Below are 56,622 nucleotides of genomic sequence, written 5' to 3' on the forward strand. Positions count from 1 at the left end.
TCCGGGTGGGCTTGTCGGAGGGCTTTCTCCGCCACGAATTGCCGGTGCTTGGCCTCGCGATCGTCCTGCTTGTCGCTTATCAGTTCTTGGGCGCGGCACCGACCGGACTGGGGGCGTCGCTCCTGGTCGGCTGCTTGATCGCCGCCCGCATTGGCAATTCGTATCGAGCCGGATCCGGGGATGCGAGACCCTTCGAATCGTCCGGGGTTGCCCACGGCACTGGCGGTCCCGGCTGATTTCTTCGTGTACGACGCCCTTGGCGGCTTGACACGTCATGGCGGCTCACACCAAATGTAGGCGTTACGGTCCATCCTGTCGCAAGACTTGGTGGCTAAGAGGGAAGCTGGTGCGTTCCAATGGGAGCAAGGCCGGCGCTGCCCCCGCAACTGTAAGCAGAGAGTTTGTTTCGACCGCGTCACTGGGGCTTTTGCCCCGGGAAGACCGAAGCAAGCCGTGACCTGCGAGCCAGGAGACCTGCCGTGACACCAGAAACGTCCATGGGCGGGGTGTCCCAGCGGTCGCTTGCAGGCTTTGCCGCGCGTTCGCCTGGCATGATGCACGCACCATCGGCCCCAGCCCCCACAGCTACATGCATCTCACGGGGTCCTGCCGATGCCTTCCATGTCCCACGCTCTCTCCAACGGCCACGATCCGGTCGTGCTCGCTTCTTTGTCTGCCGAATCCAATATCGTCCCCGCGCGCGAGCCGGCGATGCAGATCATCCGCCGCAACGGCACTGTCTCGCCCTTCGATGCGGGCAAGATTTCGGTGGCGATGACCAAGGCTTTCCTCGCCGTCGAGGGCAACACGGCGGCGGCGTCGCGCCGTGTCCATGAAGCGGTGGAGCAACTCACCGGCGAAGTCGTGGCCGCGCTGACGCGCAGGATCGGTGAGGGCCGCACCTTCCATATCGAAGATGTGCAGGACCAGGTCGAACTCGCACTGATGCGGAGCGAGCATCACAAGGTCGCGCGTGCCTATGTGCTGTACCGCGAGGAGCGCGCCCGCCGCCGGGCGGAGGAGACAGCTGTGCAGTCCGTCCCGGTACCGAACATGCCTGCGCTTCACGTTACGCTCGCCGACGGCAGCCGCGTGCTGCTGGACGCGGCGCGTATTGCGCTGATCGTGAACGAAGCCTGTAGCGGCCTCGACGGTGTCGATCCGGCGCCGGTGCTCGAGGAAACCAAGCGCAATCTGTACGACGGCATCACGCTCGACGAGCTTGCGTTGGCCGGCATTATGGCTGCGCGCACTCTGGTTGAGCAGGAGCCGAACTACACCTATGTGAGCGCGCGTCTGCTGCTCGACAAGCTGCGCACCGAAGTGCTGTCTTATGTGCATGGCGTGCGGAGCTCGGCCTCGCAAGCCGATATGAGCACGCGTTATGCCGAATATTTCGGCGCCTATGTGAAGGTCGGCATCGAAGCCGAGCTGCTCGATCCTGAACTCGCGCGCTTCGATCTCAAGAAGATTGCCGCGGCGCTGAAGCCGGAGCGCGATCTTCAGTTCCAGTTTCTCGGGCTGCAAACGCTCTACGATCGCTATTTCCTGCATGTACAGGGCCATCGCATCGAACTGCCGCAGGCTTTCTTCATGCGTGTCGCCATGGGCCTTGCGCTGCGCGAGATCGACCGCGAAGCGCGCGCGATCGAGTTCTATAATCTGCTCTCATCCTTCGATTTCATGGCATCTACGCCGACGCTGTTCAATTCCGGCACGCTGCGCCCGCAGCTGTCGTCCTGCTTTCTCACCACTGTCGCCGACGATCTCGATGGCATCTTCAAGTCGGTGAAGGACAATGCGCTGCTGGCGAAATATTCCGGCGGCCTTGGCAACGACTGGACCCGCGTGCGCGGTCTCGGCGCGCACATCAAGGGCACCAATGGCGAAAGCCAGGGTGTGGTGCCCTTCCTGAAGGTCGCCAACGACACGGCTATCGCCGTCAATCAGGGCGGCAAGCGCAAGGGCGCAGTCTGCGCCTATCTCGAAACCTGGCACATCGACATCGAGGAGTTCCTCGATCTGCGCAAAAACACCGGCGACGATCGCCGCCGCACCCACGACATGAACACCGCCAACTGGGTGCCCGACCTGTTCATGCAGCGCGTCGAGCAGGATGGCGACTGGACACTGTTTTCGCCGGACGAAACGCCGGACCTGCACGATCTCTACGGCAAGCCGTTTGCCGAATGCTACGCAGCCTACGAAGCCAAGGCCGCGCGCGGCGAGATGCGCGTGTTCAAGACGGTGCGGGCCACCGATCTGTGGCGGCGCATGCTCACCATGCTTTTCGAGACCGGCCATCCCTGGATCACATTCAAGGATCCCTGCAACCTGCGTTCGCCGCAGCAGCATGCGGGTGTCATCCACTCGTCGAATCTCTGCACCGAGATCACGCTGAACACATCGGACGAGGAAGTTGCCGTCTGCAATCTCGGCTCTGTCAATCTGCTGCATCACGTCACTGCGGAAGGCATCGATCATGCGCGCCTGCAACGCACGGTGACGACGGCGATGCGCATGCTCGACAATGTCATCGACATCAATTTCTACACTATCCCGGAAGCGCGCCGCTCCAACCTCAAGCATCGCCCGGTCGGTCTCGGCTTGATGGGCCATCAGGACGCGCTGCATACGCTCGGCCTCGCAATGGCGTCCGATGCCGCGGTGCAGTTCGCCGATACCAGCATGGAGGCGATCGCCTATCATGCGATTTCGGCATCGGTGGATCTCGCTGCCGAGCGCGGTCGCTATCCATCCTTCGACGGCTCGCTGTGGAGTCGTGGCATTCTGCCGATCGACTCGATCGAGCTGGTGGCCGAAGCACGCGGTGGCCTCGATATGGATCGTTCATCCACGCTCGACTGGAGCAGCCTGCGCGAACGCGTGAAGGCGATCGGCATGCGCAATTCAAACGTGATGGCGATCGCGCCGACGGCGACGATCTCCAATATTTGCGGCGTCGCGCAGTCGATCGAGCCCGCCTATCAGAACCTCTATGTGAAATCGAACATGTCGGGCGACTTCACGGTGGTGAACGCGTTCCTGGTGCGCGATCTCAAGAAGCGCGGGCTGTGGGACGAGGTGATGGTCTCGGACCTGAAATATTTCGACGGCAGCGTCGGATCCATCGACCGGGTGCCGGGCGATCTCAAGGCGCTCTATGCGACCTCGTTCGAGATCGACAGTGCGTGGCTGATCGAGGCCGCGGCGCGTCGCCAGAAGTGGATCGATCAGGCGCAGTCGCTCAATCTCTACATCGCCAGTCCGTCGGGCAAGAAGCTGGATCAGCTCTATCGCATGGCTTGGATCAAGGGCCTGAAGACGACCTACTATCTGCGCTCGCGCAGCGCGACCCATGTGGAGAAGTCGACGCTCAAGGGCACCGACGGCAAGCTGAACGCTGTGTCCGCAACCTCCGCCAAGCCCGCAAGCGCACCGATCCTGGTGAAGTCGTCGGACGTCACTGCGCCGGATCTGTCGACCGTGATGGCCTGCTCGATCGACAATCCCGAATGCGAGGCGTGCCAGTAGGGCACGTCTCCACACACTCCTCCCTCATCCTGAGGAGCCGCGCAGCGGCGTCTCGAAGGATGCCCCACGCTCCATGGTTCGAGACGCCCGCCAAGCGGCGGGCTCCTCACCATGAGGGCTGAGATTGATATTGAGAAAGAACACCCCATGCTTGACTGGTCCGATACCACCGCCGCCGCCAAGACACTCGCATTCATCCCATTGCCGGAAGGTCCGATCGATCAGACCGGCCTCGGCGAAATCGACCGCTCCGGCGGCCGTGTCTCCGTCGACGAAAAGCGGATGATCAACTGCCGCGCAGACGTCAATCAGCTCCTGCCGCTCAAATACAAATGGGCGTGGGAGAAATATCTGGCCGGCTGCAACAATCACTGGATGCCTACGGAGGTCTCCATGCAGGCCGACATCGCCCTGTGGAAGTCGCGTGACGGCCTCACCGAGGACGAGCGCCGCGCCATCAAGCGCAATCTCGGCTTCTTCGCGGCGTCGGAATCGCTGGTCGCCAACAACATCGTGCTGGCGATCTATCGCCATCTCACCAATCCCGAATGCCGGCAGTATCTGCTGCGCCAGGCTTTTGAGGAGGCCGTACATACGCACACCTTCCAATACGTTGTCGAAAGCCTGGGCCTCGACGAAGGGGAGCTGTTCAACATGTATCGGGAAGTGCCGTCGATCACCGACAAGGCGGCCTGGGCGCTGAAGCACACACAGCATCTCGACGATCCCGATTTCAGGACCGGGACGCCGGCGAACGATCAGGCTTTCGTCCGCGATCTCGTCGCGTTCTACGTCATCTTCGAAGGCATGTGGTTTTATACCGGCTTCGCGCAGATCCTCTCGCTCGGCCGACGTAACAAGATGGTGGGGATCGCCGAACAGTATCAATACATCCTGCGGGATGAATCCATTCACCTGAATTTCGGTATCGACGTCATCAACCAGATCAAAATCGAGAACCCGCACCTCTGGACGAAGCAGTTCCAGGACGAGATCCGCACCATGATCCGCGAAGCCGCCGAGCTCGAAGCGGCCTACGGCCGGGACACCATGCCACGCGGCTTCCTTGGGCTGAATTCGACGCTGTGCGAGACCTATATGCACTTCATCGCCAATCGTCGCTGCGCGCAGCTCGGCCTCGGGCCGGTGTTTGCGGAAACGGACAATCCGTTCCCGTGGATGTCTGAGGCGATGGACCTGAAGAAGGAGAAGAACTTCTTCGAGACGCGCGTGATCGAATATCAGAACGGTGGCGCGCTGAGCTGGGAGTGAGATCGGCCTTTCGTCTCATATCCGCGTGCATGGCGCTCATGATGCAGCAGCGCTTGACCTGACCGCGTGATGCCAGCACCGATGTTGGCATCACGCGGATTGCGCCATGCACAGCACCCACATTCCGAAAGCTCCGGCCTATTGGTCGAAGGCCGCCATTGTGCCCGGCATCGTTGCTATCGGGCCGATGTTGCCCGGCACGCTCGCCTTCGGCATGGCATTCGGTGCGCTGTGCGCGCAGAAGAGCTTTTCGCTGGCCGAAGTCGTCGTGATGATGGGCACCGTCTATGGTGGCTTGTCGCAATTTGTTGCGGTGCAGTCGTGGCCAAGCGTGCTGACGCCGGCCACCATCGCCACTCTGGCGCTGCTGACGCTCACGGTGAATATCCGCTTCATGCTGATGAGCGCGACGCTGCGTCCGTGGTTCGGCACGCTGCCGCCCTGGCAGGCCTATCCCGCGATGCTGCTGGTCACCGATGGTGGCTGGCTCGCGGCGATGCGCTATCGCGATCACGGCGGCGCCGATGCCATGTTCTATGTCGGCGGCGGCATCGTGCTCTATCTCGTCTGGCTGGTCGCCGCGATCCCGGGCTTCCTGCTGGCCGAGCAACTGACCGATCCGAAGAAGTACGGAGTCGATCTGGTGATGCCGGCCTTCTATGCGGCGATGCTCGTGCCGGCCTGGAAGGGCCCCCGCCGCGCCATTCCATGGGTGGTCTCCGGGATCGTTGCACTTGTCGTTCATTGGCTGGTCGCCGGCTGGTGGTTCATTATCGCCGGCGCGCTGTCCGGGGCGATCAGTGCCGGTTTCCTGGATGAGCCGGAGCCATCGGGAGCCGCGGCGTGACTGACTTTTTGCGCAGCGATGTCATGCTTGCTTTCGCGGTCATGACGGCGGTCACCGTCGCGTCGCGGCTCGGCGGCTACTGGCTGATGGGCTACGTGAATGTCACGTCGCGCGTGCGCCGTATGCTCGATGCCCTGCCGGGCTCGATCATCGTCGCCGCCGCATTGCCGGTGGCGGTCAATGGCGGGCCCGTCGTCATTTTCGCCATTCTCTCCGCCATGGCGGTGACCGTCATCCGACGCAACGACTTCGTCGCTGTCATCGTTGGTATGGCGGTGGCCGCGGCGGCCCGCGCGATGGGTTTTGGCGGCTAGGGACCTGCCCGAAAAGTTGAATCCCGCTATGCGCAAAATGCCTTGTCAAAGAGTCTGAACTGGTGTTCATCTCTTCTCGCGGCCGACCAGTCGAATCCGCGCAAAACCTTGAACTCACGCATCTTCCTTGGCGCGGCTGTCAGGCGGGCAGGGAAGCAGGACGCGGGATAAACTCATGGTCTATCGACGTACCCAGCAGGTCGTGAAGCGGCTGGCGGCGCGGCGCAATGCCATTCTGGCCGCTGCGCGCGAAACCTGCGCTGAAGGCGGCATGGCGGCGGTGCAGATCGCCCCGGTGGCGGTCCGTGCCAATGTGGCTGCGGGAACGGTCTATCGTTATTTCCCCTCCAAGGCCGATCTGATCTCCGAACTGATCGCCGATGTGTCGCGCGACGAGCTGACGGCAATCCGCCGGGCCGCGGATGCCGCACCCGGCCCGTCTTCCGCTCTGGCAGCCGCCGTCACGACGGTGGCGGTCCACGTCGTATCCAACCGCAAGCTTGCCTGGGGCATTCTGGCCGAGCCTGTGGAGGTCGATGTGACGGAATCCCGTCTCACCAGCCGCCGCGAGATTGCCGGCGAGATCGAATTGCGCATCGATGCGGCGATCCGTGCCGGCCATCTGCCGGCGCAGGACACGGCATTGGCCGCCGCCGCCTTGCTCGGGGCGCTGCATGAAGCGCTGGTCGGACCGATGGCGCCGGACAGCTTTGACGATCTCATGAAATTGCGCGACGCCGTTCAGACGGTGACGTTGCTGGCCCTGCGCGCCGTGGGCGTCATGGATGCGCGCGCCCGCGGCCTCGTGGTGCAGGCGGTGCTGCCCACCAAGATGGCGGCGAGCGTTTAAGGAATTTCTTGTCCCGGCTCTGCGCGGCAGCGTTGCACGCTGCAGCGCGTCCGGGACACCGTGAGGCGCGTTTACTGCTTGATTTTGCCCTCGGCATCGAACTGGGCGAGGAACGCCCAAAGGTCGTTGATCTCGGTCTCCTTCTTGATGCCCGCAAAGGCCATCTTGGTGCCGGGGATCTTTGCCTTGGGATCCTTGATGTAATCCTTGAACGTCGCCTCGTCCCAGGTGAGGCCGGAATTCTTGTTGGCCTCCGAATAGGAATAGCCGGCCGCGCTGCCCGATTTGCGGCCGTTCAGCCCGTTCAGCTCGGGTCCGACCTTGTTCTTCGCGTTCTCGCCGACAGCATGACAGGCGATGCATTTGTTGAAGGAGGATTTGCCGGCCGCGACGTCCTGGGCGTAGGCAAGCGGCGATGCGGTCGCAGCCGCGATGAAAGCGAGCGCGGCGAAGTTCATTCTTTTCATGGATGGCTCATTTGTGGCTTTCCGTACCGAATTTTCGCACACGCATTGCAGGATGCACAAGTGCATACCCCTGTCCGCAGCTCATGCTTTCGTTATCTGTTCAAACCCGGACGGACGTGATTGATTCAGCAAAAGCAAGCCGCGGTGCGATATCGCGTCAACGAAACGGGACGAGCGCTCGATGACTATCATGATGCCGGCGAAAGACGAAGCCGTGCTCGCCAGACGCGATGCCATCATCGCGGCCCTGCGCAAGCTGGTGCCGGGTGAGGGCGTGATTTCCAGCGCGGCCGAAATGCTTCCCTACGAATCCGATGGCTTCACCGCCTATCGGCAGCCGCCGATGGTGGTGGTGTTGCCGGAGACGACCGCTCAGGTTTCGACAGTCCTGAAATACTGCCATGACAATGGCATCAAGGTGGTGCCGCGCGGCTCGGGCACCTCGCTGTCCGGCGGCGCCTTGCCGCTGGCGGATGCGGTGCTGCTCGGCATGGGCAAGTTCAAGCGCGTGCGCGAGATCGATTTCGACAACCGCGCCGTCGTCGTTGAGCCCGGCGTCACCAATCTCGCCATCAGCCAGGGCGTCGCGCATGCGGGCTTCTATTATGCGCCCGATCCGTCGTCTCAGATTGCCTGTTCCATCGGCGGCAATGTCGCGGAGAATTCCGGCGGCGTCCACAGCCTCAAATACGGTATGACCACCAACAATCTGCTCGGTTGCGAGATCGTGCTGATGAATGGCGAGATCATTCGGATCGGGGGCAAGAAGGCGGAGCCATCGGGCTACGATCTGCTCGGCATCATCACCGGCTCCGAAGGCTTGCTCGGCGTCGTCACCGAAGTCACCGTGCGCATCCTGCAGAAGCCGGAGACGGCGCGCGCCTTGATGATCGGTTTCGCCGAGGTCGAAGCGGCGGGCCAATGTGTCGCCGATGTGATTGGCGCCGGCATCATTCCCGGCGGCATGGAGATGATGGACCGGCCGGCGATTCACGCCGCCGAAGCCTTCGTCCATGCCGGCTATCCCCTCGATGTCGATGCGCTGCTGATCGTCGAACTCGATGGGCCCGCCGTCGAGGTGGACGAGCTCATCAAACGTGTCGAGGCCATCGCGCTGAAATGCGGTTCGACGACCTGTCAGATTTCGGAGTCCGAGCAGCAGCGCCTGCTGTTCTGGTCCGGCCGCAAGGCGGCTTTCCCCGCGGTGGGCCGTATCTCGCCGGACTATCTCTGCATGGACGGCACCATCCCGCGCGCCGCGCTGCCGCTGGTGTTGCGGCGGATGAAGGAGATGTCGGCCAAGTATGGTCTTGGCGTCGCCAATGTCTTCCATGCCGGCGACGGCAACCTGCATCCGCTCATCCTTTACGATGCGAACAAGGAGGACGAGATGGAGAAGGCCGAAGCGTTTGGCGCCGACATCCTGCGTCTGTGCGTCGAGGTGGGTGGCGTGCTCACCGGCGAACATGGCGTCGGCATCGAGAAGCGCGACCTGATGCCGGAGATGTTCAACGAGATCGATCTCAACCAGCAGCAGCGCATCAAATGCGCCTTCGATGCGCAGGGCCTGCTCAATCCCGGCAAGGTGTTCCCGACCCTGCATCGCTGCGCCGAACTCGGCCGCGTGCATGTGCATGGCGGCAAGCTGGCCTTTCCCGACTTGCCGCGGTTTTGATGATGGTGGTGCTGTCTCCGGAAAACATGTGGCGCGCTTTCCCTCCCACCGCGCATGGCGAAGCCATGCGCGGTGGGGAGGGTGGCCGGCCGATAGGCCGGACGGGTGGGGGGCGCCACATACGCCGACGTCACGTGGGGCACCCCCACCCCGGCCTTCGGCCGACCCTCCCCACAAGGGGGAGGGTTGTCACTGACGTCTCCTGTTCAATTAACAAAAACAAGTTTTCATCGTGGACACACTGAAAGTCAGAGACGCTCAGGACGTCGAGGCCGCCGTTCGCGCCGCCATCGCCAGTGAGCAGCCGTTGGAGATCCTCGGTCACGGCTCCAAGCGGAGCATCGGTCAGCCGGTCGCGACCAATGCAGTGCTGGATCTCTCCGCGCTCAATGCTGTCACCTCCTATGAGCCGAACGAGTTGATCCTCACTGTGCAGGCCGGCGCCCCGTTTGCCGATGTGCTGGCGCTGCTCGATACCAAGAACCAGCAATTCTCATTCGAACCGATGAACACCTCGCGCCTGCTCGGCACGCCCGATGTCGGCACCATCGGCGGCGCGATTTCCGCCGGTTTGGCTGGGCCGCGGCGCATCCAGGCGGGCGGCGCACGCGATCATCTGCTCGGTGTGCATGCGGTGTCGGGCTTTGGCGAAAGCTTCAAGGCGGGCGGTCGCGTGGTGAAGAATGTCACCGGCTACGATGTCTGCAAGCTGATCACCGGCGCCTGGGGCACGCTCGCCGTCATGACCGAAGTGACGCTGAAGGTGATGCCGCGCGCCGAGGCCGAGCGCACGCTGATCCTGCGTGGCCTCGATGACATCGCCGCCAACAGGGCGATGACCGCAGCGCTCGGCTCGCCCTATGACATTTCCGGCGCGGCGCATCTGCCGGGCTCGGCGCTGCGCACCGTGCAGGGGCCGCTCGGTGAGATCGCGGCAGCCGATCAGTCGGTCACCCTGATCCGTCTCGAAGGCATCACCGCATCGGCATCGAGCCGCGCCGCTTCGCTCAGCAAATTGCTGCAGTCCTACGGCGCGGCCGAGATCATCGAGGACAGCCAGTCTGCTGCGCTATGGGCCGATATCCGCGACGTCGTCCCGTTCGCCGCCAGCGGTCCCCGCGCCATGTGGCCGGTCTGGCGGATCGTCTGCCCGCCGGCATCGGGCGGCAAGCTCGGGCAGGAGATCGCCAGGCGGTCGCAAGGGGAGGTCGTCTATGACTGGGGCGGCGGTCTCATCTGGGCCGCACTGCCACCTTCCGCCGACGCGCAGGCGCCGCAGCTTCGCAAGCTGGTCGATGCCGCCGGCGGCCATGCCACGCTGATCCGCGCGCCGGACGATGTCCGCCGTGTCGTTGACGTGTTCCACCCGCAGGCCCCCGGCGTCGCGGCTTTGGGGGAGCGTGTGCGCAAGAGTTTCGATCCCAGGAACATTCTCAATCGCGGCCGGATGTCGCGGAGTCTCTCGGTATGAAAACTGAATTCTCGAAGGCCCAACTGGCGGATCCCGATATTGCGGAGGCCGACAAGATCCTGCGCAAATGCGTGCATTGCGGGTTCTGTACGGCCACCTGCCCGACCTATGTGCTGCTCGGCGACGAGCTCGATAGTCCGCGCGGCCGCATCTATCTGATCAAGGAGATGCTGGAGAAGGATCAGAAGCCGACGGAGGATGTGGTGAAACACATCGACCGCTGCCTGTCGTGCCTGTCCTGCATGACGACCTGTCCGTCAGGTGTGAACTACATGCATCTGGTCGATCAGGCGCGGGTTAAGATCGAGAAAGAGTATGTCCGGCCGCTGCCCGAGCGGCTGCTGCGCGACGTGCTGGCCTTCGTGTTGCCGCGCCCGGCGCTGTTTCGCGCCAGCATGACCATGGCGCGGTTCGCGCGCCCGCTTGCGGCCCTGCTGCCATCCACGCGCAAGCAGGCAAATCCGAACCTGCTCAGCCGCGTCAAGGCGATGCTGACCATGGCGCCGAAGCAGCTTCCGCCCGCCGGCCCTGCCGGCGGCACCGTGTTTCCCGCTGTCGGACCCCGGCGTGCCCGGGTGGCGCTGCTGCAGGGGTGCGCCCAGCAGGTGCTGGCGCCACGCATCAATGAGGCTGCGATCCGGCTTTTGACTCGTCATGGCGTCGAGGTCGTACTCGTTCGTGACGAGCAATGCTGTGGGGCTCTGACACATCATCTCGGCCGCGACGGCGATGCGCTCGCGCGGGCCAGGGCCAATATCAGCGTGTGGCTTGGGGAGGCCGATCGCGGTGGTCTCGATGCCATCCTGGTCACCGCATCGGGCTGCGGCACTGTCATAAAGGACTACGGCTACATGCTGCGTGAGGATGCGGAATTTGCTGCATCCGCAGCAAAAGTGTCATCGATGGCAAAGGATATCAGCGAGTATGTGAGCGCGCTGGAACTGCCGATACCTGATCAACGAAGCAATTTGGTTGTGGCCTATCACTCGGCCTGTTCGCTGCAGCATGGGCAGAAAATCACTCAGGCGCCCAAAGAATTGCTTTCCAAGAATGGATTCGTGGTGAAAGATATCCCGGAGAGCCATTTGTGTTGCGGTTCGGCGGGGACTTACAATCTGCTCCAGCCTGATATCGCGAGCCGTTTGCGCGACCGGAAGGTCGCCAACATCGCGAGCATCAAGCCGGATGTTATCGCTGCCGGCAACATCGGCTGCATGGTCCAGATCGCCGGCGGGACGGATCTCCCGGTCGTACATACGATTGAGCTTCTCGATTGGGCGACGGGCGGTCCCAGGCCAGGATTGAACTGATCGATCCAATCCGACGAGAAAGAGATGTTGCGCGCGCTATGCGCTCGCAGCCGCTTGCGTCGAAGTGAACCCGTCTATGGCCCCGCCTGGCGCGGAGATTTGAACGCCGTTCCCGGTCGGTCGGCGGCAACAGGAGCACCACGATGGCTAAAGACAAGAAATCGAAGAAGGACAAGAAAGACAAAAAGAAGCTGAAAAAGCTCAAGCAGGCGGAGACGGCTGCGAAGAAGGTAGCCAAGAAGTCGTCCAAGAAGGCTTCGAAGAAGACCGCCAAGAAAGCCGCGAAGAAAGCAGCGCCCAAGAAGGCCTCCTCTAAGAAAGCGGTGAAGAAGGCAGCTAAGAAAGCGCCGAAGAAAACCGTCAAGAAGGCCGCGAAAAAGGCAGCTAAGAAAGCCGTGAAGAAGGCGGCCAAGAAGGCTGCTGCGCCCAAAAAGTCTGTGAAGAAAGCGGCGCCGAAGAAGGCCGCCAAGGCGCCCGCGAAGAAAGCCGCAGCGAAGAAGGCCCCGAAGGCGAAGGTCACCGTCGCGAACGAATTGATGGCGAGCGCTGCGGCGGCACCTGCCGCGATGGAGGCTCCGGCTCCCGCGCCGTTGCCGCCGAAGCCGCCACGCAAGCCGCGTGTGCCGAAGCCGAAGGCCGTCGCCCCCCAACTGCCGCTGTCGGAAGACAGCAGCCCGAGCTGGACGTTGCCGAACCCGTCGCCGGACCCCGAACCGGAGCACGGCCCTGTCGAAGGGCATTCGAGCGGCGGGAGCGCCCCGGTCGAGTCGCCCGGTCAGGACGACTCGAAGTAACATCGGATCTCATGTTGTCGCGACGACGAAAGGCCGTAGCTTTGCTGCGGCCTTTTCTTTGGAGCGATTCGCGGGCGCTCCACGTCGATTCGGACATGTGTGGCTGGATGGTCAGATACCGCAGGCTGGACCTGGACCGGAACTGACTATCCCGGTGGCCCGGTATTCCACAGCGCGCCTCATCCAGGGCTAGAACCCCTCAAAAACCGTGCTGGTTTTGCAACACCTTCGCCGCAACCGCTCACGGAAACGTGCGTTCGCCCAAATAGGCGGCAATTGCCCGTTTTTTCTCCTTCACCGTGTACCTGTCACGCCCCAAAGTTGCGTCGGTCCAAAGATTTTCGCGGTCTCGCCGTCGTTTCGACACGAAGCTGCTTGGTTTCAAAAGTGATGGGGAATGTCATGAAGAAGTTAGTCGTTGCCGCTTCCGCGGTTCTGGCGATGGGGATGACCACGGCTTCGGCAGCTGATCTGGGCGCCAAGTTGTACAAGAAGGCGCCGCCGATCGTGGCTCCCTATGATCCGTGGGATGTCGCCTTCGGTGCGGCGATCACCAACAACTACGTCTTCCGCGGTATCTCGCAGTCGAACCGCAACGCCTCGGTCTCGGCCTATTTCGAGCCGCGCTACAACATCAACAAGGACCTGCAGCTCTATGTCGGCGTGGCCGGCAACAGCATCTCCTTCGCCAACCGCGCTGCCGCTGAAGTCGACGTCTATGCCGGTATCCGCCCGACCTTCGGCGCGGCTGCCTTCGACTTCGGTGTCTGGGGCTATCTGTATCCGGGTGGCCAGTGCATCGACTATCCGCCGGGCTCCGGCTTTGAGGGCGTCTGCCCCGCCGGCTCGAACTTCCTTGCCAACGGCAATGCCATGAAGAAGGACGTGTCCTACTATGAGGCCTACGGCAAGTTCACCTACACCTTCAACGACTACTTCGCCGCCGGCGCTTCGGCCTTCTATTCGCCGAACTTCCTGAACTTCGGCTTCGACTCCACCTATGCGGCGATCAACGCCAAGCTCACCGCTCCGACCGCCTGGTTCGGCAGCAGCGGCGTCGGCGCCTATATCTCGGGTGAATTCGGCCGCCAGTGGCTGGGCACCACCGATGCCTTCTATCTGACCACCCGTCTGCCCGACTACAACACCTGGAACGTCGGTGTCGGCTTCACCTACAAGGTCTTCACCCTCGACCTGCGTTACTCCGACTCCAACCTGTCGCAGGAAGGTTGCAACGCGATCACCAGCGACTTCGGCGCTTCGCTCAACACCAGCGGTGTCGGTGTCTCGAAGTGGTGCGGTGCCTCGTTCATCGCCAAGCTGTCGGCTGACCTGACGGCGGCGACGAACCTGAAGTAAAATTTTCCGACCTTCGGTTGGATACGAACGGGCAGCGAGCGATCGCTGCCCGTTTTGCTTTGCGCAGGTCTGCTCTCCCGGTGCCGGGATTGCTGCGCGGCATGAGACCTGCAACATCCCCGCTGCAATGAAGACCCGCCGCTATCTCTCTCATCTTGGCCTCCGCTCCCGTCTCGCACGCAAGCGCTGGACCCGGCACATGCTGTTTGTGGCCGGCGGGGTCTGTGTCGGTCTCGCTGCTATCGCCATGGCGTGGCTCGCGGATCAGGCGCAGCATCTGTTCGGTCTCATGCTCGGGCGTTCGCCCTATGCGGGCCTGCTGGTGACGCCGCTCGGTTTTGCGCTGTGCATGTGGCTGGCGGTCGCCGTCTTCCCCAACGCCCAGGGGTCCGGCATTCCACAGGTGATTGCGGCGCTGCAGCTGCCGCAGCAGCAGCGCGGTCCGCTGGTCTCCCTGCGCGTCGGTTTCGGCAAGGTCGTCGTGATGTCGCTCGGCCTTCTGTTCGGCGCCTCGACCGGCCGCGAGGGACCGACGGTGCAGGTCGGCGGCGCCGTCATGGCCGCGCTCGGCCGCTTCGCGCCCTATCGCCAGCCCGGCTTCCTGCTCGCGGGGGCGTCTGCCGGCGTCGCCGCCGCGTTCAACACGCCGCTCGCCGGCATCGTCTTTGCCATCGAAGAGCTGAGCCGCTCCTTCGAGATGCGTACCTCCGGCCTCGTCATCGGCGCCATCGTCGCCGCCGGCCTCACCTCGCTGGCGCTGCTGGGCGAATATCATTACTTCGGCACGCCGTCGGCCGTGCTGCCGCTGGGCGCCGCCTGGGTCGTGGTGCCGGTTTGCGCGATCCTGTGCGGCGTGCTCGGCGGCATCTTCAGCCGCATCCTGATCCGTTTTGCGCTCGGGCTGCCCGGCCGGATCGGCACGGCGATCAAGCGGCATCCGGTGGCGTTTGCAGGCGCGTGCGGGTTCGGCGTGGCGCTGTGCGGGCTTGCCAGCGGCATTCATGTCTACGGTACCGGCTATGAGCAGGCGCATGCGATCATTCACGACGGCCCCAATGCCGTCGCGCATGGTTTCGGTGTCTGGAAATATGCCTCCACGCTGCTGTCGGCGATCTCGGGCATTCCCGGTGGCATCTTCGCGCCGTCGCTGGCGATCGGCGCCGGCATCGCCGCGGATCTCGCGCCGCTATTGCCTCCGGTGCCGCTCGATGCGCTCGTGCTGATCGGTATGGTGTCCTATCTCACCGGCGTCGTGCGCGCGCCGATCACCGCCTTCGTCATCACTTCGGAAATGACCAACAATCACGCCATGGTCATTCCGCTGATGGCCGCTGCGCTGATCGCCAACGGCGCGTCGCGGCTGGTGCTGGACGAGGGCCTCTATCACGCCCTCGCCAAAATCACGCTGGCGCGCTTCGCCGCCGAACCGTCCGCGGAAACGACGAAGCCGGCCAGCTAACCAGCGGGCGCCGGTTGCGCTTCCGCCAGCTCGTATCGATCGCCGGATTTCCGCAGGGCCACATTGCGCCGGTGGAAGGCATGCAACGTGCCGCGGTGGCCGATCGACACCACGGTCGTGTCCGGCAGCCGCGTTTCGATCAGCCTGTAGAGCGCCGCTTCCGACGGCTCGTCGAGCGATGCGGTGGCCTCATCGAGGAACAGATAGCCCGGTCGGTGCAGGAGCGCACGGGCGACCCCGAGCCGTTGCTGCTCGCCGAGTGACAACATCCTGTTCCAGTGGGCGTCCTCGTCGAGCCGCTTGGCCAGCGCAGGCATGCCGACGGCGGAGATGGCATTGGCGATGGCTGCATCGTCGAACGTGTCGCTGGCGGCCGGATAGGCGATTGCCTCGCGCAATGTTCCGACCGGAAAATACGGACGCTGCGGCAGCATCATCATCGTCGCGTCCGTAGGAACAGCGATCCGCCCCCGGCCGAACGGCCAGATGCCGGCGATGGCGCGGAACAGCGTGGACTTGCCGGCTCCCGAGGGACCGGTGAGCAGCGTGCGCTCACCCTTCGGCAATTCAACATGCGTTGCCGCCACCAGTGGTCTGCCGCTCGGCAGATCGACCTCCAAATCGCTCAGATTGATCGCATCTGGCGCTCCGGCCGTGATGGCGATGGCGTCGCCCCGCATGGCTATCGCCTGCGCATTGGCGATCGCCCTCTCGAAACCGTCAAGACGTGCAACGCCAGACTGCCATTCTGCCAGCGTGCGATAGGCCGTTACGAAGAAAGACAGTGAGTCTTGCACGCTCTGAAACGCGGTTAATCCCTGCATGATGCCGCCGAGCTCCATCTTGCCGGCGAAGTAAGCTGGCGCGAGCAGGACGAAGGGATAGATCAATGAAATTTGCCCATAGCCATTGGTAAAGGCCGAGAGCTTCTTCGTGCGGCTCATGATGGCGAGCCAGTTCGCTACGACGTCGGAGAATCGTTCTTTCAGCCGTTGGCGTTCGGCCGGCTCGCCGCGCAACAGTGCGATCTGTTCGGAATTTTCGCGCACGCGGACGAGGTTGAAACGGAACGTCGCTTCATATTGCTGCTGCTGGAAGTTCAGCCCGATCAGTGGCTTTCCGATCAGGTGGGTGAGCGCCGTGCCGACGATGGCGTAGATAAGGGCGGCCCAGACCAGATAACCCGGAATCGGAATGTCGCGTCCGAACAGATGCAGCGGCGCGGTCTCCGACATCAGCCACAGCATGGTCGCGAATGAAGCGATGGTGACGATGGAAGACAGCACGCCAACACCGAGTACCAGCGTGCGATCGACGAACAGCTGGGTGTCCTCGGCGATACGCTGATCGGGATTATCAGCGGAATCGCCGAGCAGCTGCATTCGGTAGTGATTGGCCGACGTCAGCCAGTGGCCGAGATAGCGCTCGGTCATCCAGCGTCGCCAGCGGATCTGCAGCCATTGATTGAGATAAAGCTGATAGACTTTGAATGCGATGTTCAGCGTGGCCAATACGGCGAAATAGCCGAGCTGATAGATGAAGGCATCGAAATTGCGATCCTGCAGCGCGTTGTAGAACGTGTTGTTCCAGCGCGCGAAAAGGACATTGAGGCCGACCACCGCGAGTTCGATGGCGATCACCGCCGCGAGCAGTCCGCGCCCCGCCCATTTGTCCTCGGAATTGAAATAGGGGATCGCGATCCGCCGGACGGCCGCGAGGGTGGAGCGGATATTGTTCACAGCAGATCTCCGGGAGAACGGCATCAAGCCGTTGAAGACACGAGGGAAACCGATCTTTTAGACTAAAGTCGCTGACATGATGACGCGCGGCACCTTGTCGCGAAACTGTGATTGACCCTAGCATGCAGGGAAGGCGATGGCCGGCGCGTAGCCATGGGGGCTTCCAGTCAGTGATCATGGTTGGTGGATCGGCTTTGGCTGATCGCCGGCCCCCTCGCAAGTAAACAATCAGCAAGATGCCGCTTCCTGCCGGCGGCTGCATAACACGCTGCTCGTAAAAACACTGGGGGAACGGACCATGTGGAATCAGGTCTACAATCCATTCGACAATGCGACCCTCTCGACGCTGGTCGCCGCCATTCCGGTGGTGATTCTGCTGGTGCTGATCGCTACCAATAAAGTGAAGGCGCATATCGCCGCCGTCATCGCGCTGGTGCTCGCCAACCTCGTCGCGATCTATGCCTTCACCATGCCGGCCAATATGTCGATCCGCGCATCGGTGCTCGGCGTCGTCACCGGCTTCTTCCCGATCGGCTGGATCGTCCTCAACGTCATCTTCATGTATCGGCTCACGGTCGATAGCGGTCGCTTCGAGATTTTGCAGCGTGCCATCGGCGGCGTCACCAACGACCGCCGCCTGCAGATCCTGCTGATCGCCTTCTCCTTCGGCGCATTCTTCGAGGGCGCTTCCGGCTTCGGCACGCCGGTCGCCGTCACTGGCGCCGTGCTGATCGGCCTCGGCTTCTCGCCGCTCGCCGCCTCCGGCCTGTCGCTGATCGCCAATACCGCGCCGGTGGCTTACGGCGCGCTCGGCACGCCGATCCAGGGGCTCGCCACCGTCACCGGCTTCGATCCCTTCATCCTCGGCGCCATGGTCGGCCGTCAGTTGCCGGTGTTCTCACTGATCGTGCCGTTCTGGGTGGTGTGGGCCTTCGCCGGCTGGAAGGGTATGAAGGAAGTCTGGCCGGCAATCCTGATCACCGGTGTCTCCTTCGCGGTGCCGCAATTCGTGATCTCCAACTACATCAATCCATGGATCGTCGATATCGGCGCCTCGCTGATCTCCATGGGCGTGCTGATCCTGTTCCTCAAGGTCTGGCAGCCGAAGACGATCTGGACCTCCGCCAAGCTGCGCGTGCGCGACGACTCGGCCGCCACGGCGCCGCCTGCCAAACCGCTCGACACCACGTCGCTCACCTCGGCCCAGGTGTGGAGCGCGCTAACGCCGTGGATCATCCTCTGCATCATCCTGCTGATCTGGGGCACCAACTGGTTCAAGGGAATCGTCAATCCGATTTTCTCCTGGAACTATCCGGTGCCCGAGCTGCACAACATGATCAACAAGGTGCCGCCGGTGGCCGCGAAGCCGACCCCCGAAGGCGCGGTGTTCGCCTTCACCTATGTGTCCTATACCGGCACCGGCATGCTGCTGGCGGCGATCATTTCCGGCTTCATCATGGGCTTCTCGCCGCTGAAGATGATCGCGGAATATGGCCGCACCATCAGGATCTGCGCCTATTCGCTGATCACCATTTCGGCGATGCTCGCCATCGGCACGCTGACGCGCCTGTCCGGCGTTGACGCCACCCTCGGTCTCGCTTTCGCCGCCACGGGCGTGCTGTATCCGTTCTTCGGCACATTGCTCGGCTGGCTCGGTGTCGCGCTGACGGGATCGGATACGGCATCGAACGTGCTGTTCGGCAACCTGCAGAAGATCACCTCCGAACAGCTTGGTCTGTCGCCGATCCTGATGAGCGCAGCGAACTCATCCGGCGGCGTGATGGGCAAGATGATCGACGCGCAGTCCATCGTGGTGGCATCCACCGCCACCAATTGGTTCGGGCATGAGGGCTCGATCCTGCGCTTCGTGTTCTGGCACTCCATCGTGCTGGCCTGCATGGTCGGCGCCTTCGTGATGCTGCAGGCCTACGTCTATCCGTTCACGCTGATGGTGCTGAAGTAGGTTGTCGTCATTGCGAGGAGCGATAGCGACGAAGCTCCAGTCTTTCTTCACTTGGCTTCTGGATTGCTTCGCTGCGCTCGCAATGACGAATAAGGTCACACCCCGTCGTCGCAAGGCGACGGGGAATTTCTCCGCCCCGCCACATTGTGTCCCGACCTTTCTGGTCAAGTCCCTCCGCCGCGCGTAGAACCGCGCGAGCGCTGCCGACCCTTTCCACCACCGGGACATCAGATGATTTCCAATACGACACTGCTGCGCGCCGCTTTGGCCGCTGCCGCGCTCCTGTTCTCGCTGCCGGCGCAGGGCGCCGACGATTTTCCGTTCGGTCTCGAAATGACCCTCGACGCGCAGCGTATGCCGGGTTCGAAGCGCCTCCCCAATCTCGAGATCGGCGATGCCGGTGAGGCGATGGTGGAGCTGTGGTGCAAGGGCGGCAAGGGGCAGTTCTCGGTCGCTGGCAATACGGTGGTATTCGTGCCGGGCGCGATGGCGAACCGCAGTTGCAGCGAGGCGCAAGTGGTGCTGGACGATCAGCTGCTGGCGGATCTGGGCGCGGCCACCAACTGGCAGCGGCGCGGCGATGTGGTGACCTTCATCGGCCCGAAGACGCTGCGGTTTCGGTTGAATACGAATTAAGGTCCGCATGCCCTGTCATCGCCCGGCTCGACCGGGCGATCCAGTAGGCACTGTCAGTTGTGTTAGGTCAGATCGGTCGCCGTATACTGGATCACCCGCTCGAAGCGCGCAATTGCGCGCCAGGGGGGGTGATGACAGGCGAGAGTGAAATTCACTTCCACCCCGTCTTCTCCGTATCCCAGCGCTGCGCCTTGAATTCCGCAGCCACGGCCGCCACCGCGCCGTTATCGTCGCGCGGGTCGCTCTCCTCATCCGTGGCCGGCGCTTCCGCCAGCGCCAGCTTCGCGCCCGATGCCTCGTCCACCGTGGTTACCGATGGCGTCGAGATCCACAGGATCATCTTGTCGGTCGCGCCGGGTTTGTCCGGCGACGCCACGGCACTCACCTCGACATTCTCCGTCAGCTCGAGTGCCGGCATCACCTGGCTCGGTCGCCTGAAGCTCAGCTTCAGCTTGCCGGTTTCCTCGTCCCATGACGTTGCGGACGGCTTCGCGCCCATGGTCTTGGCGAGGACGGCAGAAAGGGTGCTCGCCAGCCTGTTGCGGTCGATCTTGTCGCCGCTCTTCCAGGGGGCTGCATCGAAGCGCACAGTGCGCTCCATGTCGATCGCTCCCGCCGTCCAGCCGGCATTGACGACACCGGGATAGGTCTTCGCCTTGGCGACGAACTCCGCGGCGCGTTCCGGATCGACCGAGAGATTGATCACCTGCTCGCCCGCGCGCAGCGCGTCGCAGCTCACCGAGAGGCTGGAGAGCGATACTTCCACGCTCTGACCACGCAGCGAGCGCACGAAGTCGAGCGCCGCCTCCAGCTTGATCTTCACCGCGACGGATTCCGGGGAGACTTCCGTAAAATCCTGCGGCGCAGATGCGATGCTCTCCTCGTTCGCCTGGTTTTCCTGAAACTCTTTCTCGCTCTGGTCGGCGTTGTCCGCTGATGTCAGGCTGGTGGTGGTCTGGCCGATGGTGACCTGTCCCTTGAACTCGAACGTGTCGCCGGTCGGCCGGCGGTTGATCTTCACCGTCACCGGCAATTTGTCGATCTGCGTCTGCGTCGCGCCCGACAGGGTCCCGCCGTTCACCGTGAGATTGGCGACGAAGCGGTCCTTGCGATCGGTGGCCTTGTCGGCGGGATAGCAGACGTCCAGCGTTGCCGCCGTCACGGTCTTGCCCTGCCGTGTCTCCTTCAGGATCACGTCGGCATTGCCATCCATCAATCCGTCGATGGAAGTGAAGTAGCGCACTTCGGAGCCAATCACCTGGTTCTTCGGTGCCGCCTTCATCTGTGCTGCAGCAAGGTTGATGGTTGCGAGGGATGCCGTTGCAGCGAGGCCGAGCAGGCCGAATTGAAGCGCGCGCATGGAAAAGCCTTTGGACGTGTCTGAAATATCGACGCGGGTGACGATTCTGGTCGCGTCAGATTATCCGCGGATTGAATCAGAACTATGCCGGGCGGGGAAGGCCTTGGGGTGAAGCTCTTCTTCACTCTCCTCTCCCCCACTCCACCGGGGAGAGGTGAAAAAGAAGGCCGCCCGGAGGCGGCCTTCGATGTCGTGAGTGATGGTGCGAAAGCGCCGGGCTTAGAAGCCCATGCCGCCCATACCGCCCATGCCACCCATTCCGCCGCCGCCCGGCATCGCCGGGGCGGCTTCCTTCGGCAGCTCGGCGACCATGGCTTCGGTGGTCACCAGCAGGCCGGCCACCGAGGCGGCATCCTGCAGTGCGGTGCGCACGACCTTGGCGGGGTCGATGATGCCCTTGGCGACGAGGTCGACATAGACTTCGTTCTGGGCGTCGAAGCCGAAGGTCTCCGACTTCTCGTCGAGGATCTTGCCGACGACGATCGAGCCTTCGACACCGGCGTTCTCGGCGATCTGGCGCAATGGTGCTTCCAGCGCCTTCAGCACGATGTTGATGCCGGCCTGCACATCCGCATTGGCGTTGGTGATCTTGCCAACGGCCTTCTTGGCGCGGAGCAGGGCGGTGCCGCCGCCGGGGACGATGCCTTCCTGAACTGCCGCACGGGTGGCGTTCAGCGCGTCATCCACGCGGTCCTTCTTTTCCTTCACCTCGACCTCGGTCGCGCCGCCGACCTTGATGACGGCCACGCCGCCGGCCAGCTTGGCCAGACGCTCCTGCAGCTTCTCGCGGTCGTAGTCCGAGGTGGTTTCCTCGATCTGCGCCTTGATCTGGCCGACGCGGGCCTCGATGGCCGGCTTCTTGCCAGCGCCGCCCACGACGGTGGTGTTTTCCTTGTCGATCACCACCTTCTTGGCGCGGCCGAGCATCGCCAGCGTGACGCTTTCCAGCTTCATGCCGAGATCTTCCGACACCAGCTGGCCGCCGGTCAGGATCGCGATGTCTTCCAGCATGGCCTTGCGGCGATCGCCGAAGCCCGGCGCCTTGACGGCCGCAACCTTGAGGCCGCCGCGCAGGCGGTTGACGACGAGGGTGGCGAGGGCTTCGCCTTCCACGTCTTCCGAGATGATCAGCAGCGGCTTGGTCGACTGCACCACGGCTTCCAGCACCGGGAGCATCGCCTGCAGGCTGGAGATCTTCTTCTCGACGAGCAGGATGTACGCGTCATCCAGCTCGGCGGTCATCTTCTCGGCATTGGTCACGAAGTAGGGCGACAGATAGCCGCGATCGAACTTCATGCCCTCGACGATGTCGACTTCGGTCTCGAGCGACTTGTTCTCTTCGACAGTGATGACGCCTTCATTGCCGACCTTCTGCATCGCCTGGGCGATCATCTTGCCGATGGCGGCATCGCCATTGGCCGAGATGGTGCCGACCTGGGCGACTTCGGCGGACGAGGCGACCGGCTTCGCGCGCTTCTCGATGTCCTTGATGACGGCGGCGACGGCGATGTCGATGCCACGCTTGAGGTCCATCGGGTTCATGCCGGCGGCAACCGACTTGGCGCCTTCACGGACGATCGCCTGGGCGAGCACGGTGGAGGTGGTGGTGCCGTCGCCGGCATTGTCGTTGGTCTTCGAGGCGACTTCGCGCAGCATCTGTGCGCCCATGTTCTCGAACTTGTCCTCGAGCTCGATCTCCTTGGCGACGGTGACGCCGTCCTTGGTGATGCGCGGGGCGCCGAACGATTTCTCGATCACGACGTTGCGGCCCTTCGGACCGAGCGTGACCTTGACGGCGTTGGCGAGGATGTCGACGCCGCGCAGCATGCGGTCGCGTGCGTCGCCGGCGAATTTAACGTCTTTGGCTGCCATGTGATGGTGCTCCTGGGTATGAACCCTCACCCTGAGGAGCGGGCACTTGCCCGCGTCTCGAAGGGTGAGCTGATGGGGAATTGTCTGTGGTCCATCCTTCGAGACGGCGGCTGTGCCGCCTCCTCAGGGTGAGGACCGAGTTTGGGGGGAGAGTATGTGGGTTAGCCCACCACGCCCATGATGTCCGACTCCTTCATGATGAGGAGTTCTTCGCCGTCGAGCTTGATCTCGGTGCCCGACCACTTGCCGAACAGCACCTTGTCGCCGACCTTGATGTCGATCGGGATCAGCTTGCCGGCTTCGTCGCGGCCGCCCGGTCCCACGGCAATCACTTCGCCCTCGGAGGGCTTTTCCTTGGCGCTGTCGGGGATGATGATGCCGCCCTTGGTCTTTTCGTCGGCGGTGATGCGCTTGACGACGATGCGGTCGTGCAGCGGACGGAACTTGGTCTTGGCCATAGGGAAATCCTCGGGTTGGTTGTAGAATGCACGGCCTCGGCGAGGGCGATGGCGCGTCCGGCACGGTGGGTGCCGGGCTTAGCAATCTCTCGCCGAGAGTGCTAATCGGGCGGCTCGGGGATATGGCCGAACGCCGGATGAGTCAAGCAAGGCCGCATTGGCGCCATGCCGTAACCCTCGGAGGCGATAAAGAGGGTTAAGGCCTTGGTGAGGCCAATATGGGATGGTCTGGAAACCATGTTGGCGTAACGCCATCATGACACCGGGGTCTCCGGGATCCTGCGGTCATGACAGGGGCCGTTGCTTCGACAGGTTTTTTACGCTTCGCTGCTTGGGACGGGCAGTCGGGGATGTTGCTCAGGGGATGATATGATCAAGTCACGCTACGCCCGCCCGGTCGCCAATCTGGCGATCGTCTCTGCCACGGCCTTGCTGCTCGGGGCGTGTTCGACGGGCGGTTTCAGCGGTTTCAGCTTCGGCAATTCCGAACCGCCGCCGCCGGCCGAACCGCCGCCGGCGCCAGAAATGCCGGCCTCCATCCGTTCGGAAGAGATCGTCGGCCGCTGGGGCCTCGCCTCCTACATGAATCCGGCCGACCGCGTCCGCACCGAGAATGCCGCCCGCGGCCAGTGCAAGAACCCTTACATCATCGGCGCCGGCCCGACCGGAGGCGTCATGATGCATCTCGCCGACGAGGCGACCCCGCAGGAGCTGCGCCTCAAGGGCTCGCCGAGCGGCAAGAATTATATCGGCCCGCCCGGCCCCGCCGGCAATCCGCAGGACCGCGAGATCGTCTCCTTCGATGGCCGGATTCTGGTGACCAAGTTCATCGACAAGGATGCCGCCGTTCGTTACGGTAACATGGTCTATGTCCGCTGCGCGCCAAGGGCGTAAGTTCTTCTGAAAGATCGGCGGCTTTCCCCTTCTCCCTCCCCCGCAAGAGCGGGAGAGGGAACACCGCTGGTGAAGCATGACCGCATGGCGCGACCTCGTTTTCGGACCGGGCCGCGCCGTTGTCGTTCTGGCGCTCACGCAGATCCTCACTTGGGGAATCCTGATCTACCCACCCGTACTGACTATGCCGCTTCTGACTGCGGCCCATGGCTGGTCGCTGGCGTTCGGTATGGCCGGCTTCACCCTTGGCCTCGTCACGTCGGGCCTGCTGTCGCCTTATGTGGGCGGCCTGATCGATCGTCACGGCGGCAATGTGGTGATGGCCTCCGGCGCGCTTGCCGGCGCGCTCGGCCTCGCCCTGATGCCCGTCGCCATGCATCCCGTCGCCTATTTCGCCTGCTGGCTGCTGCTCGGCACGGCGATGGCCACCAATCTCTATGACCCCGCCTTCGCCACGCTGACCCGTATCTTCGGCGCCAATGCGCGCCGGCAGATCACTTTCGTCACCTTTGCCGGCGGTTTTGCCTCCACCGTCGGCTGGCCGGCGACGCATCTGTTGCTCGCCAAACTCGGCTGGCAGGGGACGTATCTGACCTTCGCCGCGGTATTCGCCTTCGTCGTCGCCCCGCTGCACGCGTTCGCACTGCCGCGTCATGTTGCGGACATGCCGGTTTCGGTCCCGCAGACCGCCGCCGCGCCGGCGCAAGCCTTCCTGCCGCCGGCTGGAGCGGCATTCCTGCTGCTCGCCACCGCTTTCGCTCTCTACAGTTTCATTCTGTCCGGCGTCACCTCGAACCTGCTCGCGCTGCTCGATCGTGGTGGCCTTGGCGCCGCCGAGGCGGTGGCGGTCGGCGCCATGTTCGGCCCCGCCCAGGTCGCCTCGCGCCTTGCCGATTTTGTCCTGGCGAAGCGCACGCATCCGTTGTGGATCGCCCGCGGCGCCGTGGTGCTGGTAGCGTCGGCTTTCGCGCTGCTGGCGCTGCTCGGCGTGTCATTCCCGGTGGCGGCGCTGTTCGCCATCGGTTTCGGCGCCGCCAATGGCGTGATGACCATCGCCCGCGGCGCGCTGCCGCTGCTGATGTTCGGCCCCGTCGGCTATGGACGTGTCATCGGCCGCATCGCGCGTCCCGCGCAATTCGTGCAGGCCTTCGCGCCCTTCGTCGTCGCCTCGGCGGTGCAGACGCTGCCGGATCGCGGCGTGCTCGTTCTCGGCGCGGTAGCGGCGCTGGTCGTGCTCGGATGCTTCCTCGGAATCAAAACGCCGGGCGATGCCCGGCGTTGAACGTCGATTTCGATCGTAGGGCGGATGAGCGAAGCGTCATCCGTCCTGCGTCTGCGCTTCAGTTGAACAGCGCGTCGATATCGTCTTGCGAGGCGTGGCCGTCGTCGCCGTCGAGCTTCGGGCCGTTGAGCAGCTTCTCGTCATCGCTGCGATTGTCGATCTTGGCCGGCGCATGCGCCTTGATCTCGTCGACGCCGCCCCAGATGTCCATCATCGCGATGATGCGATTTTCGATGAACTTCATGGTGTTCATCACCTTGCTGATGCGCTGGCCGGTGAGGTCCTGGAAGTTGCAGGCCTCGAAGATCGAGACGACATTGTCGCTGATCTCTTCCAGCAATTGCCGCTGCTGTTCGGGAGAGCCGACCTTGCCGGCGGCAGCCGCCGCGTTGTCGATGGCTTCGGCCGCAGCGAGAATCTGCTGGGTGGCTTCCTCGGTGCCCCCGACGACCGCACCGAGTTCGCCATTGACCTTGGCCATCTCTTCGCCGTCGAAGCTCTTGCCGTGCAACACGGCGATTTCCTGCTTGGTGCGGGTGATGGCGTCGTGGATGAGGTCGAGTTCGATCTTCAGCTTTTCGCACTGCTCGATCTGCGCGCGATAGGTGGCGAGCAGGGCTTGTGCTTCCTCGATCTGCTTCTGCGCGGCAGCGCCGACTTCGTCCGTCACGGCATTGTATCCCGATGCGGGCGCCGCCATCTGTGCGCGGATGGCGCGCAGTTCGGCCATGATCTCGCGATGCATCGGCATCGACTCGCCACCATCGCTCTCGGTAGCGGAAGCAGGCGTGCCGAATACTTCTTCAATGCGAAATCGTTTGCGACGAACAGACATTGTGCCCCCCAACTCAACAAATATCCGGAGTGTCTTATACCAGCGAGTTTTAACGCGGGGTTCACGCGGAACATGTGCTTGTGTAGTTCGACGCATTTGACGCGAACAGGTGATTAACCATGGCTGTCCGGCGTTCATGCAAAAGTAACGCTAAGGATGAGAACCGCTGACATCGATGACGTGGTGAATCGAAACGGTGTTTTCGTTTACCAAAGCGAGGCGATTTTAACCTTAACTCGATGCCTGACAGCGCTCGCCTGAAGCGCGCGACGAAACAGTAAAGAGTACGTCGATGTTCAGAAAGCTCACCTGTGCGCTCCTTGCGAGTGCATCCTTTGTCGTTGTGAATGCAGTCCCTGCGGCGGCGATCGACGCCGTCACGCCTTACGCCCAGCCCGAAGTCATCTATGCCGCGCCGGTGCAGCGTCCGGCGCCGCAGCGCGTCGCCAGCCAGCGTGGCAATCTGGGCGGCGGCTTCATCGAGTTCCTGTTCAGCGACGGCGCCCATGGTTCGGACTATGGACCGAGCTATCGGAGCGCGCCGGATGCGCAGTATTCCTATGAGCCGCGCCGCCGCATGCTGCCGCCGATGGAGCCGGACCAGCGTGTGATGTATCAGCGCGAGGAGTCCATTGATCCGGCGCGTCCGGCGATGGACCCGAAATATCTGCCGCAGACCGTCGCCTATGACGGCAGGGAAGGCGCGGGCACCATCGTCGTCGACACGGCGAACAAGTTTCTCTATCTGGTGCAGGATGGCGGCAAGGCGATGCGTTACGGCATCGGCGTCGGCCGTCCCGGCTTCACCTGGCAGGGCGTGAAGACGATCACGGCGAAGAAGGAGTGGCCGTCGTGGACTCCGCCGAAGGAGATGCTGGCGCGGCGTCCCGATCTGCCGCGCTACATGGAAGGCGGTCCGGAAAATCCGCTCGGCGCGCGTGCCATGTATCTGGGCTCGTCGCTCTATCGCATTCACGGTTCGAACGAGCCCTGGACCATCGGTACGAATGTGTCGTCGGGCTGCTTCCGCATGCGCAATGAAGATGTGATCGATCTGTACGGCCGCGTGAATGTCGGCGCCAAGGTCGTGGTGATTTAAAGCGCCGTGCCATTCTTAACCTCTCCCCGTTCTTGACGGGGAGAGGTCGTCCGGCGTAGCGCAGCGAAGCCGGGCGGGTGAGGGGCATGGCACGCGTATGCAGCATACGCGCGCCATCGGATGGCTCCGATACGTTGCTCAATCCCTCAGAAGTTCTTCGATTCGATGGTTGTGAGTCCGGCGTTGGCCTTGTGCCATGCCCCTCACCCGATCTGGCTGCGCTTCGCTTCGCCAAATCGACCTCTCCCCGCGCAAGATGCGGGGAGAGGTTAAGGCAGCCGCCTTACGCGTAATCGCTGTCGTCCGAATCCATGTCCATGGCGTCGTAATCGCCATCGTCCTGATCCTGGTCCTGATCCTGGTCGTAATCGGCTTGGCGCTGGTCGCGGTCATATTGCGCCTGATCGAAATTGCCGGAGCCCTGCCGGTTCGATCCGATGTCGTTGACGCCTGCCTGATCCGCGAGGTTTCCGCCGGACGATCCGGAGTCGCTCCCCCACGGACTTCTGCCGCCGGCATTGGCGGCGTCGCTCAGGCCCTGTTGATGGCTGCCGCCCATCATGCCGCGGATGCTGTTGAGCAGCAGCGAGCCGCCGACCACGCCGGCCGCCGCCGCAGCAGCTGTGCCGAGGAACGAGCCGCCGCCACCGCCGGCCTGCGGCTGTGACTGTCCGAATGGCTGCTGGCCCATCGGCGGCTGGCCGTAGCCGCCTTGCTGGCCGTAACCGCCCTGACCATAGCCGCCCTGCGGCTGACCGCCGAGCACCTGACCGGTATTCCACGAGGGCCGGGCCGGCTCGGCCGGGCGCACGCTCGGCACGGAGCCGCGCGGGGCAGCGCCGCCTTGCGGCTGGCCGCCTCCGAACAGCGCATCGCGCATGGAATCGAGAAAACCGCCCTGCGGCGCCGGTTCCGGCGCGCCGCCGCGCTCCAGTTCCTGAATGCGGTCATGGGCGCGCTTCAACGCCTCGTCCTGCAGCAACACCGTCTGCACCAGTGCGTAGACGGCATTCGGCGCCTTGCGCTGGCCCTGCGCGATGGCGTCCAGCGCATCGGGGTCACGCGGCCCGCCTTCGACCTTGCTGAGCCGGTCAAAGAGATCGTCAACCAGTTGGCGTTCTTGCGGTGTCATGGCGTCCTCGTTGTCTTGGCGCACCCTTGGAGTGCACGCAGCATGTAATGACGCTTTGTGTCGGCAATAGTGCCCGGCGGATTAAATTTAGTTATGCGACCTTTCACCTCTCCCCGCTTGCGGGGAGAGGTCGCTGCTCACATGCGGAGCATGTGGGCGGCGGGTGAGGGGGGCCTCCACGCACGCCGCAGCGTGTGGAGAGCCCCCTCATCCGTCGTCGCGTTGCGACGCCACCTTCTCCCCGCAAGCGGGGAGAAGTCAAAAGAGCGTCACCTTCTTCTCGTCCAGCAACCGCACGAAATCATCGCTCGCCAGATACGCATATTCCCGCTCGCGCTGGTCGGTGAACGGGTCGAGATCGACCAGCACATCGTCCACATAACCGGGATGACACATCACGAGGCCGCCATCGGGCAGGCCGTCGAGAAACCGCGCCATCAGCGCACCGAAATCCGGGGCTTTCGCGAAATCATAGGCGCCGGCAAAGCCCGGATTGTACGCCACGCCGAGCCGTGCCGCCCGCTTGCGAAACGTCGCGCTCAGCGTATCCAGCAACAGCGCCTTCGGCGCATCAAGCCGCTGCGACAGCGGATGCACGCGCCCGGACTGGCGCACCCAGGCGCCGGGCGCTCCGGCTGTCACGGCGCGCAGGAATGGATCGCGCACCTGCGGAAAAGTCTGCACATGCTGATGGCCGTCCACATAAGCGGGTGGCGCTCCAAACAGCGTGACGAATTTGGCGATCTGCGCTGCGACTTCACCCTGGATCATTTCGGGATCGAGCCGGCGCAACGCGCCTGCCCGCAGCATCTTGCCCAGCGGCAGGAAGAGGCCGTCCAGCAGCGGACGATAATGCATGGTCAGCGGATGAAACGGCGACGTCAGCGTCACATGCAGGCCGATGGCGCAGTCGCGGTTCATGGCGACGACGCCCTGCAACGCACTCACGTCGTCGCGGCCGATGGCGGGGCCGACAACCATCACCGATGTCGCATTCAGCCGCTTGCGCGCGATCAGTTCGCGGATGCCGCGATTGACGCCAGGGCTCATGCCGTAGTCGTCGGCGCAGAGCGTGATTTTTCGCGGCATGCCGCCGCTCATTCCGCTGCAGTCCGACCAGGCGCGGCATTAGCCGCGCCGCCGGGTGCGAGCGTAGCCGCAGCTTCAGGCGCCGATGGCTTCACGCTGTGTTCGGCGATGAAATAGACCGGCCGCCCTTTCAGTTCGGACAGGATCTTGCCGATATACTCGCCGAGCACGCCGATCATGATCAGCTGCACGCCGCCGATGGTCATCACGCCGACGATGATCGAGGGATAGCCGGGCACGGATTTGCCGTCGACCATCGTCTCCCACAGGATCGAGATGCCGAACAGGAAGGCCGCGCCGGCAAACAGCACGCCGAACATGCTGGCGAGTCGCAGCGGCGCCACCGAGAACGAGGTGAGGCCTTCGATCGACAGGCCGATCAGTGCTTTCGGGTTGAACGACGACACGCCATGGGCGCGGGGCTGCGGCTCGTAATCGACGCGGAGCTGGCGGAAGCCGATCCAGGTGGCGAGGCCCTTGAAGAAGCGGTTGCGCTCGGGAAGCTGCCGGAGTGCTGCGGCGGCGCGCGGGGAGAGCAGGCGGAAGTCGCCGGCATCTTCCGGGATTTTCGTGCGCGCGCCCCAATTGATCAGCGCATAGAAACCGCGCACGGCCGTGCGGAGCAGGAAGCTTTCATTGTCGCGATGCGCCTTGGCCGTGAAAACCACGTCATAGCCATCGACGATCCAGTGATGCACCAGTTTCTCGACGAATGCCGGCGGGTGCTGGCCGTCGCCATCCATGAACAGCACGGCGCCTTTCTTGACGTGATCGAGACCGGCCATCAGCGCGGCTTCCTTGCCGAAATTGCGCGATAGCGAGATTACCTGCACGTCGATGTCGTCGGGCGGCAGCGTCTGTGCGATCTTCAGCGTGTCGTCGCGGCTGCCGTCATCGACATAGACGACCTCGCAGGCAAGGCCGTAGCGCGCCTTCAATGTGCGGGCGAGGCTGACGAGCTTGTCGTGCAGCGCGGCGAGGCCGGGCGCTTCATTGTAGCAGGGCACGACCAGCGAGAGGCCCTGCGCAGCCGCAGTGCGCGCGTCGGTGGTGAGGTCGGAAACGTCACTGCCCAGCATCATCGAGAAGGAATCCAATTAATCGAGTAGGCCGCTATTTGGTTCGCCGCCGTCAACTCCACCTGTCATCCCCGCGAAAGCGGGGATCCAGTAAACACTTACGGCAGTGATAAACCGCGTTTCCAGTGTTTACTGGATCGCCCGGTCAAGCCGGGCGATGACAATGGAATGTGTTGTTTCGCTTCACTCCACGCAATGACGAGCGGCTGTTTCGTTCTACCGCAAGAACGCCTCGAGCTTCGCAAACAGCGGGTTCTCGCGGTCGAGCACGTAATCCAGCGAGGCAACCGAGACGGTGTCCGCGCCGTGGTCGCGCAGAAAACTGCCCAGCGCGTAGATCTGCGCCGGAGGGCAGTGCAGCGTCACCATGCCGGACGAGGTCGGGCCGCCGAACGGCGACACCACGCCGAAGCGGTTGTGTGCCTCGTCGAGCAGCGCCCGGTTGCAGCCGGCGAAGCGCGTGCGCACTTCCTTGTACTTGCTGGCGCGGGCGCGGGCGGCGATGTGATCGAGGATCACGCGTGCGGTTTCGCGCGCGGCCGGCGACCAGTCGGCATCGCGCGAGGCGACGAGGTTGGCCTGGCTGCGCAGCATTACGCCGTTGTCGAGCACCTTGAGGCCGTTGGCAGCCAGCGTCGCACCGGTGGTGGTGATATCGACGATCAGCTCGGCGGTTCCGGTGGCCGGTGCGCCTTCGGTGGCGCCGGCGCTTTCGACGATGCGATAGTCCATCACGCCATGCGCGGCGAAATAGGCGCGCGTAAGGTTGATATATTTGGTCGCGACGCGCATGCGGCGATTGTGCTGGGCGCGAAACCCGGTGGCGACGTCGTCGAGATCGGCCATGGTGCGTACGTCGATCCACGCTTGCGGCACGGCAACGACTACATCGGCGCGGCCGAAACCGAGGCCTTCGATCAGCGCCACGCGCTTGTCGGCATCGACGATGTTCTCACGCAGCAGGTCTTCGCCGGTGATGCCGAGATGCACCGCGCCGCGTGCGAGGTTCGCTGCGATTTCGCTGGCGGAGAGATAGGCGATTTCGACATTGTCGAGGCCGGCGATGGTGCCGCGATAATCGCGCGCTCCGCCTGCTTTTGTCAGTGTCAGTCCGGCTCGGCTGAAGAAGGCTTCCGCATTTTCCTGCAGGCGTCCCTTGGACGGGACGGCGACGACGAAAGGTGATGTCATGACGCGTCTCCCGCGCGCGAGGAGAACGCGTCGATCCAGATCGAGAAGCCGACGGCAGGAATGGGATTTTGTGCGCCGAGTTGCGACAGCAGCTTGTCATAGCGACCGCCTGCGACCAGCGGCGGCTCGATGCCATTGCCGATGCCGTGCAGCTCGAATTCAAAGCCGGTGTAGTAGTCGAGCCCGCGGCCGAAGGCGGTGGCGAACTGGATCCGGCCGGTGTCGATGCCACCGGCAGCCATGAAGCCGATACGCTGTTCGAATTCGTCGATCGCCGCCGTGAGATCGAGCTTCGCGTCCGCCGCCAGCTTGCGCAGCTCGGCCACCGCATCGTCGGGCGTGCCCGCGATGGCGAGGAAGCGCTTGATGTGCCCCAGCGCATCCTTCGGCAGCGCGCCGCCCTTGAGCGTCGATTGTTCGAGAAAGCGGTCGGCGATTGCCGCGACCGAACGGCCGCCGAGATTGGTTGCTCCGGCAATCGACATGAGATCGGTGACCAGCGCCAGCGCCGCCTTGCGGTCGGAACCGGCGAGGGCGGCGAGAACGCCTTCGTACTCGTTCCGCACCGGCGACTCGGCCAGGGTCAACCGGTCGAGGTCTTGAGCAAGGTTCGCCTGGCGGTTGAAATCTTTCACCAGGCGGCGTTTCCAGACCGGATAGAGGTCCAGCGCTTCGATCAGGGCGGCGAACAGGGCGACGTCGCCCGTCTTGATTTCGACACTGGGTTGCCCCAGTGCGGCCGCAGCATTCAATGCCAGGACCAGCATTTCGGCGTCCGCAGCGGCGCGATCGGGACGGCCGAAGGACTCGATCCCGGCTTGCTGGAATTCGCTAGGTTTTCCATGGCGATAGCGGAAAACCGGGCCGAAATAACTGAACCCTGCCGGCTGCCCGGCCGCTGTCGAGGCGAGATAGTCCCGCGCCACCGGAATCGTCAGATCCGGCCGCAGGCACAGTTCTTCACCCGACAAATCCGTCGTCAGATACAGGCTTTTGCGGATATCCTCGCCGGAAAGGTCGAGAAACGGCTCCGCCGGCTGCAAAATCGCCGGCGACGCATGAACATAGCCCGCCTCGGCAAACGAGTGCAGCAGGGTGTCCGTCCAGGCGGGTTTGGTCATCTCGAAGTCCAGCGATTCCAATTGTGTAGCGTCTGGCGCAGCCCTTAGCACGCCGCTGGCGACGTTTCGACCATCTTTGGGAAAGTGGATTAATTGAAGTCCTACGGCTGGGTAGTCCAATCGCCCAGCACAGCCTGGGTCACCGCCAGTGCAGCCACCGCCGCGGTATCCGCCCGCATGATCCGTGGCCCCAGCGCCAGCCGCAGAATGTTTGGCTGCTTCAACAGAAGTGCCCGTTCTTCCTCGGCAAATCCGCCCTCGGGTCCGATCAGGATGTCGATTCCGCCAGCCGAAGCAGCGCGCGCGCCGGCCAGGGCGGCGATCGGATCGGCGACTTCTGCAGCTTCGTCGCAGAAAATCAGCAGCCGGTTGCTGTCGCGCTGATCCAGGAACTTGCCGAAATTCAAGGGTTCGGCGACCTCCGCGATGCTGAGAATGCCGCATTGTTCAGCGGCTTCCACCACATTCGCGCGCATGCGCTCGGTATTGACCCGGCTCGCCTGCGTATAGCGCGTGATCACCGGTTGCAGCTTAGCCGCGCCCATCTCGATGGCTTTCTGCACCATGTAGTCCAGGCGCGCATGTTTCAGCGGTGCGAAGGCGTAGGTAACGTCGCGCAGCCGGTCCTGCGCGCGCATCGGCTTGAGAACCAACAGCCTGTCGGCGCGTTTGCCAGCGGCGATGGCGGCCTGCCATTCGCCGTCGCGGCCGTTGAAGACCAGCACCGGATCGCCCGCATTCAGGCGCAGGACATTGCCGAGATAGTTGCTCTGGCTGCGGTCGAGGGCGATGGCCGCATCCGTCGCAAGGCTTGCGTCAACATAGAGGCGGGGGCTGCGGAAATCCGATTGCGGCATGGTTCATGTTCCATTCAAGGCCGATGCTTTACCGCAGTTGCGGCGAAATGCCATGCGCCGATCGCGGCACGGCGCCGCGCTGCTGCCCAAATCGGCCGTTTATTGGTGGGTTGTTAAGGCTTGGCAGGAATCGTAGAAGTGCCTGAATCAGGATGGCTTCTGCCCCGTTTTGGTGGGCGTGTGCTGCCGGAGGAAAATCTGTGATCATCCGCCGTTTCATTGCGCCACTCGCTGTGGCCGCGTTCGCGATGCATATCGCTGGTGCTTATGCGCAGGGCGCGTTCCCGGCGCCGCTGCCGGGCCAGAGCGCCGCGCCTGCGAACGCATCGCCGTTTCCGCCCGTGAACGGTGCGCCTGCGCCTGCGCCTGCGGCTGCATCTCCATTCCCGCCCGTCGGCGGCGCACCGGCCGCGGCAGCGCCGAGCGCATTTCCATCGGGCGGCGCCGCGCCGTTCGGTGGCGGCTTTGCGCCGCCGCCAGAGCAGCAGGCGGGTCCGCCCGGTGGTGACGATTGTATGAAGGGCTTCATGCCGCTTCGTCAGGAAGCCGAGAAGCGTGGTGCCGCAATCAAGGCTGCGAGCGAGCGCCGTGCGCCACCCGACGAAGCATGTAAGCTCATCTCTGCCTTCTCGCAGAGCGAGATCAAGATGATCAACTATATCAAGGCCAACAAGACGAAGTGCGGCATTCCCGACAATGTCGCCTCGCAGATGCAGGCTGGTCACAAGAACACCGAAGGCATGCGCCAGAAGGTCTGCGCCGTTGCACGTGGAGGCGGTGGCGGTGGTGGCGGCCCGGTCGCTGCGCCGCGTCTCAGCGATGTGCTTGGCTCGTCGGCCTCGCTGCCCGACGCATCCACCGCGCGCAAGAGCGGCGGCACCACCTTCGATACGCTGAACGGCAACGTTCTCACCCGATGAGCGACGCGGCTGCTCGCGTTGCCGATGCGACCGCCAACAATTGGGTCGATCGCGTAGCCCCTCTGTGGTCGCGCCCCTATCTGAGGCTGTCGCGGTTCGACCGCCCCATCGGCTCCTGGCTGCTGCTGATGCCATGCTGGTGGTCCGCGGCGCTCGCCTCCGGCGTTGCGGGGCGGCTCGATCAGCTGCTCCAGATGATCGTGCTGTTCTTCATCGGCGCTTTCGTCATGCGCGGCGCCGGCTGCACCTGGAACGACATCACCGATCGTGATCTCGATGCCAAGGTCGAGCGTACCCGCTCGCGGCCGATCCCGGCGGGGCAGGTGACGGCGAAGAAGGCATTCGCCTGGCTCGTTCTGCAGGCGCTGATCGGCCTCGTCGTACTGCTCCAGTTCAACAGTTTTGCGATTGCGACCGGCATCGCCTCGCTGGCGATCGTCGCAGCCTACCCCTTCATGAAGCGCATCACCTATTGGCCGCAGAGCGTGCTCGGCCTTGCGTTCTCATGGGGCGCGCTGATGGGCTTTGCCGTCGTCTTCGCCCGTATCGATGCGATGGCGCTGCTGCTCTATGCCGGCTCGATCTGCTGGGTGATCGCCTATGACACGATCTACGCGCATCAGGACACAGAAGACGATGCGCTGATCGGCATCAAGTCGACGGCGTTGCTGTTTGGTGCACGCACCCAATCGGCATTGATCGTTTTTTACGGTCTGGCTGTCGCATTGATCAGCGTTGCGCTGCGGCTCGGCGGCGCAGGCTGGCCGGCATGGATCGGTCTGATCGCTTTTGCTGCGCATCTCGCCTGGCAGATCACGCGCATCGACATCAAGGATTCCGCGCTGTGCCTGCGGCTGTTCAAGTCGAACAGGGATGCGGGACTGCTGTTGTTTGCGGGACTGCTGGTGGATGCGATGATGCGGGCTGCGTAGGGCGGATGAGCGAAGCGTAATCCGCCGACCGAGTGTGTAGGACAAAGAGCGGCGGATTACGGCTTCGCCTGATCCGCCCTACGATTCCTCAATTCCGCGCGATGATCTCGCGCTCGCCCTTGTAGCTGCCGGGCGCGTTGAGCAATGCGCCGACGCGGCGGCGCATCAGGAATTTCGGGCGACGTTCGCGAATAGCGTTACGACGACGGCGGCGCTGCGCCGGCTCGGCTGCTTTCTCTTCCGGCAATTGCGGAAGAGCGAAGATTTCGCTCCACATCGGCCAGGCCATCTCGATCTCCTCCATGTCCGAGCTCACGAGCAGCGGGATCGACAATGACGGGTCGCGATGCTTCAGCACGAGCATCTTGCCGTCGTCGAGACCGCGCAGCGCGACACCCATGAAATCGCTGACGCGCACATTGATTGCCATGCGCATGCCGCGGACGGCACGGTGCAGGACGACGCGCTCGCGATGCAGTTCGACACGCCGAATGCTGCCGTCGGCGCGGGTATCATGCGCTTCGAAACGAAGCGGTAGTGAGTGGGGATCGAGCCGCACGGTGCTGCTCGATCCCACGGTCGATGGTGAGGCCGAAGCCTCGGTTGCTGTTTGATGCCTCACGGCTTTTTATCTCCCCGCCGGAATTATGCTCCCGGTCGATGGGAGGAGCTTGCCAGAGGGCGCGCCGAATTAGCTTAAAAAGGCTGGTTAAGAGAATGCGACCTGGATCGCATGCTTGACGAATGCCAAACCGGAATGCTTGACGAGTTCTTGCCGCGGGTTTGAAAATTCGATTGAACCCGTGTGGCAAATGCTTGAAATCCCTGCAAAACAGGCACATCTGTAGAGCTTGGCCGCAGCCGCCCCGACGGGTTCAAATCCAGGGATATTGTTCGTGATCTCTTCACCAAACGCATCGTCCAGTCGATCCGACAATTCTGACCTGCTCGATCAATCCGCATTATCCAATCTGGCGCAACGCCTGGTCGAGGCAGCGAAGCGTGCAGGCGCCGATGCGGCCGATGCGGTCGCGGTGCGCGGTGTCTCGCATGGCGTCGAGGTGCGCGACGGCAAGGTCGAGGCTTCGGAGCGCTCCGAAGGCGACGACGTTGGGCTGCGCGTCTTTGTGGGGCAGCGTCAGGCCGTGATCTCCACCAATGACATGTCCGGCGATAATGCTGCGCAACTTGCGGAGCGCGCGGTGGCAATGGCGCGCGTCGCGCCCGACGATAAATATGTCGGCCTTGCCGATCCCGATCTGCTGGCGAAGACATTTCCCGATCTCGACGTGCTCGATCCCGTCGTGCCGTCGGTCGGCGAGCTCGAGCGTCGGGCCATCGAGGCGGAAGAAGCAGCGCTGGCAGTGAAGGGTGTCACCAAGTCCGGCGGCGCATCGGCCTCGACGGGTATCGGTGGCATGGTGCTGGTTACCTCGACCGGCTTCCATGGCTCCTATCTGCGTTCCAGCCATGGGGTGTCGATGACGGCGATCGTCGGCGACGGCACCAATATGGAACGTGACTACGATTTCTCCTCGGCACTGCATGCATCGGACCTCGCTTCGCCTGCCGCTGTCGGTAAGCTCGCGGGCGAGCGTACGGTTGCGCGTGCCAATCCGCGCAAGGTCGCGACTTGCAAGGTGCCGGTGGTCTATGATCCCCGCGTCTCGAATTCGCTGGTCGGTCATGTGATCGGTGCAGCGAATGGCGCGTCCGTGGCGCGCAAGACGACTTTCCTGAAGGACAGCCTCGGCCAGCAGTTATTCGGCAGCAAGATCCGCATCGTCGACGACCCGTTGCGCGTGCGCGGCCTGCGCTCGCAGAGTTTCGATGCCGAAGGTGTCGCCACAGTGAGGCGTGCGATCATTGACGAGGGTGTGCTGACCACATGGCTGCTCGATTGCGCCACAGCGCGCGAACTCGGACTACAGACGACGGGCCACGCCCATCGTGGCGTCTCGTCCTCGCCGTCGCCGGGGGCCTATAATCTGCATATGGAGGCCGGCGAGGTCTCGCCCGAAGATCTGATTGCCGACATCAAGGAAGGCTTTTACGTCACCGATCTCATCGGCTCCGGCGTCAATGGCGTCACCGGAGACTATAGCCGCGGTGCCGGCGGCTTCTGGATCGAGAATGGCAAGCTGACTTACGCGGTCAGCGAGATCACTATAGCCGGCCATCTGTTCGAGATGTTCAAGTCGTTGACCCCGGCCAATGACCTTACGTTCAAATACGGGGTCAACGCGCCAACCGTGCGCGTCGAGGGACTGACGATTGCCGGACGCTGATAAATCCGCACAATTGGCGCGCGATTTTGCGCTGATGGAGCAGACCGTTCGCGAGGCCGGCATGCTTGGTCTCACGATGTTCCGCACTGAATTGCGTAAATGGATCAAGGGCGAATCGTCGCCGGTCTCGGAAGCCGATATCGCGCTCAACGACCTGATCGAGAAGCGCCTGCGCGCCGCCACGCCGGATTATGGCTGGCTGTCGGAGGAAAGCGCCGATGACGACACCCGCCTCGACAAGCGGCTGACCTGGATCATCGATCCCATCGACGGCACCCGCAGCTATCTCGCCGGCCGTGAGGACTGGTGCGTTTGTGTCGCACTGGTCGAGCGTCATCGGCCCATCATGGCTGCGGTGTATGCACCGTCCACAGATGAATTTTTTCTGGCGGCGCGCGGGCAAGGCGCCACCTGTAATGGCCGGCCCGTCCAGGCCTCGTCGGGTGTCGCGCTCGATTTCTCCCGCGTCGCCGGCCCCAAGCCTCTGGTGGAGCGCTTGACCCACCCGCGCCAGGACCTGGCGTTGCATCCGCGGATCGGATCGCTGGCGTTGCGGCTGTGCTGGATTGCCAATGGGCGGCTGGATGCGGCCTTTGCCGGCGGGCAGAGCCGGGATTGGGATCTGGCGGCTGCGGATTTGATCGTGCATGAAGCGAATGGTAGAATGAGCGAGCTTTCGGGCGATCTCATCCAATACAATCGCCTGGACGTCACGCATGGGTTGCTGGTAGCAGCGGGGGCCGATCGTCATGCCCATATCGTTGAGCAGTTCCGGGCCAACCGGGCATAACCAGCCGCACCTCCTTTTTCTGCAAAACTGATCGCAGCCGGCCGCTGCAGGAAGAACCTATGTCCGACACACCACAGCAACTGCTTCATCTGGTCATCGGTGGCGAGCTCACGGATCTGAAGGGTATTACCTTCAAGGATCTCGACAAGGTCGATATCGTCGGCGTGTACCCCAACTACGCGTCGGCGCTGGTCGCCTGGAAAGCCAAGGCGCAGTCCACGGTCGACAACGCTCACATGCGCTACTTCATCGTCCATCTCCATCGGCTGCTCGATCCGGGCCAGGACGCAAAGCCCACCACTTGAAACGTCTGCTGCGAAACACGCTGCGCAGCAGCTGGGTACAACGCGCCGCGGGATTTCTCGCGGCCGAATTTTTGCGCCTTGTGTGGAAGACGAACAAGTTCACTTTCGACCCCGTCGACGTCTATGACATCGTCGAGCCGCAGATGCCGGTTATCCTGGCGTTCTGGCATGGTCAGCATCTGATGACGCCGTTCATCAAGCAGAAGGACTACCGCGGCGCGGTGCTGATCTCGAAGCATCGCGACGGCGAGTTCAATGCGTTGGCCGCAGAACGGCTCGGCATCGCCACCGTGCGCGGTTCGGGCGATCATGGCGGCGCATTTCATCGCAAGGGCGGTGTCGGCGCCTTTAAGGAAATGGTGCGGGTCCTGGAAAGCGGCGTCAACATGGCGCTCACCGCGGATGTACCGAAGCGCGCGCGTGTCGCCGGTCTCGGCATCATCATGCTGGCGCGCGAGAGCGGGCGGCCGATCATGCCCTTTGCGATGGCGACCAGCCGCTTCTATCAATTCAACAACTGGGATCGCACCACCATCAATCTGCCGTTCGGTCGCGGCGTTCTCGTCGGCGGAGAGCCGATCGAGGTGCCGCCGGATGCCGACGGCGCTGTCATGGAAGAGCTGCGTCGGCGGCTCGAAGCAACGCTGAACGACGCCACGCAGCGCGCCTATGAGGCTGTCGGTCGGCCCGATGGCAATCGCCATGGAACGCGCCATGGCTGACGCTCTGCCGATCACGCTGCGCGCCTATCGCAGCCTGTCGGCGTCGCTGACGCCGATGATGCCGCTGTTGATCAACCGACGCTTGCGAAATGGCAAGGAGGACCCCGAGCGGATCGACGAACGCCGCGGCATCTCAGCGATCGAACGGCCGTCCGGGCCCTTGGTCTGGGTGCACGGTGCGAGCGTCGGCGAAGTGCTGGCCGCTGCGGCATTGATCGAACGTCTGCGCGCCTCGAAGGTGCGCATCCTTCTTACATCGGGCACGGTGACATCGGCCGGTATCATCGCCAAGCGATTCCCGCCGGATATCATCCATCAATACATTCCCTACGACTCGCCCCGCTATGTCGCGCGTTTCCTCGATCACTGGCATCCGAGTCTGGCGTTGTTCATCGAGAGCGACCTCTGGCCGAACATGATCCTGTCCGCCGCGAAACGGCGGCTTCCCATGGCGCTGATCAACGCACGGATGTCACAGCGCTCGTTTCCGCGCTGGCAGCGGATGTCGAAGACCATCGCGGCCTTGCTCGGCCGTTTCGAGATGTGTCTCGCCCAATCCGATACCGACGCCGAACGCTTCGACGCCCTGGGGGCCCGCAGCGTGCTCGTGACCGGCAATCTGAAATTCGACGTTCAGGCGCCGCCCGGCGATGCCGCCAAACTCGATGCGTTGAAAGGGGCAACCCACGGGCGTCCGATCGTCGTCGCGTCATCCACGCATCCCGGCGAAGAGGAGATCATCCTCGAAACGCATAAGGCGCTGACGAATTTCTTTCCGTCATTGCTCACCGTGATCGTGCCGCGCCATGCCCACCGTGGCGGAGCCATTGCAGATATGGTCGTTGCGGCCGGCAGCCGTGTGGCGCTGCGGTCGCGTGCGGATCTGCCCGGCGCGGATACGGATATCTATGTCGCCGACACCATGGGCGAGCTCGGGGTGTTCTATCGCCTCACGCCGGTGGTCTTCATGGGCGGCTCGCTGGTGCCGCACGGTGGGCAGAATCCGATCGAGCCGGCCAAGCTTGGCGCGTCCATCGTTCACGGGCCGCATGTGTTCAACTTTACGGACGTCTATGATGCGCTCGATCGGGCCGGTGGCGCGCGGCAGGCGAATTCGTCCGAACAACTCGTCAAGCAGCTGGGCCAGATGCTCGGCGACGTCGCTGCGCGCGATGCGGCGATCGATGCCGCGAAGCAGGTCGTTGCGCGCCTTGGCGGCGCGCTGGACCGCACGCTCTATGCGCTGGAACCCTATCTGATGCAGCTTCGCTTCGAGATGTGGGGGCATCATGCGTGAACCGGCGTTCTGGCAGCAGCGGAACAGCTTGCTGTCGCGCCTGTTGATGCCGCTCGGTGCCGTCTATGGCGAGATCGCCGCCTCGCGCATGATGCAGCAGGGGACGGTGGCCGGCATCCCCGTGATTTGCGTCGGGAATTATCACACCGGAGGTGCAGGCAAGACGCCCACCTCATTGGCCTTGGTAAAATTGCTGCGCGAACTCGGCGAGACACCGGTGGTGCTCAGCCGCGGTCATGGTGGCAGACTGCGCGGGCCGGTGAAGGTTGAGCCGGGTCGTCACAGCGCTGCCGATATCGGCGATGAGCCTCTTATGATGGCCCGCGAGGTGACAGTGGTTGTCGCGCGGGATCGCGTGAATGGCGCAGCGCTGGCGCGCTCCACCGGCGCCAGCGTGATCGTGATGGACGATGGTTTTCAGAATCCGGCGCTGGCGAAGGATTTGTCGCTCATCGTGATCGACGGCAATCGCGGTCTCGGCAACGGTCGCATATTTCCCGCCGGTCCGCTGCGTGCGCCATTGGATCGTCAGCTCGCTCGCACGGACGGCCTTGTGGTGATCGGCGATGGCGTCGCTGCTGCCGGCGTTGCCGCGATGATCCATGGCCGTGGCGGCAAGGTGTTTACGGCCCGGCTGAAGCCGGCGGCTGTGTCGATGCAGGGGCTGCAGGGCAAGCGCGTGCTCGCTTTTGCGGGGATCGGTGATCCCGACCGCTTTTTTCGCACCCTGAAGAACGCCGGTGTCGATGTCGCAGTGAAAAAGGCGTTCGCCGATCACCATCCATATACGTCTGCCGAGATCGAGGCACTGGTCGTGCAGGCCCGCAGCGAAGGGCTGACGCTGGTGACGACGGAGAAGGATCTGGTGAAGCTGCGCGGCATCTCCGCGGCAGCGGAGATCGTCGGTTTTCCCGTTGTCCTCGATGTCGAGGACAAAGAGGGGCTACGCAATTTCGTTCGCGAAGGGCTCAATCGCGCACGAGCCGGGACGAGGCGATAAAGCGTAAGGCGGATAAGCGAAGCGTAATCCGCCTTGCGGACTACTTCACCTGCTCCGGATAATGTCGCTTCAGCACCGCCGTGTGCGTCGCATAGGCCTCCTGCCGGTCGACGCTCCAATATTTCAGTTCATCCAGCGGGATGCGTTCGCCCGAAACGGCGCAGGTCACATATGTGCCCGGTGCGACGACGCGAAAATCGCCGTCGAGATATTGCAGCTTGGCTTCGCCGTGGCCGGATGGCCCGAATTTGTTGAGCACGGCTGGTCTCCTGGAATGCTCTGCCCGGGTGCCCGCAGGCGGATCGATGGTTCTTCACCATAGATAGGGCTTTCGCGGCGCGAATGAAAGCGCCGGGGAAGCCGACCTTGTACCGCTGATCTGGTCGGCGGGCCAGCAGCCGCCGGCCGCAGATCATGCTTCAGCGGCTGATCCGCGCGTCCGCGACGGCTCGCTGGAACAGTGCGGTCATAGCCTCGGAAATACCTTGGGTCGGGCTGACCTCGAAATAGAAGCCCGGCGACGCACATGATTGCATATTGGTTGCGATTTCGCTGTTCGTGGACGGTCCGAAGGGACCTTTGTTGAACGGTGCGATCCACGTATTGTACCAGGCGTTGGTCGGTAGATCGAGATAGGTCGTGTAAAGGACCGCGATCTTGACGCCACGATTCTTGATCGCGGTGCAGAGCGATGGATCGAGCGGGGACTGGCACCGCCCGCCGGTGGTCTTCTTCAGGCATCCGGATGGATTGTACTCATCGGCCACGCCGTCCGAGACGAAGAAAAGATACTTGGCAGGCGCGTTCGCTGTTCCGTTTCCGGTATTTGCGATCGCCTTGTCGATCGCCGGAATGACGGACGAAAACTGCGTATCCTGATCGTTATTGTCGTTTTGGCCATTGACGGACATCAGATCGATCGCTCCTGCCGCAGTTTTCGCGCTCGACAGGCTCGAGGACAGGCTGAACAGCGGCCGAAGGCTTGCAGTCGCAGCGCTGCCGCCGAAATCGTAGATCGCGACCCTGAACTGGTTGGGATAGGTCTGGGTCGCAGCCGCGGTATCCATCAGGCTTTGAGTGGCAGACCGCAGCACATCGATACGCGTGGTGACGCCAAGCTTTTTGGCGAGCAGGTAATAGTTCGACTTGTTCGCGGTGTCATGGCAGGCAAATGCGCATTTGTCGGATGTGTTGTTGACCATCATCGCGACGTCCGCGGGCGTTGCTCCGACACCCATCGACGGCGAATTGTCGAGCAGAAGGTAGAAGTCGATGAATTGGGGCATCGTGGCCGTGGCGGTCGCGACGCCGGTGACGGTCAGTTTCGGAAAGCCGATGATGGAAGTGAACGTTGTCGGGACGTCAGCCGAAAACTGCATGCTGGACGTCACGATACCATTGGTTCTCGATACTTTGGCAGTTACGCTATTGATCGTGTAGCCGCTCATGCTCGCGGTATTGGCGTAGAAATAGTTGATCGCCGTGGTCGAGCCGCCGGGAACGTCGCCATCAGCGGACATCGAGCCGGCTGTGGCAAATGCTGTCGATTTCTGAACGATCGCACCGATGGCGGCAGAATCGAGCGCGCCCTGCAGCTTGGAGCGGATCATTGCAGCGCGACCGTGATCGATGGCCCCGCCCATGAACGATAGGAGCGGTACGGAGGCCAGCGCGAAGATAACAGCGACGTTCCCCTGGCGATCCCTGACGTAGGAATTAAAGTTAAATCGAAAATTCCTAAACATGAAAATGTGTGCTCGTTCTGAGTACGGACGGGCAGATGAGTACCTATGGAAAATCAACTAAAGGTTATGAAAGGCGATACGAATCGAAATAACGGTGCCAGCGGTATTTCGGTGGCGTCCGGTCAGATGAACGGTCGGCATCCTGGCGGATGCGCATGTTCAAGAGGCCAAAAGAAGCGCGTCCGGGACACGATGCCATCAAAGCAGAAGCTGCTCTAGAACAGATCGCCCTGGTCAATCTTGGCAGTGCGCTTCGATGTTTTAGGTTTCGGGGCAGCTGATCTCTCTGCGCGCGGCGATGCCGGCGCTGCACCGTCGGCCGTCACATCGATGCGGCCATCGGCAAATTCAATGTTCAATCGTGCGCCGGCATTGACACCCGCCATTTCGTGCACGGCGGTTCCGTTCTCGTCGCGCACCAGCGCGAAGCCGCGGGCGAGGACGCTGCGATAGGAGAGCGCAGCGAGCAGTTTGTTGGAGGCTTCGGCGCGCGCCGCGTGACGCTGCAGCAGCGTCGTCAGCGCGCGGCGGGCACGTTCGCTCAAGCGTAGGGCGCGTTCGCGATCTCTCGCGATCGCGTTGCGCTGAGCCTGCTCATTGGCGGATTTCGACGCTTTGAGGCGCAGTTCGAGATTAGCGAAACGGTCGCGGCGCTGGCGCAGCAATGCGCGAGCCGAGAGCTTCAGGCGCTCGCCGCACACCGCCTGCCGCTGCGTCGCATGGGCGATCTGCGCGCGCAACACGCGCAGCGTCAGGCCGGATGCCGCCTGCACGAAGCGGCGATGATGCGCATGGGTATTGGCTCTGAGCGCGCGCGGCAGCGAGGCGCCGGCGCTGTCGAGACGCTGGCGCGGGATCGCAAGCAGATCGGCGGCGTTGGGCAAGGCACGTGCGGCCGCACGCAGCTCGTTGCGGCGGGATTCCTGCGCACGCTGCCAGCACAGCATCATGCGGCGTTCGAAGGTGCCGATCTCCACCAGGAGCTCCGCCCGCACCGGCACGGCCATCTCAGCTGCAGCCGTCGGTGTCGGCGCGCGCCTGTCGGAGGCGAAATCGATCAACGTGATGTCGGTCTCGTGGCCGACGGCCGATATCAGCGGAATCATGCTCTCGGCCGCGGCGCGCACCACGACCTCTTCGTTGAACGACCACAGGTCTTCCAGCGAACCTCCGCCGCGGGCGACGATGAGGAGGTCGGGGCGCGGAATCTTGCCGCCAGCCTCCAGCTTGTTGAAGCCGTGGATCGCTGCCGCCACCTGTTCGGCCGAGCCCTCTCCCTGCACGCGCACCGGCCACACCAGCACATGGCGGGGGAAGCGATCGTTCAGCCGATGCAGGATATCGCGGATGACGGCCCCGGTCGGCGAGGTGACGACGCCGATCACTTCGGGCAGCCACGGCAAAAGCTGCTTGCGTGCTTCGTCGAACAGGCCCTCGGCGCCGAGCTTGCGCTTGCGCTCCTCCATCAGCGCCATCAGCGCGCCGACACCCGCGGGCTCCAGGGCCTCGATGACGATCTGGTATTTCGATGAGCCGGGATAAGTTGTCAGCTTGCCGGTGGCGATGACTTCGAGGCCTTCCTGCGGCCGAAACCGCATCCGGCCATGCACGCCCTTCCAGATCACAGCCTCGATCTTCGCGCTCTCGTCCTTGAGCGAGAAATAGCAGTGGCCGGAGGAATGAGGCCCGCGAAAACCGGTGATCTCGCCGCGGACACGCACGTTTCCGTAAGCGTCCTCCACCGTCCGCTTCAGCGCCTGGGAGAGCTCCGAGACGGTGAATTCGGCAGAATTGGTGAGCGGGGCGGCTGCGGCTTTGGGCATCGGGATCTCAAGCTGTTGCGGCAGCGGATTAGCATGCTAAACGCTGGCAAAACCATCTAAAACCCCAGCCAGGCAGTCTTCCCATGAACATTCTTCTCATCGGTTCCGGTGGTCGCGAGCACGCGCTGGCATGGAAACTGGCCGCATCGCCGCTGTTGACGAAGCTATGGTGCGCGCCGGGCAATGCCGGCATCGCGCGGGAAGCGGAGTGCGTCGCGCTGGATGTTGCGGATCATCCTGCCTTGATCAAATTCTGCCGCGACAACAAGGTCGATTTCGTCGTCGTCGGCCCGGAGGCACCGCTTGCGGCCGGCATCGTGGACGATCTCGCCGCGGCGGGCATCAAGGCGTTCGGGCCGAGCAAGGCCGCGGCTCGCCTGGAAGGCTCGAAGGGCTTTACCAAGGATATCTGCAAGGCCAACAATATCCCGACCGCCACCTATGAACGCTTCAGCGATGTGGACAAGGCCAAGGCCTATATCCGCGCCCGGGGCGCGCCGATCGTTATCAAGGCAGACGGGCTGGCCGCCGGCAAGGGCGTCGTCGTCGCGATGACGCTGCAGGAAGCCGAGAATGCCATCGACATGATGCTCGGCGGCGGTTTTGGCGCAGCCGGCGCCGAAGCCGTTGTGGAGGAATTCCTGGTCGGCGAGGAAGCCTCGTTCTTCGTGTTATGCGATGGCGAGAACGCATTGCCGCTGGTGGCGGCGCAGGATCACAAGCGTGCTTTCGACGGCGACAAGGGCCCGAATACGGGCGGCATGGGCGCCTATTCACCGGCGCCGGTTTTCACCGATGCTATCCAGAAGCAGACCATGGACGAGATCATCCTGCCGACGCTGAAGGCCATGAAGGACATGGGATGCCCCTACAAGGGCGTGTTGTTTGCAGGCCTGATGATCACCGAAGACGGCCCGAAGCTGATCGAATACAACGCCCGCTTCGGCGACCCCGAGACGCAGGTGCTGATGGTCCGCCTGATGTCGGACCTGCTGCCGGCGCTGATCGCGTCGGCCGACGGCCAGCTCAAGAATTTCGATCTGCGCTGGTTTCCGGACCCGGCGCTGACTGTCGTCATGGCCGCCAGGGGATATCCCGGCGACTATGACAAGGGCACCCGGATCGCGGGTATCGACCGCGCCGAACAGATCGAGGGTGTCGAGGTCTTCCACGCCGGAACCAAGGCTTCGGGCGACTGGATCCTGGCCAATGGTGGGCGCGTGCTCAACGTGACCGCTTCCGCCAAGACCGTCGGGGAGGCCCAGCGCCGTGCGTATGAAGCCATCGGCCTGATCAATTGGCCCGAAGGCTTTTGCCGCCGTGATATCGGCTGGCAGGCGGTCGCGCGCGAACGCCAGGGTAAGTGACGGTATTGGGAGACGCCCCTAGCGCCGCGCCTGAAAAAAGTCGCGGAGCAGCTTGGCGGCTTCCGTCTCACCCACTGCCGAATAGACCTCCGGCGCATGATGACAGGTCGGCGAGGCGAAAAACCTTACGCCGGACTCCACGCCCCCGCCCTTCGGATCGGCCGCTCCGTAATAGAGCCGGCGGATGCGGGCGAAGGAGATTGCCCCGGCGCACATGGTGCAGGGCTCCAGCGTGACATAGAGATCGCAATCCACGAGCCGTTCCGAACCGAGCCTTTCGGCGGCCTGACGGATTGCGAGTACTTCGGCATGGGCGGTGGGGTCGCGGTCGGTCAGGGTGCGGTTGCCGGCGGTGGCGATCACCTGGCCATCCCGCACGATCACGCAACCAATGGGGACTTCGCCGGCTTGTGCGGCGGTTTCAGCGGCCTGCAGGGCCAAATCCATGAAAGAAGGGGTGGTCAAAAGCTCGTTTCCTGCGCGAAACTCTGCTACGGAGTGGCCTTCAGCAAAGCGGATTCTGCTTCGTCCTGCGTCGCCGCGTGCGGCCCGCGAATGCCTCCGCGCTCAACCCAATTCAGCTTCCGCTGCAGCGAGACCCTTCATGCCCCGCGATAACGATAAAAACAACGGCCCCTCGCGCGGCCGGCCATCTGGTGGCAAAGGCCCGGGTAAGGGCGGCCGTTCGGGCGCCGCACGTGGGCCGGAGAAGAAGTTCGCCAAGCGCGACGGCAGTTATACACCGCGCTCGCAGGGTGGGGGTGGCGAAAAGCGGTCGTTTGGCAAGCGCGATGGCGATCACGCGCCGCGCCGTGATTATGGCGATGGGCCGCGTCCACGTTTCAATCGCGATGAGCGTCCCGCGCGCGGTGATGGCGATCGTCCGTCGCGTGGTCCGCGCAAGGAATTCGGTGACCGCCCGCCGCGCCGCGATCGCGACGATACACGTCCGGCCGGTCGGTTCTCAGAAAAGAAGTTTGGTGATCGCAAGCCGCGTGATGGTGATCGTCCTTTCAGCGCGCGCCCGTCGCGTGACAGTGATCGCCCGCGTGGTGACCGCTCGTTCGGCGATCGCAAGCAGCGCGAAGGTGCCGGCGAGAAGCGCGTCTATGCGCCGCGTGGCGATCGTCCACAGGGCGACCGGCCGTTTGGCGAGAAGAAATTTTCCCGCGGTAGGCCGGATCGTGGCGGTCCGCGCAAGAGTTCTGGCGGCCGTGGTGATCGCGATTTCGAACGCGGTCCTGACCGCAGCGACGAGAAGCCCTGGCAGAAGCGCGAGCGTAGCGATGATCGCGGTCCCCGCCCGGCGCGCGCGCCACGCGATGGCGATCGCAAATTCGATAAGCCGCGCTTTGAACGCTCGCGTGACGATCGGCCCGAGCGCGGAGATGGCGAGCGCCCGCGTTACGCGCGTTCCCGCGAGGATCGTCCGCAATTCGAGCGTACGCGCGAACCGCGCGGCCGCATGGACTGGCAGGAGCAGCCACGCCGTGGCCGCGACAGCGATCATGACGAGCGTCCGCGCCGCGACAACGAAGACGACAGCCAGATTTTCCGCAAGCGTCCCGCTTTCGGCGGTCGCGGCGAATATCGCCCGCGCGATTCCGATGCGAAAAAGGCGCCGCGCAAGCCCGCTGCGAAGAAGGCCGGCGAGCGTGTTGCGAAGGTCGTCGCCCGCGCCGGCCTGTGTTCACGCCGCGATGCCGAAGAATGGGTGACCCAGGGGCGCGTCTCGGTGAATGGCCGCGTGATCAATTCGCCGGCGCTCGATGTCAATGACAGCGACGTCATTACCGTGGACGGAAAGCCGTTGCCGGCCCGCGAGCGCACGCGGCTGTTCATGTATCACAAGCCCCGCGGCCTGATGACGACCCATGCCGATCCGGAAGGCCGGCCGACGGTGTTCGATCATCTGCCGGAGGATTTGCCGCGTCTGATTTCCATCGGTCGCCTCGACTTCAACACCGAAGGCTTGTTGTTGCTCACCAACGACGGCGGCCTTGCACGCACGCTCGAGTTGCCGGACACCGGCTGGCTGCGCCGCTACCGTGTCCGCGCCCATGGCAACGTCACTCAGGCGCAGCTCGATGAGCTCAAGAACGGCGTCGAGGTCGATGGCGTCAAATATGGCGCCATCGATGCCACCTTGGAGCGCGATCAGGGCGCCAATGTGTGGCTCGTCTTCGCCATCCGCGAAGGCAAGAATCGCGAAGTGCGTAACGTCTGCGCGCATCTCGGCCTCGAGGTGAACCGGCTGATCCGCATCTCCTACGGTCCGTTCCAGCTCGGCGAGCTGGCGGAAGGCGAGGTCGATGAGGTGAAGACCCGTGTGCTGCGCGAGCAGCTCGGCGAGAAGATCGCCGAAGCAGCCGGCGCCGATTTCGGTCGCCAGTTGCCGAGCAAGGGCGATGTTTCGCTCGATCCGGTCATCGTCAAGAAGCCGTTGATGAAGCGCTCCACGGTGGAGGACCGCAAGGGGCGCCGTGTCGTCGTGCAGCGCTCGGGTTCGGAAGGCTCGCGTGCGCGTAACGAGGCCGAAGCTCTGTTCGGCGGCCCGAAGAAACCGCCGAAGCGGGGCTACAAGGGCAAGCGCGATATCAAGCCGCGGGACGAGTGATTCATGCGTGTGATTGGTGGCCGGCTGAGGGGGCGCAATATCGCGGGTCCCTCGACGCAAACGATCCGTCCGACGCAGGATCGCCTGCGCGAGTCGCTGTTCAACATCCTGATGCATGCCTATGAGAACCCGATGCTGGATGCGAGGGTGCTCGATCTCTATGCCGGCACCGGTGCGCTCGGCATCGAAGCTGTGTCGCGTGGCGCCAAATTCACGCTGTTCGTCGATAATGGATCGGAAGCGCGTGCGCTGCTGCGTGACAATGTCGAAAGCCTCGGCCTCGGTGGCGTCACCAAGGTCTATCGCCGCGATGCCAGCGACCCGGGCCCGGCGCATCCTGTGGAGCCGTTCTCGCTGGTGTTCATCGATCCGCCCTATCGCATGAAGCTTGCCGAGAAGTCGCTGGCTGCCTTGCGCGATGGCGGCTGGCTGGTGTCGCAGGCCTTGCTGGTGGTGGAAGAAGCGAAGGATGCCGGCTTCGCCGCGCCCGAAGGCTATGAAGAACTCGAACGCCGCGCCTATGACGAGACCGAATTCACGTTTCTGAGATACACAAAATAAACGGGAGAAACCGATGACGCTTGCCTGCACCTGGGATCACGTCCACATCCGCACGCCGGATGTCGAGGCGACCGCACAGTGGTTTGCCGACAAGCTCGGCGCCGAGATCCTGCGCGCGCCCGGGCGTGTCGATATCAAGCTTGGCGGTGGCAAGATCTTTCTTGCTCCGGTTACGCCCGAGATGGGCGTCAATCCGCCGCCGGTGACGCCCTATCAGGGCCTCGATCACTTCGGTCTCGTGGTGAAGGACATTGATGCGGTGGCTGCGGACCTCAAGGCCAGGGGCGTCGAATTCACCAAGGAGCCACATACGCTCAAGCCCGGCCTGCGCATCTGCTTCATCCGCGCGCCGCAAGGCGTATCGATCGAACTGCTGGAGCGCGATCCGAAATATACGTGAGGTGTTTAACCCTCCCCATTCGCTTCGCTTTGGGGAGGGACAAGATCACCTTCGCCCGAACAGCTTCTCGATGTCGCTGAGCTTCAGCTCGACATAAGTCGGGCGGCCGTGATTGCACTGGCCGGAGTTCGGCGTCTCTTCCATCTCGCGCAGCAGCGCGTTCATCTCTTCCGGGCGCAGCCGGCGGCCGGAGCGGATCGAGCCGTGGCAGGCCATGGTCGCAGCCACATGCATCAGCCGTCGCTCCAGTGGCAGCGCTTCGTCCCATTCGGCCATGTGTTCGGCGAGATCGCGCAGCAGCGAGGCCGCATTGGTCTTGCCGAGCAGCGACGGCGTCTCACGCACTGCGATGGCGCCGGGTCCGAAACTGTCGATGGCGAGGCCGTAACTCGCCAGTTCCTCGGCGCGCTCGACCAGCTTCTCCACCGTCGCTTCATCCATCTCGACGATGTCGGGGATCAGCAGGATCTGCCGCTGCACGCCGTTCTTCGCCAGCGACGCCTTCAGCTTTTCATAGACGATGCGCTCATGGGCGGCATGTTGGTCGACCACGATCATGCCGTCACGCGTCTGTGCGATGATGTAGTTCTCGTGCACCTGTGCACGCGCCGCACCGAGCGGGCGGTCCATCAGATCGGTCGGCGCTTCTTCCATCCGCACATCGGCCGTGGGTGTGCCGACATCGAATGCGGCCTGAGGAGCCTCTGCGAAAGCCGTTGCGCTGCTGAAAGCCGGAGCAGGCGACACCGGATAGGATGGCGAACGCTGCCAGTCCCAATTCGCATTGCGCGATGTGAAGTTCGGCGCACTGTTCGGCCGGAACGAGGACAGCACCGCGCCGGCATCGTTGTTCGCCGCCGTACGTTTGCCCTCGCGCGCCAGGCCTTCCTTCAGGGCATGCACGATCAGCGCACGGACCAGGCCGGCGTTGCGGAAGCGCACCTCGGTCTTGGCGGGATGAACGTTGGCATCGACCTCCTGTGGGGCGAGCGTCACGAACAGTGCCAGCACCGGATGGCGATCGCGCGGCAGATAGTCGGAATAGGCCGCGCGCACGGCGCCGACGATCAGCTTGTCGCGCACCGGGCGGCCATTGACGAACAGGTACTGGCCGAGTGCATTGGCCTTGGTGAGGGATGGCGAGGCGGCGAAACCTTCGACCGCGACCCCTTCGCGCTCGCTGCGCACCGCAATGGCACTGGCACGGAAATCCGCACCGAGAATGTCGCCGAGCCGTGTGAGCTGGCCGGGGGCGCCGGGCAAGGCCGCAGCCCATGTGACTGGTGCGCGTTCCTCGCCGGACAGCGTGAAGGCGATATCCGGCCGCGCCATTGCGAGGCGGCGCACCACTTCGCGGATCGCCTCGGCCTCGGTGCGGTCCGTTTTGAGAAATTTCAGCCGCGCCGGCGTGGCATAGAAGAGATCGCTGACCTCGATGCGCGTGCCGTGACCGAGTGCGGCCGGCACGATCGACTCCTTCGAGCCGGCATCGACCGTGAGCGACCACGCATGCGGCTCGCTGGCATGGCGCGTGGTGATGCCGAGCCGTGCCACCGAGCCGATCGAGGGCAGGGCCTCGCCGCGAAAGCCGAGGGTGCGGATCTGCAGCAAATCCTCGTCGTCGAGCTTGGAGGTGGCGTGGCGCTCCACGGCGAGGCCGAGATCGGCATGGGTCATGCCGTGCCCGTCATCGGTGATGGCAATCTTTCGCCGGCCGCCGCCGTCGGTAAAGATCTCGATCCGGCTGGCACCGGCATCGATCGCGTTCTCGACCAGCTCCTTGACGACACTTGCCGGGCGCTCCACCACCTCGCCGGCGGCGATGCGGTTGACGATGGTTTCTGGCAACTGGCGAACGGGCATGGGTTTCCGCGCGTAGATGACGGGTCAGGGAGATGTAGGGAACTCAGGGCCTCATTCTAAGCCCCATGGGTCGCCCTGTCCCGTTTCGAACGGACCTGTCCCCGGCTTGATGCGCCGATTCGTAGGGCGGATGGGCCGAAGGCGTGATCCGCCGGCCGATTTCATGGCAGACTCCGCGACGGATGACGAAGCGCTCATCCGCCCTACAGTCTATGCGAATCGGCCGCCCTTCTGGATCACCTCGATCTTGTAGCCATCGGGATCGGTGGCGAAGAAGAAACGTGCCAACGGCTTGCCGCCGTGCTGCAACTCGCGCAGCGGGCCGGGCGTCAGCTTTTCCTGCTCGAAGCGCGCATGTTCCGCGGCGAGGTCGTCCACCATCACGGCAAGATGTCCATAGCCGTCGCCGAGTGCATAGGGCTCGGCGCGGCCTTTGTTGACCGTCAGTTCAAGCTCGAAGGGCGAGGAGGGGTGGCGCAAATAAACAAGCGTGAAATCGTCGAAAGCCAGCCGTTCGGCGATTTCCAGGCCGAAGGCGCGCTTGTAGAAATCGAGCGAGCGGGCTTCGTCAAGTACGCGGATCATGGAATGAACGGGCTTAGCCATGGGGTCCTTTCGAGGCGTTCTCTGCCGCCGTCATTGCGAGGATCAGTCGGTAAAGCGACCGCTGCGGCCGGCCTTGACGTCGCTGCGGCGCTTCTTGCTGTCGAGGCGGCGCTTCTTCGAGCCGAGCGTCGGCCTGGTCGGCCGCCGTGGTGGCTCGCGATAGGCGGCCTCCTTCAGCAGCTCCACCAGACGATCGATGCCGTCCTGCTTGTTGCGCTCCTGGGTGCGGAAACGTTGCGCGTGAATGACGATAACGCCATCCTTGGTCATGCGCTGTCCGGCCAGCGTCGTGAGGCGCAACACCATGTCCTCGGGCATCGCCAGCTTGCGAGTGTCGAAGCGCAGCTGCGCAGCGGTGGAGACCTTGTTGACATTCTGTCCGCCGGGGCCGGACGAGCGGACATAGACGACCTCGATATCGTCTTCGTCGATGGCGATTGAGCGGGTGACCCGGAGCATGATGTCTCCGTAGCACACCTTTGGGTGCAAAGGGCAGCTTCAGCGGCCCTGCCGCGATCCGGAACGTTCGACCAGCTTCACCATCACCTGCAAGGCATGATTGGTGGGCGTCGGGATCCGGTGTTCGATCCCCTTGCGAACGATGAAGCCGTTGAGGAAATCGATCTCGGACGGCTTGCCGCGGCCGAGGTCCTGCGATGTCGAGGACTGCTGATGCGGCATGGTGGCGGCGAGGCCGAGCGTCTTGTCGAGCAGATCGACGGGCAGCGTCACGCCGCAGGCGCGGGCCACCGCGAGGCACTCCTCGACGGCATTGGTGACGACAGCGGGGACGCCCTCGACCTTGAACATCTCGCCATAGGCAATGCCTGCGACCGCCGACAGCGCATTATAGGCGCAGTTGTTGATGAGCTTCGACCATTGTACGGCATCGATATCGTCGGCCATGGCGGTCGGCACGCCGGCATCGGACAGGAGTTTCGCCAGCGCCGCGCTTTGCCGCGCCATGCCGATAATGAGTTCGCCGCGGCCATTGTGTTTGACATGGCCGGGCCCCGGCATCTCGGTGGCCACATAGACGGCGGCAGCGATCACCGGCTGGCTGAGAATCTTGCGCAGCCGTTCGGGATTATCGACGCCATTCTGCAGGCTCAGCACGATCGTATCAGGCTTGAGCATCGGCTTGAGCGATCTCGCCGTGTCGTCCGTATCGCCCGACTTCACCGCAAACAGCACGAGATCAGGCGGCGTCAGTGCCGCGATCTCGGCCACGGCCTTCGCCGGAATGAATCCGGTGAAGGACGCGCTCTCGAAATGCAGCCCCCGCGCGTTGATGGCCTCCACGTGGGCCGGACGCCCCACCAGCGTGACGTCATGGCCGGCGCGCAGCAGCATCGCGCCGTAATAGCACCCGACCGCGCCCGCGCCGACGACGGCGATCCGCATCAGTTCGCCTTCGGCGCTGGTGCCACGGGCTGGGCCGCTGCCTGCGGCGCGCGGCCGACCACGACGCTCAAGAGACCGTCCGCCCAGAGCCGCCTGGCAGCCGCCTTGGCCTGGTCCAGCGTCACCGCGTCGATGATGGCGCTGCGCTTCTCGATGTAATCGATCGGCATCTTGTCGAGCTGGTACTGCAGCAGCGCGCCTGCCAGCTTCGACGAGGTGTCGAGCGCCAGCATCTGCGAGCCGTTGAGATAGGACTTGGCCTCGTCCAGTTCCTTCTGGGTCGGACCTTGCTCGGCCAGCCGCTTCACTTCGCTGGTCACGGTATCGGTTGTCTCGGTGGCGCGGTCGGCGCGGGTCGCAGTGCTGCCGATCCACAGGCCGGAGCGCTGCATCCAGATAAGCTGGCTCGATACGCCATAAGCGAGACCGCGTTTCTCACGGACTTCGTGATAGAGACGCGATGACAAGGTACCGCCACCAAGGATGTGGTTGACGATATAGGCGGCCATGAAGTTCGGATCGTCACGCTTGAGGCCGGGGGCGCCGAAAGTGATCACGGTCTGCGGCACGTCCAGCGTCACGAACTCTTTCTTCGGCGGCTTGGTGACGGCGATCTCCGGCACCGGCACGAGGTCAGCTTTGGCGGGCAGGGCACCGAAGGTCTTGTCCAGCAGTTGGGCGAGCGAGTCCGGATCGATGTCACCGACCACGGCGATCTTCAGCGTGTCCTTGGCGACGATGCGGTTCTTGTAAGCCTTGATGTCATCGACGGTGATCTTCGGCACATCGGTCAAGCTGCCATTGGAAGGCCTGCTGTAAGGATGATCGCCGAACGCCGCCTCGAGGAATTTGCGCGTTGCGAGCGAATTCGGATTGGTGCTCTCGCGGCGCAGGCCGGATAGGATCTGCGCGCGGATACGCTCGACATCCGGCGTGTCGAAACGCGGCGAAGTGACAGCAAGGCGGGCAAGGTCGAAGGCCTCATCACGATGATCCTTCAGCATACGGAGCGAGCCGCGCAGATAGTCGCGCTGGGCCGTGAAGCTGAGTTCGATGGCGCGGCGTTCCATCCGTTCGCGGAAAGCGGCGGAATCGAGATCGGCCGCGCCTTCATCCATCAGGCTGGCTACCATATTGGCGGTGCCGGATTTGTCCTTTGGGTCCTGTGCAGCGCCGCCGTTGAATGCGTATTCCATCGCGATCACGGGGACTGTGGCGTCCTGTACGAACCAGGCCTCGAGGCCGCCGGGTGTGACGAGGCGTTGTACCTTGGCGGCTGCGAAAGACGGCGTTGCCATCAGCGTCGCAAGCGAGACGGCCGTAGCGATGGCAACGCCGAGACGGCGCGGGTTGAAGATCATGCTCACGACCGCTTCTCCTCACGCTTTGCCGTGGTGTCCTTGATGAGATAACCGGTGACCGAGCGCTTCTTGTCGAGCCAGGTCTGTGCGGCGGCGCGAACCTGCTCGGCTGTCACGGCCTTGATGCGATCCGGCCAGCTGCGAATGTCTTCGACGCTGAGGCCGGTGGTGAGGGCGGCGCCGTACCAGCGCGCAAGCGATGCCTGATTGTCTTGCGCATAAACGGCTTCGGCGACGAGCTGCGTCTTCACGCGTTCGAGATCCGCAGCGGACACCGGATTGGCCGCGAGGTCGGCGATCACGGCATCGATGGTCTGTTCGACCTCGGCGAATGCCGTACCCGGTTTCGGCGAGGCCGAGATCATGAATTGGCTGCTGTCGAGCGCGGTGCCCTGATAGCTCGCGCCCGCATTGACCGCGAGTTGCTTGTCGATGACGAGGGCGCGGTAGAGATAGGAGTTGGGGCCGCCGCCGATCAGTTGCGCCAGCACGTCCAGCGCCGGGCTTTCGCCGGCCGCAGCCGTCGTGGCCGATGGCACCAGATAGTAGCGGCGCAGATTGCTCTGCTCGACGCGGGGATCCGCCAGCGTCACTGTGCGCGGTGCGGCCGGCGTCGGCTCCTGCGGGCGGATGCGATGCTCGGGGATCGCCGGTTGTGCCGG

General features: G+C 63.5%; 52 protein-coding genes and 1 riboswitch (2 of these 53 cut by a window edge). Of the genes, 29 read left to right on the plus strand and 23 right to left on the minus strand.

Going from position 1 to position 56,622, the window contains the following annotated elements:
• From E0H22_RS06395 to E0H22_RS06420, 6 genes are all read left to right on the plus strand, one after another.
• Positions 1–236 carry the end of a glycosyltransferase family 87 protein gene (locus E0H22_RS06395; protein ID WP_233024810.1) on the plus strand. 1,012 nt of this gene lie to the left of the window's left edge, so the window shows 236 of its 1,248 coding nt (coding positions 1,013–1,248); its start codon lies beyond the left edge, outside the window; it ends in the stop codon at positions 234–236.
• Positions 237–286: 50 nt separating this feature from the next.
• A riboswitch (cobalamin riboswitch) is annotated at positions 287–496 on the plus strand.
• A 125-nt stretch (positions 497–621) separates the two neighbouring features.
• Positions 622–3,534 (plus strand): ribonucleoside-diphosphate reductase subunit alpha, encoded by a 2,913-nt coding sequence (locus E0H22_RS06400; protein ID WP_233024811.1) that lies wholly within the window; start codon positions 622–624, stop codon positions 3,532–3,534.
• A 147-nt stretch (positions 3,535–3,681) separates the two neighbouring features.
• Positions 3,682–4,806, plus strand: a complete 1,125-nt coding sequence (locus E0H22_RS06405) for a ribonucleotide-diphosphate reductase subunit beta (protein WP_233024812.1) — start codon at positions 3,682–3,684, stop codon at positions 4,804–4,806.
• A gap of 106 nt (positions 4,807–4,912) precedes the next feature.
• Entirely contained in the window at positions 4,913–5,653 is a 741-nt protein-coding gene (locus tag E0H22_RS06410) for an AzlC family ABC transporter permease (RefSeq protein WP_233024813.1), read from the plus strand.
• Positions 5,650–5,967 carry an AzlD family protein gene (locus tag E0H22_RS06415; protein ID WP_233024814.1) on the plus strand — a complete coding sequence of 106 codons (318 nt, stop codon included), beginning with the start codon at positions 5,650–5,652 and terminating at the stop codon, positions 5,965–5,967. The genes E0H22_RS06410 and E0H22_RS06415 overlap by 4 nt, the downstream gene beginning before the upstream one ends.
• 175 nt (positions 5,968–6,142) lie before the next feature.
• Positions 6,143–6,817: a TetR/AcrR family transcriptional regulator gene (locus tag E0H22_RS06420; RefSeq protein ID WP_233024815.1), complete on the plus strand. Its 675-nt coding sequence runs from the start codon at positions 6,143–6,145 to the stop codon at positions 6,815–6,817.
• Between the two features lie 71 nt (positions 6,818–6,888).
• On the opposite strand, the gene E0H22_RS06425 is transcribed toward E0H22_RS06420, so the two are convergent.
• Complete coding sequence (locus tag E0H22_RS06425; RefSeq protein ID WP_233024816.1) at positions 6,889–7,284, minus strand: c-type cytochrome; 396 nt, start codon at positions 7,282–7,284, stop codon at positions 6,889–6,891.
• A 181-nt stretch (positions 7,285–7,465) separates the two neighbouring features.
• On the opposite strand from E0H22_RS06425, the gene E0H22_RS06430 reads away from it, so the two are divergent.
• The 6 genes from E0H22_RS06430 (at position 7,466) to E0H22_RS06455 (ending at position 15,352) form a co-directional block, all read left to right on the plus strand.
• Positions 7,466–8,959, plus strand: coding sequence for an FAD-linked oxidase C-terminal domain-containing protein (locus E0H22_RS06430; RefSeq protein ID WP_233024817.1), 1,494 nt, complete (start codon positions 7,466–7,468; stop codon positions 8,957–8,959).
• 232 nt (positions 8,960–9,191) lie between these two features.
• A complete protein-coding gene (locus tag E0H22_RS06435) occupies positions 9,192–10,430 on the plus strand; it encodes an FAD-binding protein (RefSeq protein WP_233024818.1) in 1,239 nt (412 codons plus the stop codon).
• Positions 10,427–11,740: a glycolate oxidase subunit GlcF gene (gene glcF, locus E0H22_RS06440; protein ID WP_233024819.1), complete on the plus strand. Its 1,314-nt coding sequence runs from the start codon at positions 10,427–10,429 to the stop codon at positions 11,738–11,740. Before E0H22_RS06435 ends, glcF begins: the two co-directional genes overlap by 4 nt.
• 143 nt (positions 11,741–11,883) lie before the next feature.
• Positions 11,884–12,534, plus strand: coding sequence for a hypothetical protein (locus E0H22_RS06445; RefSeq protein WP_233024820.1), 651 nt, complete (start codon positions 11,884–11,886; stop codon positions 12,532–12,534).
• Between the two features lie 402 nt (positions 12,535–12,936).
• On the plus strand, positions 12,937–13,893 hold the full coding sequence (locus tag E0H22_RS06450) for a TorF family putative porin (protein ID WP_233024821.1): 957 nt from the start codon (positions 12,937–12,939) through the stop codon (positions 13,891–13,893).
• Between the two features lie 127 nt (positions 13,894–14,020).
• Positions 14,021–15,352, plus strand: coding sequence for a chloride channel protein (locus tag E0H22_RS06455; protein ID WP_430715221.1), 1,332 nt, complete (start codon positions 14,021–14,023; stop codon positions 15,350–15,352).
• On the opposite strand, the gene E0H22_RS06460 is transcribed toward E0H22_RS06455, so the two are convergent.
• Positions 15,349–17,091: an ABC transporter ATP-binding protein/permease gene (locus E0H22_RS06460; RefSeq protein WP_233024823.1), complete on the minus strand. Its 1,743-nt coding sequence runs from the start codon at positions 17,089–17,091 to the stop codon at positions 15,349–15,351. The two genes, E0H22_RS06455 and E0H22_RS06460, sit on opposite strands and share 4 nt — an antisense overlap.
• A 298-nt stretch (positions 17,092–17,389) precedes the next feature.
• On the opposite strand from E0H22_RS06460, the gene E0H22_RS06465 reads away from it, so the two are divergent.
• On the plus strand, positions 17,390–19,054 hold the full coding sequence (locus tag E0H22_RS06465; protein ID WP_233024824.1) for an L-lactate permease: 1,665 nt from the start codon (positions 17,390–17,392) through the stop codon (positions 19,052–19,054).
• Positions 19,055–19,285: 231 nt separating this feature from the next.
• Positions 19,286–19,690 (plus strand): META domain-containing protein, encoded by a 405-nt coding sequence (locus tag E0H22_RS06470; RefSeq protein WP_233024825.1) that lies wholly within the window; start codon positions 19,286–19,288, stop codon positions 19,688–19,690.
• 151 nt (positions 19,691–19,841) lie between these two features.
• Here the strand turns inward: E0H22_RS06470 and E0H22_RS06475 are convergent, their stop codons facing one another.
• From E0H22_RS06475 to E0H22_RS06485, 3 genes are all read right to left on the minus strand, one after another.
• On the minus strand, positions 19,842–21,050 hold the full coding sequence (locus E0H22_RS06475) for a hypothetical protein (RefSeq protein WP_233024826.1): 1,209 nt from the start codon (positions 21,048–21,050) through the stop codon (positions 19,842–19,844).
• Between the two features lie 219 nt (positions 21,051–21,269).
• Entirely contained in the window at positions 21,270–22,922 is a 1,653-nt protein-coding gene (gene groL / locus E0H22_RS06480) for a chaperonin GroEL (protein WP_233024827.1), read from the minus strand.
• 161 nt (positions 22,923–23,083) lie between these two features.
• Positions 23,084–23,380, minus strand: coding sequence for a co-chaperone GroES (locus tag E0H22_RS06485; RefSeq protein ID WP_233024828.1), 297 nt, complete (start codon positions 23,378–23,380; stop codon positions 23,084–23,086).
• A 369-nt stretch (positions 23,381–23,749) separates the two neighbouring features.
• On the opposite strand from E0H22_RS06485, the gene E0H22_RS06490 reads away from it, so the two are divergent.
• Entirely contained in the window at positions 23,750–24,274 is a 525-nt protein-coding gene (locus E0H22_RS06490) for a hypothetical protein (protein ID WP_233024829.1), read from the plus strand.
• Between the two features lie 76 nt (positions 24,275–24,350).
• Positions 24,351–25,556, plus strand: coding sequence for an MFS transporter (locus tag E0H22_RS06495; protein WP_233024830.1), 1,206 nt, complete (start codon positions 24,351–24,353; stop codon positions 25,554–25,556).
• Between the two features lie 58 nt (positions 25,557–25,614).
• Here the strand turns inward: E0H22_RS06495 and E0H22_RS06500 are convergent, their stop codons facing one another.
• Positions 25,615–26,391 (minus strand): protein phosphatase CheZ, encoded by a 777-nt coding sequence (locus E0H22_RS06500; protein ID WP_233024831.1) that lies wholly within the window; start codon positions 26,389–26,391, stop codon positions 25,615–25,617.
• Between the two features lie 292 nt (positions 26,392–26,683).
• Here E0H22_RS06500 and E0H22_RS06505 point away from each other — a divergent pair, with 292 nt between their 5' ends.
• Entirely contained in the window at positions 26,684–27,490 is an 807-nt protein-coding gene (locus E0H22_RS06505; protein ID WP_233024832.1) for a L,D-transpeptidase, read from the plus strand.
• A gap of 283 nt (positions 27,491–27,773) precedes the next feature.
• Here the strand turns inward: E0H22_RS06505 and E0H22_RS06510 are convergent, their stop codons facing one another.
• The 6 genes from E0H22_RS06510 to E0H22_RS06535 all read right to left on the minus strand — a co-directional run bounded on the left by E0H22_RS06510 (position 27,774) and on the right by E0H22_RS06535 (position 33,959).
• Positions 27,774–28,622: a DUF2076 domain-containing protein gene (locus E0H22_RS06510; RefSeq protein WP_233024833.1), complete on the minus strand. Its 849-nt coding sequence runs from the start codon at positions 28,620–28,622 to the stop codon at positions 27,774–27,776.
• 258 nt (positions 28,623–28,880) lie between these two features.
• Positions 28,881–29,723, minus strand: coding sequence for a ChbG/HpnK family deacetylase (locus E0H22_RS06515; RefSeq protein WP_233024834.1), 843 nt, complete (start codon positions 29,721–29,723; stop codon positions 28,881–28,883).
• On the minus strand, positions 29,720–30,793 hold the full coding sequence (locus E0H22_RS06520) for a glycosyltransferase family 2 protein (RefSeq protein WP_430715222.1): 1,074 nt from the start codon (positions 30,791–30,793) through the stop codon (positions 29,720–29,722). The genes E0H22_RS06515 and E0H22_RS06520 overlap by 4 nt, the downstream gene beginning before the upstream one ends.
• A 213-nt stretch (positions 30,794–31,006) precedes the next feature.
• Positions 31,007–31,981 carry an ATP phosphoribosyltransferase gene (gene hisG / locus E0H22_RS06525; RefSeq protein ID WP_233024835.1) on the minus strand — a complete coding sequence of 325 codons (975 nt, stop codon included), beginning with the start codon at positions 31,979–31,981 and terminating at the stop codon, positions 31,007–31,009.
• Positions 31,978–33,102: an ATP phosphoribosyltransferase regulatory subunit gene (locus E0H22_RS06530; protein WP_233024836.1), complete on the minus strand. Its 1,125-nt coding sequence runs from the start codon at positions 33,100–33,102 to the stop codon at positions 31,978–31,980. The genes hisG and E0H22_RS06530 overlap by 4 nt, the downstream gene beginning before the upstream one ends.
• A 101-nt stretch (positions 33,103–33,203) precedes the next feature.
• Positions 33,204–33,959 (minus strand): 16S rRNA (uracil(1498)-N(3))-methyltransferase, encoded by a 756-nt coding sequence (locus E0H22_RS06535; protein WP_233024837.1) that lies wholly within the window; start codon positions 33,957–33,959, stop codon positions 33,204–33,206.
• A gap of 200 nt (positions 33,960–34,159) precedes the next feature.
• Here E0H22_RS06535 and E0H22_RS06540 point away from each other — a divergent pair, with 200 nt between their 5' ends.
• On the plus strand, positions 34,160–34,879 hold the full coding sequence (locus tag E0H22_RS06540; protein ID WP_233024838.1) for a hypothetical protein: 720 nt from the start codon (positions 34,160–34,162) through the stop codon (positions 34,877–34,879).
• Complete coding sequence (ubiA, locus tag E0H22_RS06545) at positions 34,876–35,811, plus strand: 4-hydroxybenzoate octaprenyltransferase (protein ID WP_233024839.1); 936 nt, start codon at positions 34,876–34,878, stop codon at positions 35,809–35,811. Before E0H22_RS06540 ends, ubiA begins: the two co-directional genes overlap by 4 nt.
• A gap of 88 nt (positions 35,812–35,899) precedes the next feature.
• On the opposite strand, the gene E0H22_RS06550 is transcribed toward ubiA, so the two are convergent.
• Positions 35,900–36,433, minus strand: a complete 534-nt coding sequence (locus E0H22_RS06550) for a DUF6101 family protein (protein WP_233024840.1) — start codon at positions 36,431–36,433, stop codon at positions 35,900–35,902.
• 274 nt (positions 36,434–36,707) lie between these two features.
• Between E0H22_RS06550 and E0H22_RS06555 the strand changes: the two genes are divergently transcribed.
• The 6 genes from E0H22_RS06555 to lpxK are packed head-to-tail and all read left to right on the plus strand — an operon-like array spanning position 36,708 to position 42,213.
• Entirely contained in the window at positions 36,708–38,099 is a 1,392-nt protein-coding gene (locus tag E0H22_RS06555) for a TldD/PmbA family protein (RefSeq protein WP_233024841.1), read from the plus strand.
• A complete protein-coding gene (locus E0H22_RS06560) occupies positions 38,086–38,889 on the plus strand; it encodes an inositol monophosphatase family protein (protein WP_430715223.1) in 804 nt (267 codons plus the stop codon). Before E0H22_RS06555 ends, E0H22_RS06560 begins: the two co-directional genes overlap by 14 nt.
• Before the next feature lie 59 nt (positions 38,890–38,948).
• A complete protein-coding gene (locus tag E0H22_RS06565) occupies positions 38,949–39,194 on the plus strand; it encodes a DUF4170 domain-containing protein (protein WP_233024842.1) in 246 nt (81 codons plus the stop codon).
• The gene (locus tag E0H22_RS06570) at positions 39,191–39,916 is read left to right on the plus strand and encodes a lysophospholipid acyltransferase family protein (protein WP_233024843.1); all 726 of its coding nucleotides are present in this window, start codon (positions 39,191–39,193) and stop codon (positions 39,914–39,916) included. The genes E0H22_RS06565 and E0H22_RS06570 overlap by 4 nt, the downstream gene beginning before the upstream one ends.
• Positions 39,909–41,213, plus strand: a complete 1,305-nt coding sequence (locus E0H22_RS06575) for a 3-deoxy-D-manno-octulosonic acid transferase (protein ID WP_233024844.1) — start codon at positions 39,909–39,911, stop codon at positions 41,211–41,213. Before E0H22_RS06570 ends, E0H22_RS06575 begins: the two co-directional genes overlap by 8 nt.
• Positions 41,206–42,213 carry a tetraacyldisaccharide 4'-kinase gene (gene lpxK, locus E0H22_RS06580; protein WP_233024845.1) on the plus strand — a complete coding sequence of 336 codons (1,008 nt, stop codon included), beginning with the start codon at positions 41,206–41,208 and terminating at the stop codon, positions 42,211–42,213. The genes E0H22_RS06575 and lpxK overlap by 8 nt, the downstream gene beginning before the upstream one ends.
• A 40-nt stretch (positions 42,214–42,253) precedes the next feature.
• Here lpxK and E0H22_RS06585 read toward each other — a convergent pair whose 3' ends face one another.
• The 3 genes from E0H22_RS06585 to xseA form a co-directional block, all read right to left on the minus strand.
• Complete coding sequence (locus E0H22_RS06585) at positions 42,254–42,472, minus strand: DUF2093 domain-containing protein (protein ID WP_233024846.1); 219 nt, start codon at positions 42,470–42,472, stop codon at positions 42,254–42,256.
• 160 nt (positions 42,473–42,632) lie between these two features.
• The gene (locus E0H22_RS06590; protein ID WP_233024847.1) at positions 42,633–43,958 is read right to left on the minus strand and encodes a TadE/TadG family type IV pilus assembly protein; all 1,326 of its coding nucleotides are present in this window, start codon (positions 43,956–43,958) and stop codon (positions 42,633–42,635) included.
• Positions 43,959–44,173: 215 nt separating this feature from the next.
• On the minus strand, positions 44,174–45,781 hold the full coding sequence (gene xseA, locus E0H22_RS06595) for an exodeoxyribonuclease VII large subunit (protein ID WP_233024848.1): 1,608 nt from the start codon (positions 45,779–45,781) through the stop codon (positions 44,174–44,176).
• A gap of 83 nt (positions 45,782–45,864) precedes the next feature.
• Between xseA and purD the strand changes: the two genes are divergently transcribed.
• Positions 45,865–47,148 carry a phosphoribosylamine--glycine ligase gene (gene purD / locus E0H22_RS06600; protein WP_233024849.1) on the plus strand — a complete coding sequence of 428 codons (1,284 nt, stop codon included), beginning with the start codon at positions 45,865–45,867 and terminating at the stop codon, positions 47,146–47,148.
• An 18-nt stretch (positions 47,149–47,166) separates the two neighbouring features.
• Here purD and E0H22_RS06605 read toward each other — a convergent pair whose 3' ends face one another.
• On the minus strand, positions 47,167–47,613 hold the full coding sequence (locus E0H22_RS06605) for a nucleoside deaminase (protein WP_233024850.1): 447 nt from the start codon (positions 47,611–47,613) through the stop codon (positions 47,167–47,169).
• A 139-nt stretch (positions 47,614–47,752) separates the two neighbouring features.
• Here E0H22_RS06605 and E0H22_RS06610 point away from each other — a divergent pair, with 139 nt between their 5' ends.
• Genes E0H22_RS06610 through E0H22_RS06620 form a run of 3 tightly spaced genes read left to right on the plus strand, consistent with a single transcriptional unit; the run spans position 47,753 to position 50,726 of the window.
• Positions 47,753–49,765, plus strand: coding sequence for a pseudouridine synthase (locus E0H22_RS06610; RefSeq protein ID WP_233024851.1), 2,013 nt, complete (start codon positions 47,753–47,755; stop codon positions 49,763–49,765).
• A 3-nt stretch (positions 49,766–49,768) separates the two neighbouring features.
• Positions 49,769–50,326 carry a 16S rRNA (guanine(966)-N(2))-methyltransferase RsmD gene (gene rsmD, locus E0H22_RS06615; RefSeq protein WP_233024852.1) on the plus strand — a complete coding sequence of 186 codons (558 nt, stop codon included), beginning with the start codon at positions 49,769–49,771 and terminating at the stop codon, positions 50,324–50,326.
• 13 nt (positions 50,327–50,339) lie between these two features.
• Positions 50,340–50,726, plus strand: coding sequence for a VOC family protein (locus E0H22_RS06620; protein WP_233024853.1), 387 nt, complete (start codon positions 50,340–50,342; stop codon positions 50,724–50,726).
• 45 nt (positions 50,727–50,771) lie between these two features.
• On the opposite strand, the gene mutL is transcribed toward E0H22_RS06620, so the two are convergent.
• The 6 genes from mutL to E0H22_RS06650 all read right to left on the minus strand — a co-directional run.
• Entirely contained in the window at positions 50,772–52,589 is a 1,818-nt protein-coding gene (gene mutL, locus E0H22_RS06625; protein ID WP_233024854.1) for a DNA mismatch repair endonuclease MutL, read from the minus strand.
• A gap of 210 nt (positions 52,590–52,799) precedes the next feature.
• Positions 52,800–53,195 carry a VOC family protein gene (locus tag E0H22_RS06630; protein WP_233024855.1) on the minus strand — a complete coding sequence of 132 codons (396 nt, stop codon included), beginning with the start codon at positions 53,193–53,195 and terminating at the stop codon, positions 52,800–52,802.
• A 42-nt stretch (positions 53,196–53,237) separates the two neighbouring features.
• Positions 53,238–53,654 (minus strand): alternative ribosome rescue aminoacyl-tRNA hydrolase ArfB, encoded by a 417-nt coding sequence (gene arfB / locus E0H22_RS06635; protein ID WP_233024856.1) that lies wholly within the window; start codon positions 53,652–53,654, stop codon positions 53,238–53,240.
• A gap of 39 nt (positions 53,655–53,693) precedes the next feature.
• A complete protein-coding gene (locus E0H22_RS06640; protein ID WP_233024857.1) occupies positions 53,694–54,599 on the minus strand; it encodes a ketopantoate reductase family protein in 906 nt (301 codons plus the stop codon).
• Positions 54,599–55,960 carry a M16 family metallopeptidase gene (locus E0H22_RS06645; RefSeq protein WP_430715264.1) on the minus strand — a complete coding sequence of 454 codons (1,362 nt, stop codon included), beginning with the start codon at positions 55,958–55,960 and terminating at the stop codon, positions 54,599–54,601. The genes E0H22_RS06640 and E0H22_RS06645 overlap by 1 nt, the downstream gene beginning before the upstream one ends.
• A 2-nt stretch (positions 55,961–55,962) precedes the next feature.
• A protein-coding gene (locus E0H22_RS06650) for a M16 family metallopeptidase (RefSeq protein WP_233024858.1) crosses the window boundary here: on the minus strand, positions 55,963–56,622 show its final stretch. Its footprint extends 729 nt past the window's final position; the window shows 660 of its 1,389 coding nt (coding positions 730–1,389); its start codon lies beyond the right edge, outside the window; it ends in the stop codon at positions 55,963–55,965.

It is taken from the genome of Rhodopseudomonas boonkerdii (assembly GCF_021184025.1).
Classification (GTDB): domain Bacteria; phylum Pseudomonadota; class Alphaproteobacteria; order Rhizobiales; family Xanthobacteraceae; genus Tardiphaga; species Tardiphaga boonkerdii.

What these genes read in the sequence shown, in the direction of transcription:
- E0H22_RS06400 (WP_233024811.1), top strand. Translation starts at nt 622, where the DNA reads ATGTCCCACGCTCTCTCCAACGGCCACGATCCGGTCGTGCTCGCTTCT.
- E0H22_RS06405 (WP_233024812.1), top strand. Translation starts at nt 3,682, where the DNA reads ATGCTTGACTGGTCCGATACCACCGCCGCCGCCAAGACACTCGCATTC.
- E0H22_RS06410 (WP_233024813.1), top strand. Translation starts at nt 4,913, where the DNA reads ATGCACAGCACCCACATTCCGAAAGCTCCGGCCTATTGGTCGAAGGCC.
- E0H22_RS06420 (WP_233024815.1), top strand. Translation starts at nt 6,143, where the DNA reads ATGGTCTATCGACGTACCCAGCAGGTCGTGAAGCGGCTGGCGGCGCGG.
- E0H22_RS06425 (WP_233024816.1), bottom strand. Translation starts at nt 7,284, where the DNA reads ATGAAAAGAATGAACTTCGCCGCGCTCGCTTTCATCGCGGCTGCGACC.
- E0H22_RS06430 (WP_233024817.1), top strand. Translation starts at nt 7,466, where the DNA reads ATGACTATCATGATGCCGGCGAAAGACGAAGCCGTGCTCGCCAGACGC.
- glcF (WP_233024819.1), top strand. Translation starts at nt 10,427, where the DNA reads ATGAAAACTGAATTCTCGAAGGCCCAACTGGCGGATCCCGATATTGCG.
- E0H22_RS06445 (WP_233024820.1), top strand. Translation starts at nt 11,884, where the DNA reads ATGGCTAAAGACAAGAAATCGAAGAAGGACAAGAAAGACAAAAAGAAG.
- E0H22_RS06450 (WP_233024821.1), top strand. Translation starts at nt 12,937, where the DNA reads ATGAAGAAGTTAGTCGTTGCCGCTTCCGCGGTTCTGGCGATGGGGATG.
- E0H22_RS06455 (WP_430715221.1), top strand. Translation starts at nt 14,021, where the DNA reads ATGAAGACCCGCCGCTATCTCTCTCATCTTGGCCTCCGCTCCCGTCTC.
- E0H22_RS06465 (WP_233024824.1), top strand. Translation starts at nt 17,390, where the DNA reads ATGTGGAATCAGGTCTACAATCCATTCGACAATGCGACCCTCTCGACG.
- E0H22_RS06470 (WP_233024825.1), top strand. Translation starts at nt 19,286, where the DNA reads ATGATTTCCAATACGACACTGCTGCGCGCCGCTTTGGCCGCTGCCGCG.
- E0H22_RS06475 (WP_233024826.1), bottom strand. Translation starts at nt 21,050, where the DNA reads ATGCGCGCGCTTCAATTCGGCCTGCTCGGCCTCGCTGCAACGGCATCC.
- groL (WP_233024827.1), bottom strand. Translation starts at nt 22,922, where the DNA reads ATGGCAGCCAAAGACGTTAAATTCGCCGGCGACGCACGCGACCGCATG.
- E0H22_RS06485 (WP_233024828.1), bottom strand. Translation starts at nt 23,380, where the DNA reads ATGGCCAAGACCAAGTTCCGTCCGCTGCACGACCGCATCGTCGTCAAG.
- E0H22_RS06490 (WP_233024829.1), top strand. Translation starts at nt 23,750, where the DNA reads ATGATCAAGTCACGCTACGCCCGCCCGGTCGCCAATCTGGCGATCGTC.
- E0H22_RS06495 (WP_233024830.1), top strand. Translation starts at nt 24,351, where the DNA reads ATGACCGCATGGCGCGACCTCGTTTTCGGACCGGGCCGCGCCGTTGTC.
- E0H22_RS06500 (WP_233024831.1), bottom strand. Translation starts at nt 26,391, where the DNA reads ATGTCTGTTCGTCGCAAACGATTTCGCATTGAAGAAGTATTCGGCACG.
- E0H22_RS06505 (WP_233024832.1), top strand. Translation starts at nt 26,684, where the DNA reads ATGTTCAGAAAGCTCACCTGTGCGCTCCTTGCGAGTGCATCCTTTGTC.
- E0H22_RS06510 (WP_233024833.1), bottom strand. Translation starts at nt 28,622, where the DNA reads ATGACACCGCAAGAACGCCAACTGGTTGACGATCTCTTTGACCGGCTC.
- E0H22_RS06515 (WP_233024834.1), bottom strand. Translation starts at nt 29,723, where the DNA reads ATGAGCGGCGGCATGCCGCGAAAAATCACGCTCTGCGCCGACGACTAC.
- E0H22_RS06520 (WP_430715222.1), bottom strand. Translation starts at nt 30,793, where the DNA reads ATGATGCTGGGCAGTGACGTTTCCGACCTCACCACCGACGCGCGCACT.
- hisG (WP_233024835.1), bottom strand. Translation starts at nt 31,981, where the DNA reads ATGACATCACCTTTCGTCGTCGCCGTCCCGTCCAAGGGACGCCTGCAG.
- E0H22_RS06530 (WP_233024836.1), bottom strand. Translation starts at nt 33,102, where the DNA reads ATGACCAAACCCGCCTGGACGGACACCCTGCTGCACTCGTTTGCCGAG.
- E0H22_RS06535 (WP_233024837.1), bottom strand. Translation starts at nt 33,959, where the DNA reads ATGCCGCAATCGGATTTCCGCAGCCCCCGCCTCTATGTTGACGCAAGC.
- ubiA (WP_233024839.1), top strand. Translation starts at nt 34,876, where the DNA reads ATGAGCGACGCGGCTGCTCGCGTTGCCGATGCGACCGCCAACAATTGG.
- E0H22_RS06565 (WP_233024842.1), top strand. Translation starts at nt 38,949, where the DNA reads ATGTCCGACACACCACAGCAACTGCTTCATCTGGTCATCGGTGGCGAG.
- E0H22_RS06575 (WP_233024844.1), top strand. Translation starts at nt 39,909, where the DNA reads ATGGCTGACGCTCTGCCGATCACGCTGCGCGCCTATCGCAGCCTGTCG.
- lpxK (WP_233024845.1), top strand. Translation starts at nt 41,206, where the DNA reads ATGCGTGAACCGGCGTTCTGGCAGCAGCGGAACAGCTTGCTGTCGCGC.
- E0H22_RS06590 (WP_233024847.1), bottom strand. Translation starts at nt 43,958, where the DNA reads ATGTTTAGGAATTTTCGATTTAACTTTAATTCCTACGTCAGGGATCGC.
- xseA (WP_233024848.1), bottom strand. Translation starts at nt 45,781, where the DNA reads ATGCCCAAAGCCGCAGCCGCCCCGCTCACCAATTCTGCCGAATTCACC.
- purD (WP_233024849.1), top strand. Translation starts at nt 45,865, where the DNA reads ATGAACATTCTTCTCATCGGTTCCGGTGGTCGCGAGCACGCGCTGGCA.
- E0H22_RS06610 (WP_233024851.1), top strand. Translation starts at nt 47,753, where the DNA reads ATGCCCCGCGATAACGATAAAAACAACGGCCCCTCGCGCGGCCGGCCA.
- rsmD (WP_233024852.1), top strand. Translation starts at nt 49,769, where the DNA reads ATGCGTGTGATTGGTGGCCGGCTGAGGGGGCGCAATATCGCGGGTCCC.
- E0H22_RS06620 (WP_233024853.1), top strand. Translation starts at nt 50,340, where the DNA reads ATGACGCTTGCCTGCACCTGGGATCACGTCCACATCCGCACGCCGGAT.
- mutL (WP_233024854.1), bottom strand. Translation starts at nt 52,589, where the DNA reads ATGCCCGTTCGCCAGTTGCCAGAAACCATCGTCAACCGCATCGCCGCC.
- E0H22_RS06630 (WP_233024855.1), bottom strand. Translation starts at nt 53,195, where the DNA reads ATGGCTAAGCCCGTTCATTCCATGATCCGCGTACTTGACGAAGCCCGC.
- arfB (WP_233024856.1), bottom strand. Translation starts at nt 53,654, where the DNA reads ATGCTCCGGGTCACCCGCTCAATCGCCATCGACGAAGACGATATCGAG.
- E0H22_RS06640 (WP_233024857.1), bottom strand. Translation starts at nt 54,599, where the DNA reads ATGCGGATCGCCGTCGTCGGCGCGGGCGCGGTCGGGTGCTATTACGGC.
- E0H22_RS06645 (WP_430715264.1), bottom strand. Translation starts at nt 55,960, where the DNA reads ATGATCTTCAACCCGCGCCGTCTCGGCGTTGCCATCGCTACGGCCGTC.